Below are 57,671 nucleotides of genomic sequence, written 5' to 3' on the forward strand. Positions count from 1 at the left end.
ACGGCAGCGTCACATGCCAGAAAAACCGCATGTACCCGCAGCCATCGACGAAGGCGGCGTCGAAGAGTTCCGAGGGCAGGTTCCGAAAATAGTTGCGGAACAGCATGATGCTCATGCCTGTGCCGAACGCCACCTGCGGCAGCACCACGCCCCAATAGGTATCGACCAGGCCGAGATCGCGGATGCGGATATAAAGCGGCAGGATGGCGGTTGCGGCCGGAAACATCAGGCCGATCAGAAAGTAGTTGAGCAGGTAATCCGAGCCGAAAAAGCGGATATGCGCAAAACAGAAGGCCGCCATGGCGCCAAAAGCCAGCGTCAGGAAAACCGTCAGCAATGCGATCACCAGCGAATTACCCATCTGCAGCCAGTAACGCTGGCTGACGATGATATCGCCATAGTTCGACCACTGCCATTCCGTCGGCAGGCCGAAAGGATTGCCGCGCAGATCGCTGAGCGATTTGAAACCGCCGAGCGCGGTGCTGATCAGCGGCACCACCACAATGGCGGCGACGATGACGAGCGCGGCATACATGTAGATCTGTGTTGCGGTGCGCAGGCGCTGGCCGGAACCGGGCGCCGTTGCCGCATCGATGGGTGGGGATGTGGCGATATCAGTCATGGCGCATGAATATCCGCTTGTAGCTGAAGGCGAGCGTGACGCAGATGACGAACAGCACGACGCCAACGGCGCTGCCGAAACCAACCTGCATGCGGGTCACCCCGAAATTGTAGAGGAAGGTCACCATGGTCTGCGTCGAGTTGGACGGGCCACCACCGGTGAGCGGCATGATCATGTCGAACAGTTGCAGCGAGCCGACGACCGCGAAGAAGACGGAGAGGCGTACGGTGGAGCCGAGCAGCGGCAAGGTGACCAGACGAAACTTCTGGAGACCGGTGGCGCCATCGATATCGGCGGCTTCCAGTACGCTCTTGTCGATCGCCTGCAGACCGGCGATGAACAGCATCATGTGAAAACCGAAATATTTCCAGATGACGACGCCGAGGATGGCGTACATGGCGGTATCGCGATCGGCCAGCCAATAGGGCGGCTCAGCGCCGAACAGATGCGCGATGCCGCCGACCAGACCGAAATCACCATCATAGACGAAACGCCAGATCATGCCGGCCGCGACATCGGCGAGCACGTAGGGCAGGAAAAAGATCAGACGGAAAAACAGGGCGCCATGGATGCGGCTGGAAATCATCGTCGCCAGCCACAAAGCCAGCGGGATCTGGATCAGGATCGATGCAACAACGATCATGCCATTGTTGATCAGTGCCTGGCTGAAGGCGCCGTTGCGGAAGATCAGCTGGTAATTGCGCCAGCCGACCCATTGCGACGGCAGGCCATAACCGTTCCAGTTATAGAACGAGTACCACGCTGCTTCGCCCATCGGCAGAATGACGAGGACCGTGAACAGCATCAGCGCTGGCGGCAGGAATAACAACAGAACCGGCCATTTGCTGTGTTTCAGAGAACGCTTGCGGCGTTGCAAAGTCGCACGCGGCCCTGTCTTCCCATTTGCCGGGGCAAAACTCCTGCCGGGCATGGTTGTTTCGCTCATGCTCATTCGCATTCCTCATCTCGCACGGACGGGGCGGTATGTCGGTAAAAGCATCACCTGCGCTCCCGCTCCGGAGGTCAAAACCCCATGGAGCGGGAGCGCAGGTGCAATGCCTATTGGCGCTCGAGGGAATAGGCATCCTCGATCTGCTGGGCGGCATCGGCAGGCTCCAGTCCGCCGGAGACGATCTCGACGCTGACATCGTTGACGACAGCACCGACATTCGGCCCGAGATCCTGATCGAGAAAGTTCTGGTGCCAGGTTTCCTTGGCAAGCGTTTCAGCGACCTCTTTGAGGAGCGGCTTGGCAATCGCCTCGCTTGCGCCCTTGGCCACCGGCATGATCTGCGTGTCCTTTGCCAGACGTTTCTGGACATCGACGCTTGCCATGTAACGCAGGAACTCTTCGGTTTCGGGTGGTGCGTTTTTCGTCACCGCCCAGCCATTGAGGCCACCGAAACTGTCGGTGACGACACCGGGAGCGCCTTCAATGGTCGGGAACGGGAAGCGCCCGATATTGTCATCCGCCAATCCCTTGCGGCTGGTCGAGTTGGAGGCCTGCGTGGCCGGCGTATTTTCGAAGCTGAGGATGATCGCGGCACGGCCATCACCGAAGGCGGCAAGCGCATCATTCCACGTCGCACCGAGATAACCGTTCTGGAACGGCTGGAGCTTGCCGAGTTCAGCCAGATGCTGGCCGGCCTTGACGAAAGGTTCGGCGATGAAGCCGTCGTTTTCGCCCGCCTTGGCATCGGCAAAACCCTTCTGACCGGCCTCGCGCATGGAAAGATAACTCCAGTAGAAATGCAGGGGCCATTTATCCAGGCCACCGCCTGCGATCGGCGTGACACCCGCATCCTTGAGGGTCTTCACCGCCGCCAGAAAATCATCCCAGGTGGCGATTTTTGACGCATCGACGCCTGCCTTCTTGAACATTTCCTTGTTGTAGTAGAACGACACGAGGCCGCTCTTTGTCGGCGAAGCCCAGACCTTGCCATCAAAACTCAGGCCACTGACGGCGTTCGGATTGATGGAGGCGCGCCATTGACCGCCGTCGGCATCCAGCGCCGCATCGATCGGGCGCAATGCACCGGTTTCCGACTGCGCCTTCAGCACGCCGCCGCCCCAGGTGTAAAAGAAGCTTGGCGCATCGTTCGACTGCAACAAGGTCGGCATCTTTGCCTTGAAGGCCTGGTTTTCCAGGAATTGCAGCTCGATCTTGACGCCCGGATGCTTTGCTTCAAACTCCTTGGCGATCTGGTTCCAAAGCTCGATATTGCCCGGCACCTGCTCGACATGCATCCAGCGGATGACGCTATCGGCAGCCGCAGGACTTGCGGCAAAGCTGAAGGCCGCGGCAAGGGCCGCAGCAGTCGTAAACATGCGTGAACGGAAAAATGTAATGGACATCAAAGGCGCTCCTCCCAAAGCTCTTTTAATCCTCTATCCGAATTAAATAATTGAGGAGCCAACCCTCCCTGTCAATAGGCATCGCTAAAATTCCGCGCAAATGCCGATTTTTGACGCAATTCACACTCACACCTCTTGCGTAACCGCCAAAATCAGCCCTACAAAGATGCGATTTAATTCGCTTGGCGTAATAATTCGGGCATAATGCAAGGGCTGCGCGACAAGATGAAAACTGCCGACCCCGAACTGATGCGAGCCATGAACCGCCTGAGCGTTCTGGATGCGATCCGCAGACACGGACCGATTTCTCGCGTGGAAATTTCCGAGCGGACAGAGCTTTCCACCACCACCGTATCCGCCATTACCGGATCCCTGCTGGATGACGGCCTGATCCTGACCCGGCATGAAGGCGATATCCGCAATGCCGCGGCGCGCGGGCGGCCAAGGGTCATGCTGGAACTCAACCCGGCTGCGGCGCGTGTGGTGGGCGCCAAGATTACCGCAAGCCGCATGGTGTTCGTCGTCACCGATTTTCGCGGCGACGTTCTATCCGCCCTGACATTACCGATCCGGATCGACCGTCAGCCGATCTCGGTGATTGCCGACCTCGTGGAGGATGGCGTGCGACGCTGTGTCGTTGACGCCGAACTCTCGCTCAAGGATGTGCATAGCGTCTGCCTCGGCTTGCCGGGCGTGATCGAGCATCGCACCGGCCATATCCGTTCAAGCCCGATCCTGAAGGATGCGGACGTCGATTTCGCCGCGGAAATGTCCGCACGCCTGGGCACACCGACCATCATTGAAAGCGACGCCACCGCCATTACGCTGGCGCACCATTGGTTCGGCAAGGCGCGCGACCTTGAAGACATGGTGCTGATTTCGCTTGAACAGACGCTGGGCCTCGGCGTTTTGCATGAAGGCCGCTTGTTTCGCGGCGCCGGCGGCCTCAGCCATAATCTCGGCGACCTCGTGCTCGGCATGGGGCGGGACGGCGTTGTCCGGTTATCGTCGCAGGCCGGGGAAAACGCCATTCTGGCCGATCAGCAAGGTGACGGCGCCTTTGCGGAGGCAGTCAAGCTCGGGCGCGGCATGGCGCATGCACAGGCGCTCATCAGGTCGGACGACACCCTTCTGATTGCTGCGGCAATCAGAGCCGGCGAAGCGATCGGGTTCAGCATCGCCAACATCGTGACCCTGTTTGCGCCGCCGCGGGTCATCATTGTCGGCACGTCTCTGGCACTCGGCGAACCCTTTCTGAAAAGCCTGGGCGATGCCTATGCGCTCGCCATTCCGCCATCGCTGAAGGGAGTGAGCGAACTGGTTTTCGACGATTCGAACGACGAGTTCTGGGCACGCGGAGCAGCAGCCGTCGCGCTTTACGAGCTCTATGAATCACCATGGAGCACCACCGGACCAGCGCGCTGAACGTGCGCACAACCACACGCCATCGGGAGGAGAATGATGGAAAAAGTTGGTATCGGCATCATCGGATGCGGCAATATTTCGAGCGCTTACCTGAAAGCGATGACCGGCGATTTTCCGATCCTCGACATTCGCGGGCTGGCCGACCTCAATCGGGAGATCGCCAAGGCAAAGGCGGCTGAGTTCAATCTTCCGGTCAAGACCATAGATGAACTTCTTGCCGACCCGAAAGTGGAGATCATCGTCAACCTCACGGTGCCCAAGGCGCATGTGACCGTTGCGCTGCAGGCGCTGGATGCCGGCAAACACACCTATTCGGAAAAGCCGCTGGGCATCAACTTTGCCGAAGGCAAAAAGCTGGCCGAGGCAGCAAGAGCCAAGAGGTTGCGCATCGGCGCTGCACCCGACACCTTTCTCGGCGGCGGCCACCAGACGGCGCGCGGCCTCATCGATCAGGGCGTCATCGGCATTCCGGTCGGCGGCACGGCCACATTCATGTGCCCCGGCCATGAACGCTGGCACCCCAATCCCGGCTTCTATTACGAAGTCGGCGGCGGGCCGATGCTCGATATGGGGCCCTATTACATCACCGACCTCGTCAACCTGCTCGGCCCGGTCTCGAAAGTCGCGGGTTTTGCCACGACGCCACGATCGGAGCGCATCATCACCAGCGAACCGCGCAATGGCGAGCGCATTCCGGTGCAGGTGCCGACCCATGTGGCGGGCGTCATGGCTTTTGCCAATGGCGCCGTCGTGCAGATCGGCATGAGTTTCGATATCGCCGGCCACAAGCATGTGCCGCTGGAAGTGTATGGCACAGAGGGCACGCTGATCGTTCCCGACCCCAATCACTTTGGCGGCTCTGTGTCGTACCTCAAGAAGGGCGGACAGTTCGATGAACAGCCTCTGTCGCAACCCTATGCGGACGGCAATTTCCGCTCGATCGGCGTCGCCGACCTGGCATACGCGATCCGCAACAACCGGCCGCACCGGGCCAATGGTGATCTGGCACTGCATGTGCTGGAGGTGATGGAGGCGTTCCACACGGCATCGGAAGAGGGCCGCACGATCGAGATCAACATCGCGACGGAGCGGCCTGCCCCACTGTCGGCATCGCTGATCGACGGCAAACTGGCGAAATAATTTCAGGAGGAGATGAAATCATGCGGGAAGCACTTATCGTCTGGGGCGGCTGGAGCGGCCATGAGCCGGAAGAATGCGCAGCCGTCATCAAGGACATGCTGGAGGAAGACGGCTTCAAGGTCTATCTCGAACATTCGACCGAAGCCTTTGCCGACCCCTCGATCCACGACCTCAGCCTGATCGTGCCTATCGTGACCATGTCGAAGATCGAAAAGGAAGAAGTAAAAAATCTTGCCGCCGCCATTCAGGGCGGCGTCGGCATTGCCGGTTACCATGGCGGTGCGGGCGATGCGTTTCGAGAGTCGGTCGACTACCAGTTCATCATCGGCGGCCAATGGGTGGCGCATCCCGGCAATATCATCGATTACACCGTCAACATCACCCGCCCTGATGATCCGCTGATGGAGGGGATTGCGGATTTCCCCTACACATCAGAACAATATTACATGCATGTCGACCCCTCCAACGAGGTGCTGGCAACGACCACATTCACCGGCGATCATGCCTACTGGATCGACGGCGTTGTGATGCCGGTCGTGTGGAAACGAAAATACGGCGAGGGTCGCGTTTTCTATTCCTCGCTCGGGCATGTGGCCAAGGAATTCGACGTGCCGCAGATGAAGACGATCTTTCGTCGCGGCGCCAATTGGGCGGCGCGTTAAGCGCTCAGAGCCAGGCAGGGTGGGCTGCGCAACACGCAGCTCACCGGGTGATCGAGAACCAAGGTTTTGGTTGGATCATCCCGCCATAGCAGCAGCGCCGGCCCAAAGCGGCCTGCAAGTCCAGCATAAGATTTCTGCCGATTTGCGAAATATCAAGGCGCGATTTCAGTCTTTCAATACCTGTCATCAGGCAGCCCGGACACGACGAGGAGGAGCGTGTTTTCCGGGCGCGAAATGAGAGCAGGAATAAATGAAATTTGCCGCGACGCCTCGGGCACTTTTTGCCCGTCCGAAACACATCCAAGTCACGCGGTGACGGCAGATGATGCTTCTCGCCCTGTTCGAACGCGCATCGCTGATGCTGATGGTGCTGTTTTTCCTCGGCCGTACACGGCTGTTCAAGAATGCATTGTGGAAAGGAAAACTGAACGGTCTTGAACTGTTCGGGCTTTCGGCGCTGTTTTGCGGCTTTGCCGTTGGTGGAACCTATATGGGCATTCCTGTCGAGGGGGCGCTGGTCAATGTGCGCATCGTCGCCATCATGGCCGGCGGCATTCTGTTCGGCCCATGGGTCGGCATACCGGCCGGCATCATTTCCGGGGCCCACCGTTATCTCATCGATCTGAATGGCTATACGGCCATCCCCTGCCTGATCAGCAGTGTCTGCGCCGGCATTTTCGCCGTCGTCATTCATTATCGCGGCAGTCGCAAGTGGCTGTGGCTGTCCGGCAGCCTTGCCGGCATGGTGTGTGAAGCGCTCACCATGCTGCTGATCCTGCTGCTGACGCCGAACGGGATCGGCACGGGCATCGTCTCGCAGATCGCCTGGCCGATGATTGCCGGATCGATGTGCACAGGCATGATCATCAAGCGTATTCAGGATATCGAGGACGAGAAGGAGCTGACGGCGGCGCGCGAGGCACGGCTGGCGCTGATCATCGCCAACAGAACGCTGCCATTCTTCCAGAACCTGCAGGACGATACGTTGACCGAGGTTTGCGCGGTCATCCATGAATGCCTGGAAGCGGACGCCGTCGCGATCACCGATCGCCAGAGCGTTTTGGCCTATATCGGCACTGGCCATGAATATTATGACCAGCAATACCATAAACAGGTCAGCGCGCTGACCGCGGATGCGATCCAGAATGACCGCATCACCGTCGATAACAACCTGCGTCGTTATCCTGCCGCCAATTTCCGTTCGGTGGCCATCATCCCGTTGCGCGAAAACGGTCAGGTCACCGGCACGCTCAAGATCTTCTTCTGCCAGCCCGACAGGATTTCCGATTCCATGCGCGAACTGGCCGTCGGCCTGTCGCAGCTGATTTCGACGCAGATGGAACTGTCGCGCGTGAAAGTGCTGCGGGAGATGGCAGCCAAGGCGGAGTTTCGTGCCCTGCAGAGCAAGATCAACCCGCATTTTCTGTTCAATGCGCTCAACGCCATATCGTCACTGATCCGCCTGCGGCCCACGGAAGCGCGGCAGGTCATCGCCAAGCTAGCCGACTATCTGCGGCAGAACCTGTCGCTCAGTGACGGCATGATCGATATCCAGGATGAATTGCGACAGGTTGAGGATTATGTCGCCATCGAGCAGGCCCGCTTCGGCCCCAAGCTGACCGTCACTTTCGATGTCGATGACGTCAATGTCGATATCCCGAGCCTTTCACTTCAGCCTCTGGTCGAAAACGCCATTCTGCACGGCATCCAGTCGCAGCCGAAGCCGGGTACGGTTCACATCGCGGTCAAGCGGCTGGCTGACCGGATCAACGTCTGCATCAGCGATACGGGGCGTGGCATCGATCCCGATGTCATCGAACTGGTCGCCACCGGTCAGGCCATTCGTGACCGTATAGGCCTGATCAACGTCCACGAACGGCTGAAGCTACTGCACGGCAAAGGACTGACGATCCGCCGGCTGGAGCCGGGCACATCCGTCAGTTTTGACCTGCCGATCGCGCATGAGGAAGCAGCATGAAAGCCCTGATTGTCGAAGACGAATATCTGGCCCGCGACGAACTCGCATGGCTGATCGAAAACCATAGCTCCATCAAGGTGGAAGGCAGTGAGGAAGATGGTCTGGCGGCGCTACGCTATCTTCAGGGGCATGATCTCGATGTGGTCTTTCTGGATATAAACATTCCTTCGATCGACGGCATGACGCTTGCCAGAACCCTCAAGAAACAGGCCAACCCGCCGCTGGTGGTGATGGTGACAGCTTCCAAGGAACATGCCGCCGAAGCTTTCGAGCTGGAAGTGTTCGATTACATCCTCAAGCCGTTCAACGAGCAGCGTGTGGCCAACACGCTGCGCAAGCTGGAGGCCAGCCGCACCACTCCGGTTGCTGTCCCGGCTCCCGCTATCTCGCAAGCCAAGCGCACCGTCAATATTCAGCGCAAGGACAGCATCATCGTCCTGCCAAGCGATCTTATCTATTATACGCGTGCGGATGAGAAGCTGACCTATGTCCACACGGCCCGCGGCCACTACGTCATTCCGACCAGTATCGGCGATTTCGTGGAGAAGCTTCCCGGCGATACCTTTTTCCGCTGCCACCGTTCATGGTGCATCAATATCAGCAAGATCCGGGAGATTTCGCCCTGGTTCAATGGCACCTACGTGATCAAGCTGCACAACTTCGACGATGTCGAAATTCCCGTCAGCCGGTCGCATCTGAAGGAGTTCAAGCAGCTTATGCTGCTATGACTGCAGCTCATTCCAAGGATCTGCCACTTCACGCTTTTTTTCCACCAGCCGCATCGCGAAGGCGCCTAGATTTCCTCCGTATCCATTACGGAGTTAAGTTGATGAAAGCTCTTTCGAATTCGGTGCGGTACCGCACTCTCGTCGGCACAATCATGTGCCAGTTCGGTCTTGGCTCGGTCTATACCTGGAGCCTGTTCAACGAGGGACTGTCGTCGAAGCTGTCGGAGCCGCTGACCCAGGTGGCACTCACCTTCGGCCTTCTCAGCATGGCGCTGGCGGTGGCCTCGTCGCTTTCGAGCCGGCTTCAGGAGAAATTCGGTCTCAGGACCGTGGCCATCGGTGCCGGTCTCGGATTGGGCCTTGGATTGTACCTGACCTCGACGGCGGGAAGCCTGCCGGCCCTCTTTATCTATGGCGGCATTCTGGTCGGCGCAGCCGATGGCACCGGTTACCTGCTGACCTTGTCGAACTGCGTCAAATGGTTCCCGGAACGTAAGGGCCTGGCATCGGCCTGTGCCATCGGCGCCTATGGTCTCGGCAGCCTCGGCTTCAAATATCTCAACCTGACGCTGCTCACCCATTTCGGCATGGAGAGTGCCTTTCACATCTGGGCGCTGCTGGCCGTCCTGCTGGTGGTGGGCGGTGCGCTGCTGATGAAGGAAGCACCGCAGGTTCCCGTCAACGCTACCAGCGCCGGCACTCAGGACTATGCGTTGAATGAAGCGATCCGTCAGCCGAGATACTGGATGCTGGCATTGATCTTCCTGACGGTGTGCATGAGCGGCCTTTACCTGATCGGCGTGGCCAAGGATGTCGGCGAACGCTATGTCGACCTGCCGGCCTCGGTCGCCGCTGACACCGTCGCCATCATCGCCGCCGCCAATCTGCTTGGACGCCTCGTGCTAGGCATCCTGTCGGACAAGCTCGCCCGCATCCACATCATCAGCTTTGCCATCGCCTGCGCGCTGGCCGGCATGTCGCTTCTGCTCTTCGTTCCGCTCAATGCCTATTCGTTCTTCGTGGCGGTCGCCTGCGTCGCCTTTGCCTTCGGCGGAACGATCACCGTCTATCCGGGTCTGGTCAGCGATTTCTTCGGCATGGCCAATCTGGCCCGCAACTACGGCCTGATCTACCTCGGCTTTGGTATCGGCAGCGTCATCGGTTCGATCGTGTCGTTCACATTCGGAGGCTTTCTGCCGACCTTCTACATGATCCTGGCGCTTCTGGTCACTTCGCTGCTGTGCTCGATCAGCCTGTGGCCCAATCTTGGCGGCGCGCATGAGCCGATCCGTGCGCACTGACGGATCATCGGTAACAAGAGGGATTGGCTGGCATTAAAAGTGGTTGATCTGGTTGGCTGCATCGGTTTCACCCGATGCCGCCAATTGCCATTTGGCAGATCGTTCACCGCTCATCGCCAACGCGGCGCGTAAGCGGAACCATCGATGAATTCGAACCCACCTGCACTGTTGAGCGTATGTATTCGCTGACCGGACCACTGCTTTCCCGAGGTCAGGCTGGCCAGAAGTGATTGTTCGAAACCATCATGATCAAGCCGTTTCACCTGCGCGATGCCAAGGGCGACGCCATATCCCTTGCGGCAATCCTGCACCGGCCGCAGGAGAGCACCGTCACGCCAGACCATACGGCCGGCCGGGCGCGCCGATGCGATATCGATCAGGACGGGGTTGCCGCGATGCGGCGTCCATGGGCCGCGAAAATCATTCGCCGTCCATATGTGAAGTGCGTCCGAATAGGATCCACCGCCGTCGCGGACGGTCGCAAACATCCACCACTGTCCGAGATTCTCTATCAGCGTCACGTCGCTGGCCGAGATACCGGACAATAGCGTCGCTTCCTTGACCCAGCCGCCGGGAAACGACGTCGCCCTGTAAAGCTCGACTGTTTCGGCCGCACAGGTCTCAGGGATCATCCAGATCTGTCCATCCCGCTCAAAGACAAAAGGATAGGAGAGATGACAGGCATGTTCGAGAACCGGTTCGGGCCGACCGACCGGACCGTCGGCATCGAATGTCACTGCCGAGATGATGCCCTTGGCGGTCGAATACTCGTAGTCCTCGACAAAAAGCGTCGTTTTTCCCTGATGCACGATCGGAAAGGGGTCGGCGTAAAATCTTCTCCCGTCGTCAGCCAGAACCTTCCAGCCGGTGTCCGGATGGGCCTTCAGGTCAAAGAGATCCGGGCCATCCAGGCGCCGCCAGCCCACCCGCCATGAAGGCGCATTGTAGCAAAGGTGGTAGAGGTGCTGAACCACCCGCTGGGCCAGCTTTTTCGATGCCAGAACGCCTATGTTCCGCGCCGACAATCGATCCAGGCGGGGACGGGTCTGCGGACCAAGGTCCGGCAATGCAGCGGCGGGGGCTCCAGACAGTGCGGCGATCAGCATCGTGGTCGTGCGATCGAGCATGTCGCTGAAACTGGCTAACACCACACCGCCGTGTTCTGTGCCAAGGCGGGCGGCACGTATGATGTGAGCGTTTTCCGATATCTCTGCCGTGGGTGTTTCCCGGTCAACGAGCAGGGATAGAAGTGCTGCCTCTCCGGAGGCTCCGTTGAAGGAGATTGTCCATACCCGGCCTTCGTCCGGCATCATGTCGCCGCAGAGATCGATGACGAGATCGATCGGCTCTTCATGGGCAGTCTCGAAACTGGCGATCTGCGACCTGTCGATCGTTCTGGCAGACAGTCGGGACGACAGGCCGAACAGAAGCGTCTCCAGCTTGAAAAGCATTTCCAGCGAGCCGGGCAGTGCCGGCGACGAAGGACGGGCGTCGATCGACACGCGGACAGCCGGCAGCGCTTGCAGGCGTTCGGCAAGCGCCACATGCCATTGCCGAAGATGATTGCCATCGAAACGCAGGCTAATATGCATGCCGCTTACCCTGTTCTTGCTCACCGGACGTGTCTTGCCTGCCGGACCTGTCTGCCAGATCAAGCTTGCGTTTCATCGCCAGCCAGCACGCCAGACAGACGATGCTTTCGGAGACTGCCGCACCGGCAAGTGCGATCGACGGAGACGCCACGACAAGGATCGCCAGAATGGCGGCGAGCCCTACGAGCGCGGCACTGAAATTGATCATGGCCAGTGTCCAGAAGTCGTTGAGAACCTCCAGAACAAGGCGCGGAATGCTGTAGACCATGATCATCGCGAATATGATCAACGCAGGCACACCGGTCGAACCAATCTCAAGCCCTGCCAGAGATTGCGCCTTGAGATGGGGCGCAAGGGCGAAGACGGCCACCCCATACACGATCGCCCCTGCCCCCATGACCAGCGACCAAAATCGCGCCTGACCCCACACACGACCGATCTCCCTCTGCGCCACCAGCGCGGACAGTTCCGGCTGCATCATGTTGTCGAAAGCGGTGGCGATGATGCGCAAAGGTGCAAACAGCGACAATACGGCAGCGATCGGCGCAAAAGCCGCCGGCCCCGCAACAGCCGTGACCATCAGTGCCGTGCATTGCCCTTGGGCCAGTATAGTCGTCACGCTGAAGGCGGACCATTTCAGTTGAGGCCACAGGCCGACATACCGTCTTCTGACCGCAGGTCTCAACGTGATACGGACCGGGCGCCGTGCCAATGCCAGAAGAACGACGATCGCAAGCCCATTTGCAAAAGCCAATGCGTCGAAGACATTGCCGAGGATATCGCCGCCCTGCCAGGCCGCAATGGCAGTGGCGGCAATGCCCACAGCCGTAAAACAGGTATCGCTCCAGCTGACGATGACGGAACGTCGCTGGGCGAAGTAGGACGTGCGCAGGTAGTTTCGCAACGACCAGAGGCCGACGAACAGTCCACCGGCAATCATGCTGTCGATCTGCCAAGCGTATAGAAGTCCGGCAACCGGCACTGCCATGCCCATGGCCAGAAAGAAGGCAACAGACCCGAATGTCACATCATAGGCATGCGCCTTTCTGGGCGACATGGTCCTACCGATCCAGATGCTGGCAGGCATGCCGCAGAGAGACCGAATGAATGCGATGCCGGCTCCGCCCATCACCATGCTGATGGCAAACACGCCGTAGTCATACGGTGCCAGCACATGGAGCATGTAGATATTGAGGGCGAAATGGAAGCCGCTCTGGATCGCCTCGCCGCCGACCATCAGAACAAGTCTTCGGCCGCGGGAAAACAATGAGTTAGAAACGATCATCATGTTTCACAAGTGCCGGGCTTGTCTAACGCCCCGGTCAAAACAACCGCCTTCTGGTGCCGGGCTGAAACGAGAGCGGCGATCGCCTTCGTGGACGCGGAATGACTGAACATGCTCTCGTAACGCAGGCGTCCGTTCTCGACGAAACCACGCCACAGGTCGGGCTCCGACGCGATGGCTTGCAGCTGAGCCGCCAAAGCCGCCGGGTCTGCCGGCGGCACCAGCCAGCCTGTTCGTTGATGCTCGACGACTTCCATCAAACCACCGATCGCCGAGACAACCGGTGGCCGCCCATATGCCATGGCCTCGATGGCGACCCGCCCGAGAGATTCCGGACGCCGCGACGGCACCACAACGATATCGGCCCAGCGATAATGCTCGGACGGGTCATCCGTAAACGGCAGCATGGAAACCTGCTGGCCCAGCTTCATCTGCGCGATCTGCGCTTTCAAGGCCTGCTCGGGCTCGTCGTTTTCGAAGGCGCTGCCCACCATGCGAATGTCGATGCGCGCCTGCCACGCGGCATCCATCATCGAAATGGCTTCGAGGAGAACCTCCTGGCCCTTGATCCGGTTCACCCGGCCGAGCATGAGAACACGCAAGCGCCGCTGGCCATCATAGGTCATGGGCTGCGCCTCGGCGGGGCCGGCAACACCGTTATAGATGACGCTGCTGCGCATTGTCGCCGGCAGGTCGAACGCCAGACGGGTCGCATTGGAGTTGAAGATGATCTCGGCGCGGCTCCATCGCATCAGGGCGCGTAAAACCTTGAGCGCCAGTCCCTCCGGTATTTCGTGGATGTGAAGCACGGCCTTGTTGCCAACGAACCGCGCGGCAATTGCGTAATCAATGATGATCGACGTGTTGACATAGACCAGATCGAAGCCTCTCAGGCGCCGGATGGCGCGCATGACCGCGACCGGCAGCCTTGCCAGATCAACCGTCAGCAGACGAGGCAGTGCCTTGCGCCGCAAAATCCACAAAGGCTCGAATACGATCCGCGTGGCGACATCGCGCAAAAGCTCGGTGATTGGACCGTCACGCGGAAGGACGACCTCGATTTCAGCGGAGGGATATAGCAATCGTAAGCTCTCGACGCTTTCTACAAAACTCCGATCGGAGCCATACAGCTCGTAGCCCTGATGAATACAGGCAATTCGCATGATGGGTCTCCCTCCACGTATTAATAGAATATTGGCAATGTCTTTAAGAGGCATAGCAAGAATTGTGCCTGGCACGCTCCTTGCAATCATTGAGTAATAACAAAGGCGATATGTCATTGTTAGACATAATGAAAGGTGGGGGCCTGACTATATGTATCATTACAAGCCATCTATACTCATTTTGGGAACTCGGGGCATTCCGGCAGCGCATGGCGGCTTCGAGACTTTCGCAGAAAAATTTGCACTTTTCCTTGTCGAATCCGGTTGGAATGTCGGTGTCTATTGCCAGCACGAGGTTACAACCGTAACCGAGCGCGTGCGTAGCGAAATGTGGCACGGCATCGAACTCATCCATATCGAAGTCGCGTCCAAAGGGGCGCGGGCGACGCTGGAGTTCGACATGCATTGCGCATTGCACGCTGCACGTCGAGACAGCGTCAACCTCGTTCTAGGATACAATGGCGCGATTTTCCTGCCCTATCTTCGTCTGATGGGACGCAAGATCATTACCAATATGGATGGCATCGAATGGCGTCGTCCCAAATGGAGCTATCCTGTCAAGGCGTGGTTCTGGCTGAACGAATGGATCGCCGCATGGTCATCAAACCGGCTCGTCGCCGACCATCCGGAAATCGCCAGCCATCTGGCGACACGCCGGCCGTCCAAGAATATCGTGACGATCCCTTATGGCGGCGTGCCCGTTACCAAAGCCTCGGATCAGCCGGTGCGAGAGCTTGGGCTTGAACCCGGCAGTTACCTCATCTCGATCGCCAGGATAGAACCGGACAACAATATTCTCACTCTGGTCACGGCATTTTCGAAACGGCGGCGAAACGCCAGACTTGTCATTCTCGGCAACTTCGTCGCGGGCAATGCCTATCATGATGCCGTCAAGCGCGCTGCCAGTGATGAGGTGGTGTTTCCGGGCGCAATCTACGATCCGCAGGTGGTCGAAGCGTTGCGGTTTCACGCGAGAGCCTATGTTCACGGCCATACCGTTGGAGGAACAAACCCTTCGCTGGTGGAATCACTGGCGGCCGGAAACATGGTGGTGGCCCATGACAACCGCTACAATCGATGGACCGCTGGGTCGGCAGCCGTCTATTTTTCCGACGTCGACAGTTGCGACTTATCGTTGTCGCAAGCTCTCGCGGACGACCTTCTCGTCAAACGCTGCGCTGCTGCGGCGCGCGAGCGCGCGGCAGCCGTATTCCGGTGGGAGGACATATTGGGCACCTACAAACGGGAATGCCTGAGCTTGTCGGGCAAAAAGGACGTTCTGCCGGTGCGCAAAAGAACTGCGGACGTTACGTGATCAACCGGCACCGCCGCAGTTTTCTCGGCCAGGCGTCGTCTGCGGCCGCCCTTTCCTTGATGGGCGGGGCGAACGTCGCTGCGACAACGACTGAGGGAAGACACGCGGGGTTTCGCCGGGGGATCAATGTCTTTCCGTGGTTTTCGCTGACACGCGAATTCCCGGCGCCCAGCAGAGATTACGACTGGCCTCCGTTCCAAACGGAGCGTCCGGTGCCGACGCGCGCCGATCTCGTGCGTTTGAAAACATGCGGTCTGGACTTCATTCGCCTGCCCGTTGATCCCGGCCCGTTTCTCGCGATGAAACCGCAACAGGTTGCCCGGCTTTCGGACATGCTGGTGGACGCTGTCGACATGGCGATGGATACGGGATTACGGGTCATCGTCAATTTCAGCCCGAACACTGCAACGCACTACTGGTACCCGCAGAACCTGATATCGGGGCCGGATGCGCCGGGCTTCGAGGCCTATCTGAAACTGATCGGCACATGGTCGAAGCTTTTGGGCCAGCGCGCCCCCGGACGTGTTGCGTTGGAATGTGTCAATGAGCCGCCGCAATCATGCACATCGGCGGTCTGGGACAAGACACAGACAGCTTTCCTGACCGCCGCACGTTCCGCCTCACCTGATCTGATGCTGATCGCGACGGGTGCTTGCGGCAGCATGATCTCCGGCCTTTCTACCCTCGACCCGCGTCCTATGGAGGCATTTCAGCCCCTCATCTACACCTTTCATTTTTACGAGCCCTATGTCTTCAGCCATCAGGGCGCGCCGTGGATTGGCGAGCCGCTCTATCGTTATCTCAATTCCGTTCCCTGGCCGGGCTCGGCTGGTTCCCTTGAAGAAACCCTTGCGGCGGTGAGAGTGCGCATCGCTCAGGACACGACATCTCCCGAGCGGGACAAGAAAGACGCCTATCGCGAGGCAGAACGTGTGCTGAAAGACTATTTCGATGGATTGCCCGACCGGAATTTTGTCGACGGATACATGTCCGAGGTCGCAAACTGGGGACGACGGCACGGCATTGCTGCCGATCGCATTCTGATGGGCGAATTCGGTGCGCTGAAAAGCGATCACCGTTACGTCGCCGCGCATGCGGCAGACAGGGCGCGTTATATCAGGGACGTCAGACTGAGTGCCGAAAAGGCAGGCTTGCCATGGGCATTCTGGAACCTGTTTGATGGCATGGGATTGATGGACGACACCACGCGCGCGCTCGATCCCGCGATACTGGATGCTCTTGGCCTCGCCTCACCCACGCCGTAACTGGTTCTGGCGGCACTACGACGCTGCGGCTCAGGCCTGCGGCGCCAGATTGACCAGCGTATAGGATTTTGTCAGACCAAGCAGTCGTTCGGGCACGAGCGTGGCTTCCGGGGCGTAGCCTTTCAGCTCTTTCGCCGACAGAAGATGAACCTCGTCGAAATAGGCGTCCAGCTTCTGCGGCGTGGCTTTCGACAGGATCGCATAGAGACTTATGCGAACGAGTTTTCGGCCGATGGCTCTTGGGAGCCAATGAACGAAGGGCATGACGAAATGCGGTTCGACCGGAAAATAATATGACGGTGTCTGAACAAAATAGGTTCGTCCGGTGCGCCTGATCTCGTTGACGAGGTTTTGGCGAAGCGCCGGCGGCACATGCTCGATCACGGAGTTACAGAAGACCACGTCGAAGTGATCGTCCGGATAAGGTATCTTGATGCCGTCGTAGATCTCGATTTTCAGATTGGGCAGCAGGTTGGAATAGCTGACGGCCTGACCATCATCTTCGACATTCAGCACCGTCAGGCTTTTCGGCTCCATCAGTCCGATCATCTTTTCCCAGTAATGCCGAGAGCCGCCAAGATCGAGAACGGAGGCATTGCTGAAATCCGGGTAGAGCTGCAGGATCTGTCTGGCGCGTTTTCTGCGCATGTAACGGCTGATGGGATGAACAAAGCTTGCCCACAGGTTCGTCATTCTTTGCTCCCCCTTTTTAGTGATGATCGAAAACCGGATATACCCCGGCAGTACTGTCGTTGATTGAGCCGCAAATTCAAGTTTGCCGGGGGCCGAACCCGGAGTTTCTGGCCATCTGGTTAACGGGCCGCGGCTGCCGCTCCGAGCCCGGATAGTAGAGACACAGGATGATGAAGCAGAATTTGCTCAACAGGGTCGTCTTGGACGAGATCGTCTCGGCGGACATCATCACCAGCAGCCATACGGCCATCGGCAACCATGTGCCGGGCAGGCATCGCCGTGTCAGTTCATACATGAAAATGGCAAAACCCAGCGCCATCAGCAGGGTGATGAAGGCGCCCTGATAGAGGGTCATGCGGATGATCGGGTTTTCGATACCCCATTCGAGGCCGTGCATTCTGCGCACGGTATCGAGCAGATCGAGGTCCGGGCCGACGATCAGCTCGTGAAGAGTGAAATACTGAAACAGCTCCAGCATCTCGATGCGAGAATTGGCACTGCCGCCATCGGACAGGAACCGTTCAAGCAACGCATCAAAAAAACCGTAGGCTGCCAGACCGCCCAGAACGACCGGAGACAGCGCGACCAGCATGATGGTGACCGCTGCCGCCGGCAGACTGACCCGGCGATGGCGCAGGGTGCGATAGGCACGGCTTATACAGTAGGCGCTACCGAAAACGATGATGGCCACCATCGCCGTTCTTCCACCAAAGGCGACAAGTGCCGCACCTTGGAGAGCGATCAGCGCGAACCGCAGACCATTGGGGAGGCTTCGCGCGCCACTCAGCAATGCCGCGACGTAACACGCCGTGACAGCGGCATTGGTCAACGGATGGCCATGAAATGCCGATGAACGCAGGTCCGTTTCGAAGGCCTGCCCGTCGAGCCGAAACGGGAAAAGCAGGTGCTTGGTCGCGAACTCGAACAGCGCCAGCAGCGCGTTGAGCGTCATCATCACATGCAGAAGCTTTTCGAGCCTTGCCATCAGCGCCCTGTCCGCATCGGCAAGCAGGAGAACCAGGAAGGTCGCGCCGAGATAGGTATCGACAAGACCCGCCATATTGGGGCGTTGCCTCAGGATCACAAAAAGCAGAACCATTGCGGCGATGCCGGCCATGAAGGCTGCACCGGGCCGCTGGTTTGCCAAATGAACACAGAAGCCTATCGGATTTCCATAAACACAGCTGCGCCAGGCGAGAATGAGAAAGACCAGATATGTGGCGGGATGGATCTTGCTGATGGCGCCGCCGGTGAGGCCCTCATAATTGTAACCCAGCACCCAGAGCATGCCACCCGAAACCATGAACAGCATGACCACTGCGGCGGTCAGTCCATATCGGCTGATCATATCGATACGAGCAACGACGGGTTCCGCGACCAACCGTTTACGTTCAACGAGACGGTTTGAAGGAGGGGCCATGTCAGCCCCTCAGGCCTGCATCGATCAGCAGGGAGCCGGTCAGCGGCGCGCCCATGATCACCATCGATTGGGCCATTGAGACTGCGTTGCTCAACGGGGTTACGTTCAGCTCGGCGATCAGCAAAACCTCGCTCGCAAGTTCCGCAAGCGGAATGGCCCTGAGGTTCTCGGACAGGTTTCCGCCATCGATAACGACAGCATCGAACATGCGTGATGCCCGGCGCAGCATCGTTCGACTGGCGATACCTATGGTTTTTTCGTTGAGCAGATCGTGAACCTGGCCACGCCCCATATAGGCAATGTTCTTGCCGAAACGGAAATGGATCACGTCGTCAAAATCGGCGTTTCCGGCCAGAACATCCGTCAGGCCCGGATCACGCGCGCCGACGCTCATATTGGCGTCGACGATGAGGATCCGCTCGCCGCGCGCAGCAAACGCCGCACCGAAAAGGCCGGCGATACGCATTCTGTGATCTTCATCCTCAGATCGCGACGTCAGCACGATTGCAGGTGCCATGCCGCCATGCGATTGCCAGCGCTCGGAATCGACAATGCTGCGCAGCGCAAGCCCGATCACACCATCGGTCTTCGGACTACCGGTCATCATCTGTTCGGCGCCGTCTTTGGCCTTCGCGCGACGGACGCGGCGCCTGCCGGCACCACCACCGCCCGGCACAATGCCAAGCAGCGGAATATTCAACGCGGATCGGAGTTGACCGCCCGAAAGGATCGTTGGCGAATTGTATTCCGCAAGCAGCGCCAAACCCGCGCCAAGTCCCAGCCCGCCACACATTGCCCCCGCCAGCAGGAATGACAGTGGCGGCCAGCTTTTGCGCTGCGCCGGCATGGCCTGCGTAATGATCCGCGCATTCGTGGTGTCGACATGGACCTGCTCTCGGGTCTCCTGCACACGCGTCAGATAATTGGCATAGATCGAGCGCACGGCTTCCAGATCCCGCTCAAGTTCGCGCAGCCGCACCGATGCCTGCGAGGTCGAGAACGACTGGCCCTTGAGCCCGCCAACCTTGGCGGCAAGGGTTTTCTCATTCGAGACGGCACGCTCATAATCCGCAATCGCAGACGCTTCGATGCGCGAAAGCTCCTGCGTGATGAGAGTTTGCAAGTTCCGCATTTGCGACTGGGCTGTCAGCATTGCGGGATGGCGGGGACCGAGTTGCGCTTCCAGGCTGGTCGCCCGGTTTTCAAGCGTCGCCTGATGGGCACGCAATTGCGTGAGCACATCGGATTGCATCGCTTCCGCCGCGACGTTTGCGGACGTCCCCTGCTCGCGATACATTCGGATCTGGTCAACGCGTGCCTTGAGGGCAACGGTGTTGCTTTGCGCCAGCGCCAATTGCGTGTTGATCTCGGTCAGATCCTGATCGCTCAGCAAGCGCCCGGATGTCATGACCATGTTATTGTCGAGCTTGTATCGCTCGACCGCATTTTCCGCGGTCTCGACCTGGCGGCGCTGTTCCTCGAGCCTTGCCGACAGGGCGGACGAGGCTTCGCTGGCGGATTGGGATCGTGCCTCCGCCTGATCTGCGAGGTACGCGCTTGCAATCGCATTGGCGAGCATCGCCGATTTGGCCGGACTTTTCGTCGTAACCATAATGTCGATCACGAGAACCTTGTCATTGCGCTTCACCGACATTTTTCGGCGTAAAGTATCCAGCGTTTTGACCGTGGCGACATCGCTTCCCACAACCTGCCGGTCTTCATCACTCAAGGCTTCGACATTGCCCCCGGATGCACCGAGCAATCCGGCAGAGTTGAACTCCGGATCACGCGTCAAATCCGTGGCCTTGATGGCCCGCAACAGCACATTGGTCGACTGTGCGACCGTGACCTGACTTTCGACCTGCGCAATGCCGCCATCCGGCGAAATGCTGCTGGGGTTTATGTCGTTGGTGATGACCTGCCGGTCGCGAGGGTCGATGATGATTTGCGCCGTGGAGCTGAACAGTGCCGGCGTGAGCAGGCCATAAAGCATCACTGCCAGCGTCAGCAAAGCGGCAGTGCCAAGGATCAGGCCACGACGATGCAGCAATATGGATTTGAGATCGCCCAGCTCGACAGTCGATCCACCATCGAAACTTTGGTCCGGCTGATATGGCTTGGAAGCGACATGCAAAACATTGGACATAAAAATTCCTAACGCATGTCAGGCTCGATCATACAATCCTGAGTTATTGCTCAGATGTCTAAATTTTCTGTCTACTGTATGAGGCCAAATGCTGCCGATGTGTCATTTGAAGCCATCGCTTCTTTACACTTCAGGTTTGCTTCGCGAGCGGCGCATTCGGCGAACAAACTGCACGCATGACCGTAGTCGATTGAACAGGGCAGGATTATTTTTCAGCGTCCGCTTCGTGGCCGACAAGGCATGCAAGATCACGATGGCCGAGCGCCCCTTGACGGTGAGCCCTTGCCACAAGGCGTAGCGCTCCTGTCGTTGTCCGCCAAAGCCGGTCTTGTAAGACAGCTCTCCAACAGAAAAATCGATGACCTTCAAATCCTGCTGCCGCGACCACTGGATTACGCGTGCGATGATTGCCATGCCGGGCGAACATGCTTGCCAAGGGCCACCTGCCATCGTCATGATGGTCAGGCAAAAACTGCGGCCGTCGACAAGGCCGTATGTGGTGGCAATGCATTCGTCGCCGACAAAAAGTCCGAAAACGCGGGCTGGCCCCTTCCCTTCCAGACCGGCAACCGCGGCACTCCTGTAGAAGGCCTGAACGTCCGGCCGCGTCAGAAGATCGACCCGACCCATCTCCTGAAAGCGCTGCAGACGTTGTGAAATCATTGCCGGGATCAGGACGTCCAGCTCGGCCTTCGTGGTCGCCGCGACAAACCGCGCCTCACCGATCTCGGCTATTCGTCGACTGGAGGTTTTCAGGATGCGGCGCGTCTGATTGTTGACGATACGATCAACCACCGTCTCGAATGCGCCATCGATCGGTGCCTCGAAACTCGGTGATATGCTGACATGGACATCAGGGAGCGACAGGAGCGGATTGGCGGCCTCGCCGACTTTACTAATGATCTGGTCCAAGCGAATGAAATCAGCTTTCGGGAGAACAGAAAGGATTGCCTCCCATAAGGCTGGGCCGACATCGGCTGGAAAAACATAGTCGGGGGCAAGCAGCGGCGCAGTGATATCGCAGACCCCGAGCCCGAAATATTCAACGACGCTGTAGCCGCTTTTCTTTCGCAACACGAAAGGCAGCAACATCACCGGCGCTTCGACACGCGGATCGGTGATCTCGACAACAAAGGGAAGGGTGTCCGACCCTGTCGCCAGATTTGCCCGGACCTGCTCAGCCCAGTCATATTGCTGGAATAGGCTGACCCAGCCTCGATCCTCCATATGCCGCCAGAGCTGCTCAACCTCGGCGAAATCATCGTATCGGCGCGCCGTAAATCCTTCGGCGCTCGATGCCTTTGGCGAAACATGTCGATGAGGCTGTATAGCGATCATATCCTGCTCCACGAAGAATTCATCGCGTATGAATTACGGCGCCTTTGATGACAAATGATGAAGAGCGAGACGAAATACTTGCGGTCATAGCAGTTCGGCCAACAGAGAAAATCTCGTACACAGTGAGGTTGGCTCAGGCATTTCAAAGGGAATTGCAACCAATGGCGAATGGGGGAGTTTGGTCCGTACGGCACCATTCACATGCCTGAACACATGACCCGAAAAGGATCCACGCACATGGACGACTTGAAGGAATTCGCCAGAAGCTCGAACGGCGACAGTTGGTTGCTTGAGCAGCAACACGGCTCTCGTGACGCCATCGTCGTCCATCGCGGCAACCCGCCTTCCGGTGGACACGAAACCCGTATGCCCGCGCAGGTGTTTCTCGACCGCAGGCCCGCAACACCGGAGCAGGATGCATTGCGCCGCATTCTCAGTGAAACCGCTCACACACCTCAGTCACAGCACGACGACGAAACGCGCGAAGATGGCAAGACGCCATCTCTTCTGCTGGCAGAGGAATATATCCGGTTGGGCGGCAAACGGCGCGCGAAAGTCGATGACAACATCGTCAGCACACGTGACTGGGAAGGCGACACACAGGAAGCTGCCGCTTTCTGGAATGAAAAAATCCAGCCGCTGGAAGACAAGAGCCGACGGGAAGTGGAGTTACATCTTCCATCAATCAGCGACGTCTAGCGGGCGAGACTCGACAGGTGTTTCGGTTGAGACAGAGGTGTGACAACTCCGGCTTCTAAAGCTGCTCCAAACGGAGAAGTGCTGAAACCCGCAGCTATTCAGAAATGGCGGCCAGAAAATCGTCGCCGTAACGCTTGAACTTTGTTTCTCCCACGCCCGCGATACCGAGCATTTCGCGCTCGTTCGTCGGGCGCTCTCGTGCAAAGGCCACCAGCGTCGTGTCCGGGAAAACCATGTAGGGCGCGATGCCGGCGTCTTTCGCGATCTCCAGACGAAGCTGCCGCAGGCGTTCGAACAAAACGGCCTCAACCTCCGAAAGACCGGCTCTGCTATTTGCACCCGCGCTCGATCCTCTTGCGGCCTTGCGATCGGCGCGCGTCTTGTCCCTGCGGAAGATCACCTGACACCGCTTCTTGAAAACGTCGGCAGCGCTTTCGCGCAATATCACCGCGCCAAAATTGCCGTGGTCGATACCGATGTGATCGAATGCCAGCAATTGCCGGAAAACCGATTGCCATGTCTGCACCGAATGGTCACGACCGACCCCAAAAACCGGGAATTCGGTATGGCCGAATTTCTGCGTCTTTTCGGTAACCTTTCCGATCAGAACATCGATGAGATGTCCGGTGCCGAACCGTTCGCCGGTCCTGTAGACGGCGGCGAGCGCCTTGATCGCCGCATCCGTGCCGTCCCACTGTTCGACCGGTTGCCGACACGTATCGCAATTGCCGCAGGCCTGCCCATAACGTTCACCGAAGTGGGACAGGATGGCTGTGCGCCGGCATCCCGCGGTTTCGCATATGGCCAGCAATGCATTCAGTTTGGACCGTTCGATGCGCTTGGTCTCATCGGAGGATTCGGCATTCTCCTCGATCATCCGGTGCCGCTGGACGATATCCTGCATGCTGTAGGTCATGAAGGTCGAGGACGGCAGGCCATCACGACCCGCGCGGCCTGTTTCCTGGTAATAACCTTCGACGGAAGACGGCAGATCGAGATGCGCGACATAACGGACATTGGGCTTGTTGATACCCATGCCGAACGCCACCGTGGCCACGAGGCAAAGCCCTTCCTCCATGCGGAATGCTTCCTGCACCTCTGTCTTGAGGGCGGGATCCATGCGAGCGTGATAATAGCGGGCCCGGAACCCTTGGTCATTCAGCCAGTTGCAGGTCTCCTCCACCTTGTTGCGTGAAAGGCAGTAGACGATACCGCTCTCGCCCTTGAATTTGTTCAGAAACTCCAGCAACTGCGCGCGCCCGTTCGAGCGCTCCACGATTTCGTAATAGATATTGGGGCGATCAAAACTATCGACAAACACCTGCGCATCGCCGAGATCGAGCAGCCTGATGATATCCTCGCGCGTATGCGGATCGGCGGTCGCCGTCAGGGCAATCCTCGGCACACCGGGGAAAAGTGCTTTCAGGCTGCCAAGCCCGAGATAGTCCTTGCGGAAATTATTGCCCCAGGTGCTGACGCAGTGACATTCGTCGACGCATATCAGCGAAACCTTCACCCGGCCAAGCATGGTCTGGAATGACGGCAGGACGATACGCTCGGGCGTTACATAAAGCAGCTTCAAGCTGCCGGCATGCAGCTGTTGCCGCACCTCGCTGTTCTGTTCGTCCGTCTGCCCCGAAGAGAGGCAACCGGCCGCAACACCGAGCGCTTTCAGATCCTCCACCTGATCATGCATCAGCGCCACAAGAGGCGACACGACGATGGTCAATCCATCGAGGCAAAGCGCCGGGATCTGGAAGCACAGGGATTTTCCCTTGCCCGTCGGAAACAGGACAAGCGCATCGCCGCCGCGCAGGACAGTGTCGATAACCGCCTCCTGCTGTCCGCGAAAGGTCTTGTAGCCCCATACTTTTTCGAGTGCGTCTTTGGGGTGGGCATAAAGGCTTTGCATCAGGCTCTCATTTCGGCGGACGTCAACGGCGCTGTTCAGCGCGTGCAGTCATCAGAAATTCAGGTCGGCGGGCGAAGATTCGCCGCCATGAGGATCATGTTACTGATCTACAGCGCCCATACATCTGTTGCAAATCCAGAACGGCCGGTTTGACACCCGACGGCTGCGAAAAACCGGAAAACGGGAAGGCGTTACGACTAATTCTCCTTCCACCTTGCATTATCGGGAATTGACCAGCTTGGCACCACTACCTGTATGATTGAAGGGCTATCGAGATTGGCCAGCGCTCCGATGACCGCATCCTTGAGGTCGCCGTAGGTGCGCGCCTCCCATCCCTTGCAACCGAAGACATCGGCAAGCTTGCTGTAATTCCAGCGATGGAGGATGCAGGATTTGTGGAACGGCTTCTTCGTCGCGAAGACCGATGCATCGGCGAGCCACTGCTCGACGCCATAAACCCCGTTGTCGATGACGAAGATGATCGGGTTGAGGCCGAAACGGGTTTGTGTCGACAGGCATTGCGCAGTCATCTGGAAACCGCCATCGCCGGAAAACACGACCACGCGCTGGGACGCGTCTTTCGCAAGACTGGCGCCGGTAGCAGCCGCCGCCATGTAACCGATCGTCGAATAGGAGGACTGGACGATGAAGCCGCCGGGCGTGCCGATCTTGAGCAGCATGCTTCCGAAATAATTCAGGCTGGCATCGCTTCCGATGGTCATGTTCGAATCGATGTAATACCGGATAAAATCGTAGAAACCCTGATACGAGATTTCGTCCGTCAGGCTGCCGGGCACCGGCTCGGGAAACACATATTCCGGCAACGGGTCGCTTCTGCATTGTATCGGCGCCTGAAGCAGACCGTCGATCAGATCCGCCAGTGAAACCTGCGCATTAAAAACGGCACCAAATTTGAACGTGTCGAAGGATGCAAAAGCGGTCTTGGCGAAATCGATCGGCCAGCCGAGGTCGTTTATGTCGGTCAGCCAGACACCGAGGCCCAGCGCGAAATCGGATTTTTTCATCAACTCCTGCACGGCAGGCGATGAAGATCGCCCGTCGAACACGCCGGCAAACTGGGCATCGTTTTCCGACAGGACAGCCTTGCTCATAAACTCGGTGACATAGGGGATATGCAACTTCTGCATCAGTTTCTCGACTTCTGCCTGAAGCCCGAAGCGATCGATCTCTATCCCGATCCACAGCAGCGGATTGGACGCCTGCCGCAGGCTTTCGCCGATCTGCGCGATGGTCTGGGACAGGCTGTCCGGGTCGGAAATAACGGGGGCCGCCGTCAAAGTGCCGAGAGGCTGCGGGCAGGCCAGGTCCACCATATCCTCGAGCAGTTCGATATAGACGGGACGCCGCTGGGTTATGCATTGGGTCAGCGCGTAATCGATCTGCATGGGGGCGATCTGCGGACTATCGATCCTCACCGCAGCGGCGGTGATATACTCGAAAACCTGCAGATCTGTCAGGTGGTTGGTGATGAAGTGATGGGCGCTGTAGCCGGTTTGCTCGAAGGTAAGGGCCTTCTTGATGCTCGGCGCGCCGGCAATCAGAACGACAGGTACTTTCTCGACAAAGGCGCCCGCGATTGCATTGGTCGCAGACAACGAACCCGCGGAATAGGTGACGCACAAGGCACCAATGCCCTTGAGGCGGGCATAACCATCGGCGGCATAACCGCCGTTAAGCTCGTTGACCTCCTGGATGACCTGGATGCCGCCTTGCTCGACATAGTTATCCACCCATTCGATCGAATAGTCGCCGGCGATGGAAAACAGATGCTGCAGACCGAGCTGATGAAGTCTGTCGACCAGATAATTTCCCACTGTATATGTATCGGTCATGCCCGCCTGCTCCTCTTCTTGAAAAGATGAAAGACATCAGCGGGCAGCGCTCCCTCATGGACACCCGCCACGCCCGTAATCTTCTGTATGTTGCATGTCATCACCGCAAAACCGCTGGCCGCGGCATGCGTCAGAACTGGCGCGCGTTGCCGAAAAGGCGCGGCATGTAAATGTTGAAAATCGCCGGGCATTTTCGCTCGGGATAATGTGCGATCATGAAGTGCTTGAAATCGTCGTTCACGAGTCCCGTGCCGACCGCATCCATGGCGACGGTCAGATACTCTATATTCCGCGCCACTTCGTTTCTGTCGGCCGGCACTCCGTGCCCTGCAAGGAACAGATCGAAATCGCCCAGCAGGATTTTCTGCAGAACCTTGATCCAGTGTTCCATGGTCTGGGTGAGATAGAGATGGGTGCCGCTGTAAATCAGATCCTGCAGGATGATCACACCGAGATCGGGAAGCGCGATGGTGAGCAGAAAATCGATCTCCGTATCCACCACCTGGTCGAAGACATATCTGACCCCGTCGATCGTCTCCTCTCCGGCAGATACGACCTCTTGCGGCATCGGCACGCTGTCAGGTGCGAGATTGCCCATTTTCCAGTGGTCCGCAAGCGACGTTGCCCCATCCTGCTTGAGAAATTCGATCGTTTCGGCGAGCGCATACATCGGAATGTCGCAGAATGCTGCAGCCAGACCAAACCAGTGATCCGGATGACGGTGGGACAGGTAGATCCGGTCGATAGGCTTGCCGAGACTGTCGGCATAAGCCCTGAATTTCAATGCGTACGGAACGAGAAACTGCCCGTCGATGAGAACCAGCTTGTTCTCGCTTTCGATGATGTGCGTCGCATTGGCGATGTTGTCTTGCGTATATGCGGAAATGAAGGTGTGAAGCCGCACCCCGCCCACGCGTCGGGCGATGATGATCGGATCAGGCAATTGCGTTACCATGAACGTATCTCCCTCTTTCGAAAATCCGAGCTTTGGCGCAAGCCGTTCACCTATCACGGCTTGACCGAGGAACCGTGCGCGGTGAGCTTGTCCTGCAATGTCTTCAGGCCGATGAGCGCAACGTCATAGGCGCTGTCGCGGCCTTTCTCCGGCGCATCTTCGCCCGGCCGCCAGAACCGCCTGCGTGTCATCCTCATCGAACTTTCGAAAGGCGGGATCGCGTTGAAGACTTCGACCAGATAAGGTCCGGCATAGGCCGGCTCGATCTCGCCGAGCATGATGTCCCAGGGGATCCAGCAATCCTGTATAGCGCCACGGTCCGGGGCCGAAATATGGATGTAATTGAGCTGGTTCCTGGCGATCGCCCGCGCCACATTGCTCCTGAAGACCGCAGGCCCCTGGCTTTCCATCACCACCTGAGCGGTATCGATCGTCACGCCGCAGGCCGGTATATTGTGGGCATCCAGAAAATCCAGAGCATCCGAAACCATGGTCGTGCCGGGCGTTTCCCAGTTCTTCACCGGCTCGATCGCGAGCGTCACCTTTTTCCGATGCGCATAATCGGCCAGTTCGCGAAAGATCGGAGCCGCCGCCGCATAACGTGGCTTCAGCCAGTCCTGAAGTGCGTCGCTCCAGATGCCGTCTCCGGAATCGGTCGTCGGAAAGACACCGTATGGATAGAGGAACGGGCCGGACATGATTGATCCGTCTCCACCCAATGCCCAGGTGATATCGACACGCGATTTCAGATAATCCAGCGCTTGCCGACGTTGCTGTTCATAGGGTGAGGTCGGATCGAAGGTGCGGGTCGTTCCGACATTGGTCGTGAACTTCTTGTCCTTGAAACCGGCCTTGTCGAAAGCAGCCTTCAGGCGGCGATAGCTGGCAAGTTCGACGGCATGGTCCAGCCCGGCCGGCCCGCTGGCGATATGCAGATCGAAGCCGGTATAGCCCATGTCGCTCAGGGCCCGCAGATGCCCGATCAGGATCTGGGTATAGGCCGTATCGTCCGGCTTCAGGTCTGCCGTGAACATGAAGAAGCTGAAATAGATCTCTCGGGTGTATGGCGCCGTCATCGTCATCGCTCCAGCTGTGGGAATGCTTTGAAACATGACCGATCCGGGGAACCATTGTGGATCGGCCTCAATGTCCTGGATGCGCTACCAACCGAGCAATTTGTGCAGATAGGCCCGGCCCATCTTTGCGTATTGCAACGGATTGGCCTTGGCTGGATCCTGCTCCGCTTCGACGCAGATCCAACCGGCGAAATCTGCGGCGGCCAGGGCATCGAGGATTTGCGGAAAGGTCTGGATGGAACCGTCTCCGGGCACCGTGAAAATGCCGGCTTCGATGCCCTGCTGGAATGACAGCCCCTTGGCATGGATGGCCGCGACCACGTCAGCGCGGATGTCCTTCAGGTGAACATGTTTGATACGTTTGCCATAACGTTTTGCCAGCGCCAGCGGATCGGCTCCGGCCGCAGCCTGATGCGCGGTATCCAGAAGCATGTTGACCAGCGCCGGATCCGTCTCATCCATCAGCCGGTGGATCGCTTCCGTCTTCATCACGCCGGTGCCCAGATGCGGGTGATAGCAGAGCCGCCGCTTCCGCGCCTTGGCCTTCGCGCCCGCCTCATGCAGACCTTCGATCAGACGTTTCCATTGATCATCTGAAAAGTCCGGGCAATTTGGAAACAGCGCGATGGGCTGGGGATTGGCGGCACCGCCAAATTCCGCGACCACCAGATCGGCCCGCCGCGGATCGTTGCTTCCGCCTTCCATCGCCTCCAGAAAATCCAGCTGGGCATCGACATTGTCGAGCGTATGCTGCTTCATCGCCTTGATGGTGAAATAGGTGCTGACCCAGGGCTCGGAAATCCGCAAGCCCCGCAATTCCAGCGCCGGCCGCAAAATCTTCGGGTCGGTCGGATATTTGTGACCCACCCCGCAGCCGACATAACCGGCAAGCGCCATTTCGCTCAGGGCCTGCTCATAGGGGATGCCGATATCGATATTGATGAAATCGTCATTCCACCAGAGTGTGGGGATGACACCGAGCCAGACCTTGTCGGGCGTCAGGCGATGCAGGTTCTTTTCCATGACAATTCTCCAGTTTTTTGGCGGCAAACGGGAAGGGCATCAGACTTCGAACGCGGAACCGAGAAATGACGGAATGACGGGCGGCGCGGCCCAGGAGCCATAACCGGGCGCTTTGGCACCGGCCGGATGGGCACCGATCGCCTTCCACAACAGTCCCTCGACATAGGAGTCGGGAGAAATGACAAAATCCCGGTTGGCGGGCCTTGGTCCAAATCGCTGGGTCCAGCTGGATGGCAGTTCGAACCAGCGGCCTGAATACCAAAGCTTGATCAGTGCGCGGGCAACGTCCCCAAGAAGTTCATTTCCCAGCACTGTCAGGCGCAGTGCCTTGGCGCGGCCACCGTCATTCGATGACGGCAGTCCGCGGAAAGCCGCCAGCAAGGCATCGGTCGTTTCCTTGCCGACAACCGTGTCGAGCGTGTCGAGATAACGTTCCGCCAGTCCCGTTCCCAAAAGATCGAAATGAGAGAAGGCCGTCAGTTCGGTAGAGAGGTCGAGAAAGGTTTCAAGACGGCTGCTCATGCGCCGACCTCCACCTTCTGGCCGACCGGCGAGGGAGCACTGTCGCCGCCGATCTCATAGGTCGGACTGCCGTTGACACCGGGTCGCCCCGGCAAAGGATTGCGGATGAGCTCGACGATCATGTTGCGGAACTCGAACATCATCGGCACGGCTTCCAGCAACAGGTTCGGCTTGCCGTTATAGGCGCGCGTCAGAAGGCCGAGGAATTCGCCATAACGGCGATTGAACGCGATCGCTGCATCGCGCAACTGCGACCCCGCCTCGATCTGCGCAACCTTGAGATTTGTCGCGATCGGATAGGCGCCATCCCAGTCGACCGTCAGCTCGGGCCCGGTCGGATGCCCCGGCTTGTCGCCTTTCTGGTAATAGCGGCCCTTGAACAATTCCTGAAACCGGAAGAAATGCGCCAGTTCGTGGTCGTCATCGTCATAGATCGTGTCGCCCTCGCCCTCCCCCTGTTCGGTAACCAGTTCGATGGCGTCGAGGGCGGTCTCGAGGTCGTAAACCGGAAACAGTTCACCGCCACCGGAATAATAATATTCCGAGGTGATCTGCCTTGATCGGTCACCGGTGAAGATCGTCTTTCCAGACTGCCTCGCCTGTTCTTCCAGATCCTTGATGCCCTCGGCGATATAGGAATAGAACTCGCCGATGCTGTAAAAATGCAGGTTCTCATTGCTCGGGTGGGCCCCCAGCATCGTTCCATTCGGCACAGCCTTGCGGCGGATCAGTGCATTGCCCGCCTGCAGATTATCAGGCCGCTCGGCGGGCCGTTCGATTTTCAGAAACGTCTCCAGCGCCTGCCGGCCGAAAGCCTGGATGCCGACTTCGAAGTCGGTTTCCCCGTCCGGCAGATAGGCCGGATAATTGGCCACGAAGCCGGCTCGGGTGAGATCCGGCTTGCCGCCGATGGCATTGAGGATATTGGCTGCAATGGTGAGATGCAGCATCTCTTCCACGACGATCACACGCAGGATCTGTGCCGCGTCCTGATTGATGCCGGGCCGGATCGAATAGAGCGCCGTCAGATAGGGAGGAATGGTGGCATGTTCGAGCTGCATTGCCCGGTAGAGAAACTCCTTCAGTTCGGGAAGCGTTTTGATCCTGTTGTTATCCATGCTCAAGCTCCGTGAAATGGTTCTCGTGGCGGTCAGGTGGCTTTCATTCAGGCGCATGCCGCCGTGCGGCAGCAGCCGCCCGTGCTTCAGTGCAGGCGTTTGAGGATGTCTCGGCCGGTGCGAAAGCACATTGCCGCCAGCGTCAACGTGACATTGGCCGTGCCGATCGTCGGCATGCTTCCGCCGCCCACGAGATAGAGGTTTTCATGGTCCCAGCTACGCTGGTTCTTGTTGACCACCGAGTTGTTTTTGTTCGTCCCCATAATGTGGGTGCCGGCCAGATGATTGCCGCCACGTATGGCATAGCCCTCTCCCTCATAGGCCACATAACCGTAATCGCTGAGGTCGTATTCCGTGTGATCCTCGGCACCGAGGCGCGCAAACACCGTGCGGGAAAAATGGCGGGCATAGGCAGCACCCCGCATGGTGTATTCCGGAACGGTGAAGGAGAGGATCGGCCGCATGTTGCCCAGTTGATCCGTATATTGCGGATCCACCGTGATGCGGTTGCTTTCGACCGGCATGACCTCCAGCATGACTGCCAGCAACAGCTGCCGCGACACGCGATCGATCACGCCGCGCCGAAGATCCGCGCCATAAAGGTTGCGGTCGTCCACCAGTTCCATCAGGTCGGAGGTCGGGGCACCCGTTGCCCAGCCCCATCCATCGTTGTGAATATCGATGGCAAAAGCGGCCTGTTTTTCCCGGAACGGGCCATCGCGCAGATCGACGATGCCACCTGTCGAACTGGTGCCGCGCATCGTGCCGCAGATCTGCGGCATCAGCGCCCAGTTCAGGAGATAGGCATGATCCATGAGATTGCGCCCGACCAGACCGCTGGTGCTGGGCAGGCCGGAAGCCAGCATCAGACGCGCCGTCTCGATGGCACCGCCAGACAGAACGAACACTTTGCTCCTGACGGTGATCGTCTCGTGTGCCCCGGAAGAAGGATCCTTGTAAACCTTCACCTCCAGCGCTTCGACCTTGCCGCTGTCCGGATCGATCACAACCCGGGAGGCGACGGCCTGCGACAGCAATGTGACCCGTGACGGCCCACTTTTGCCGGTATTGGTCGAGAATGCCTTGGCCAGCGTCTTGCCGGAATGATACCGCGCCTGCACGGGACAGAGCGGCACGCAATTGGTATTGCCCTGACAGCGCCCGCCCTCCTCGACCTGATGCGTATCGACGGCACCGACCGGACGGTAGCCCCTGCCACCATCATAGGCCGGATTGGGTATGCCGTTGCGCCCTTGCGGATAGGGCCTGACCTTCAACGGATAGTTTTTCCCGTAAAGCTCGACGCTGGAACCCTCGATACCCTCATTGACCTGCTGGTCCAGGTAAGACAGCGGCAATCCGCGCATGGGAAAGACATATCCGTCGGGAAACGTCTGGCCCAGATAAGTCTGGTCCTCTACATCCGCCGACACACCAATTTCCCGCTCGGCGAAGCGATAATCCTTTTCCACCTCCTCGAAGCTCAGCGGCCAGTCGAGCCCCTGGCCGAACAGGCTGCGCGACCGGAAGTCTGATGCCAGCATGCGTGGCGTCTTTGCTTCCCAATGCATGGTGGTGCCGCCAAAGATACGGGTATAGGTCGTGTCGCTGACATAGGGGCCGGATTGCACCATATACGATGAACTGTCGGTGTCACCCGCGTGCAGCTTGCGTAATTGCGGACTGCGGGGCATGGCCGCATTTGCATTCACCGGAAATGGCGATTGATTGTCTTTCGTTGCAGCGGAATAAAAATTCGTCAGCAGATCGTCGTATCCCGCCAGCGTGCGGTTTGCACCGGTTCCGGCTTCCAGAAGAAGGACGCGCTTGCCGGCTTCTGCGGCCTGCCTGCAAATGATCGCTCCGGATATGCCGGTTCCGACGATGACGATATCATAATCGTCGGAACCATCGACGGTCGTCGGATCGGCCCTCACGGCCGATTCAGGTGGGAACAGCACTCCAAAATCCTCCATCATTCCCGGATGACTGCAGCGGCAGGCCATACGGAGCCACGTTGAAACACGACCATGCCCGGCCGGCTTCCTTGCTTTGGAAACGCCACTGTTACTCAATCCGGGAGCCGGCCGTTGGTTTGTTGGTCACGAAGGAAACATAGACGCGGCAGCCAGGCCCGACCGCCTATGTGGCGGCAGATGCCAGACTGCGAGAGGACTTTGCTTTGGCTTTGCCCGGATCAGCCGGCTTGGCGGCCTGGGCAATACCGGAGCGGGCACGCACGGCCGACAGGAATGCCGCATAACTCCAGGTCAGATTGCGCACGCTCTTCTCGTAACCGGACGTGCCGTCGAACTGCTCGCTCAACTCGTAGTGGTCACTGTGATAGACGATGGCACGCAGCATCGCGTCGGAGGAACTGCGGAGTGCGGAAGCAGCATCGGCAGGCGAAGTGGAGCCATCGATCGACAGCCCTGCGAAAAACGGCTTTGAAAGATCATCCAGCGGGATGGCACCCCGCGCCTCGATGGCATTGGCAAGACGGTACTGAAACTCGGCAAAATTGGCCGTGCATAGCGCCCATGGATGGCCGCCGGTCACGGGAAAAGCCACGTCACCGTCATAATGGTCACCGGGGTAACGTCCGAACAGCGGGCCAAGTCCCTTGCCGGCATCGGCACCGTTGATCGGATAGAAGGTCGAAATCGACGGATCGGCCCACTGGCTTTTGAGAATGGCGGCGGTCGCCAGTATTTTCGTATCGGTCGGATCGATACCGCCATAACAGACCGAGCATATGATATCGATATTGGCGTCATATCCAGGCTGCGCCGCGGCGTCGAGAATGCTCACATAGAGCTGGCCGTTCCAATGCGTGGCAAGCTGAGCTTCCAGCCAGGAAATGGCATCTGCAACGCCTGCGGGAACAGAAACACCGATCGAATTGCTGGAAATTTCGCGAAAAAAGCGCAGTTGTACGGCTCTGGCGAAGAAGGAATATCCAACATATTCCTCCCACAGGTTGGCGGTCATGTTCTGGTAGACCTGCAAAAGGTAGGAAAGATTGGTTTCGATCAGTCGCTTTGCCAGCGGCTGGGTGGCGCTGTCTAGTTGATCGTAGGCGATCAGCAAGGCGATCGATTGTATGGCGGGGCCATCATTCTGTTCAGACCACGGGCGGACCTCGCCGGACACAGTGAAACAGGCATGACCGAGCGTGACACTCGCCGAGCTTTTGGCGTTGTTCTGACAGATAGAAGCGAAACTGACATAGTCCAGGAGAGTAGGTACCCCACCTCCGCTGACGGGAGGGAGATTTGCGAAGGCGATCTCGATAGCCGTGATAGCTCCGTCGCGCACCCAGTTGAACACGTAGTCCTGATCAACCCCCGGCGTATTGGCCGGATAGGAAGGCGCGGCAATGACACAGCCCGCTTTTGAAAACACATCAGGGCTGACAGGGTCCTCGATCACATAACCGTCACTGGTGACGTTCCGCAACATCCGCAACAGAAAATAGCGTGACAATGCAACCAGATCTGTCTGGGCAAATGCGGGTTTCGGCGTAATCGGAGGCGCAGTCGATCCCATCGCCTGACCAATGCCCTTGGCGTGCGTCTCTGTCATTGCAGACTCCAAATTCTGTTGCTTCTTGCTGATCGAGAGAGGAGAAAACGCGGTTTTCCTTTGGGCCGCACGCAACGTCGGCCCCTATAGGCGGATACTGTTCACGGTGGCTTCCATGCCGACGTCGACGAACGTGACCCAGCAGCAGCAAGACTGTTGCAAACGGCTCAAAATTCGACTCAGGCACCAACTATTGGTTGTTCTGTGCGGAGAATTTTACTCGTGCGAACGACCGACAAACTGAACTCAACGATGGAATCGGCCGAGACGGCCGTGCCCCGTCTCTTCTGGAAAAGCCCCCCACGGGTGTCTTGATCTACTTTGCTACATCTCGCCGTCAGGAACTTATACAGGTCTCCCAACCTGCTACATTACCGCCTTCAACATATACTCTAAATTGATTTAATGTAAGATAATGCAACCAAATGGAGAAAGTCAACATGTGACTGTGTATTATTTTTTCATAAGAAACGAGCTGGTTGCCCGTCCTCCACACGGCATGATGCGCTGATCCACGAAATCAGCCGAGGAAGCCTATAAAAATCCAGGATGGGGGCCAATTGGCTGCGACGTCGTCTAAATAGCTCGCGGCGGCTTACCTTGCTTGCTTCACCGACATCGAACGCATGCCGCTTTAACCGGATTTTGGCCGAACTGACAGCCAAACGCGGCAAGCCCGAGCAGTCGATGATCGATGGCGCCCATTTGAAAGCCCATCGTACCGCAGCCACTCTGCCAGATCGGTTCATTGCTAGATGGAAACGGTTTTGGCGGCGCTGGTTTTCATCGGGCCAGTGGCGATTGGCGAAGTGCATACCCGAAGATAGGCTCGAGCCGATCGCCGCGGATCCCGAGAGAAGTGCATCACGGCTGTTCGCCAATGATTTCACACCACCAAAGGCGATATATTGTCATTTTCAATTCACACCATCGGCAAGAATAATTTCGCCTTTTCCCTTGTGGCTGAGCTGAACGTGTATGAAGCGCTGCGTGCCGTTATCGGGTGTCAGCCGTTCAACTGCACCGATCCTTAAACCGGGCGACATCAAAATCTGTCGGTCAAGCCGATCGACGTATTGATGTTCAGATCATCGATGCAGTTCGTTTAGCGCCTGACAGCACTCCTGAGCCTCAAAGATCGAAATGGTGTGCCAGATGCGTGTCTGCCATATCGGTAATATCGCTTGGTAACGTTTCATGTCCTGCCCACAGGATATCCGGCACCTCCTGATCCACCGGATTTGACTGGGTGATATGGAGATAGTCCTCCACGTTGTCGTCGAACGTTGAGGGCGCATAATCACGCGCGAAAAAGGCGCGGTTCGCCGCATCGACATAGGTGATCGCCAATTCCGGTCCGCTGCGGTTTCCACCTGCAGCCTCGATGTAACGCGTGCCGCCGGTGCCCTCGACCTTGACCGTGATGACGTCGCCCGCCACCAGCCCGTCGGTAACAATGAGATCGTTCAGCTGGTCGGCAAGATCGATCCCCACGGTAATCTTCTGCCCGTCGGTCCAGCTTCCACCCGCCTGCCAGATATCGCGCTCCGGCAGATAGCTCCGGTTGGTCACGCCGGTGGTGATGGGCGCACCGTTCAACTGGCTTTCTACCGAGAAGGTCAACGCCGTGTTTGTCGTCGTATGAGACCTGTCGGAGATCCAGCTGATGATGGCGCTTTCGATGAATGCGCCCGATGACAGATCGATGCCGGCAGGAACGGTGAACTGGATACCGATGATACGGTTGGTTTCCAGATCGACGCTCGACGCAAACGACCCCTGCTCCAGATCGCCGCTGGCGCCGTTGACGGATGCGATGAAGGTCGAGCCTGTCGGATCGTCGGACGGATCGTTGGTCACCACCAGACCAAAGGTCCTGACCATCGACAAGCCACCGCTATCCGTCGCCGTCACAGCCACGTTTGTGGCTGCGGCCAGCTCATGATCGAGTGCGATATTGGATCTGAGCTTCAGCTGATTACCGATAATCTCGAAGCGGGAATCGTCGGTGGTGAAGATGTGGTTGTCCGCGATATTGGCATCCACGGCAGTAAGCGTGCCGATCACCGCGCCGGCGCTATTTTCCGTGACGCTCAGCAGACCGGAAAGATTGATATCCGTCGGCGCAACGTTGGCGGCAACCACCGGGCTGCCGTTATTGACGAGATAGATGGGATCCGTGACTGCGCCGATCGGCAGACTGCCATTGTCCGGATCGATGACGGCAGCAACGAACCCAAGCTGCAACTGGTCATAATCAGGTATGCCGGCATTGCCGTTCGGCGCGCTGCCATAATTGAAAAGGCTGGAAATATCGATCGACCCGCCAGCCGGGATGACGATGTCGACCGTCTGGAAATCGGCAGCATTGCTGGCTGCGAAATCATGTGCCGCCAGTCGCTGCGCCACCAAAGCATCCACGGTGATCGACCCGTTCGCCAAAAGCTTGGACGAATTCACGGGATCGAAGCCACGTGTCATGATCACCCTGACCGTTTCTCCGACAGGACCGGAAACGATGACCTGAGGCAGCGTTCCCCCGTAGGTTCCGTTTTCACCGTCCTCGTAACCGTTGACGCTCAGGTGAGCGATCGGCAACGGTCCCTGTTGCTGGGTGATCAGCGCCTGAGCGCCCGCCTGGCTGCCGTCCCCCATCAACTGGCCGGTTGCCATCGTTCCGTCGGAGAACATGATCGTGACGCGCGCGCCGATCAGTTCGGCACCGGAGACCCCACCGACATCCCAGCCCGGGACGGAGGTTCCATCAACGGTGCTCTTCAGCAGGCCGGCAATGGAATTCGGATCCATATCGCCGCTGAAACCCACGCTTTCGCCGATCTGGAAGCCGTTCTGGTTGCCGGAGAACTTGAGAAGAAGCCCCCGGAAGCCGCCGCCCGCTCCCTTGGCCGAATCCGAATAGACATTGTTGTAAAGAGGATCCGGCAGTCCAGGATCACGCGCCGCATAGAAGAAATGCTGGTAGGTGCTGGGAAGAATGGCTCCGGTTGCCTGGTTGGTCTGAAAGGCGAAATCCTTGGTGATCTGGTCGCCGCCTGAACCATCGGCGTCGAACACGCTGTCGCTGTAGAGTGCCGAGCGCACGTCGAGGAACACTCCGGCGATTTTTTTGTCGCCAACATTCTGCAGCATGAACGAATTGCCGCCGTAGTTGGACGTCTGCACATTGGTGCCGCCCGCAAGGATCTTCAAAACAGCAGCACCACTAGCCGTGCCTGAATAGACATCGGTTTTGACGATATCCGTTTGCGTCGACAGGATGCTGGCCGCATCTGGCTGCGGCGGGGCCTGATATCCGCCTTCGATGATCTTGAAGTCGTCCGCCGACCACGTGAACGCATCTCCGCCGAAATGCGTCGAAGTGACCCCGACACCCACGGCCGTGCCGCCATCGCGTAACGCTGCCGACAGCGCCGGATCGAGTGTCAAGGTACCGACCGTTGTCGGGCCACCTCCGGGGATCACGTTGCCGGCCGTATCGAGAAGCGTAATCGTCGCTGTGGCGGTTGATGTCGTGCCCTGCGTGGTGACGGCGAGTTGCAATTTGGCGGACGCGAAATCCGCCAGAACATGACCGTTTGCGAAGGCCGGTTTCAGTGCGAGACCGGAATTTTGCGAAAATTCGATATTCGCACCCGGCGAACCGAAAACGAATTTTACGAAGGCATCGCTATGCAGGCTGACTTGCAAACCGAGCTGTTCGTAATTGTTGGGTACTTCACCGGTGTTGAAATACGGATTGTCGAACTGTGCCTCGACGGTGAAGGACGCGTTGCGGATGCCGACCTGATAGCCGTTCTGCGGCGTATTGGCCGAGCCCGTATCACCATTGGTGGTGGTGACATGTAATTTGCCGCCGGACACTACGCCGGAGCCTGTATCCTCCGCCTTGAAAGCGGGGTTACTGCTTGCCATCACTCCCGTGAAACCGCTCTGGTAAGGCGTGCCGGCGACGTTGAAATCAAGCAACAGGCTGGCACCCGCGGCAAGCGTGACGCCGTGGCCATCGTCATCACTGTCATAGGCCAGCATGTCATCGCCATTCAGCACACCATCGCCATCGATGTCGCCATCGCTCTGGTTGATAATGCCGTCACCATCGAAATCTTCGGAAGGTCCCGTCCCGATACCGGGACCTTCAGGGAAGTCGAGGGCAAAACTCTGGGGCGCAACCGCGGCGCTGGCATTTGCCGGCGTGGCATTGTCCGATACCGCCCCGGATGCGAGCTGCACGCTGTAGATACCATCACTCCATCCGCCGGCAGGCGGCTGGAACGTGTAGAGTGCAGTGGATGTTTCTGTATCATAGCTGACGGCGGGGCTGCCTGCACTCGAAGGCCCGGTCACCACGATATCGGATGCATCGACGCTTGCGGCATTGATACCGCTTGCGTCCTGATAGACCACGGCAACAACAAGAGCGGCGTCCTCGGATGCCGGCGCCGTGTAGCTGAGGCTGGCGACAGGGCCCTGATCATCGATTGCAGGCATGTTGTGGAGCGCGATTGCGGCGATCTGAGCATTGTCGACACTCGCCGGCATCGTCAGCTTGATGACGCCATTGGCATCCGAAGTGACGATAACGTCCCTGTCGAAGGCGGAATGCAGACCGGCCTGAGCGGTCAGGTCGAGATTGTCGAGGATGATCTGGCCATTGGCGAGGACGTCGAATACGCGCTTGCCCGCAGTCGAGTTCAGATACCAGATCTCCACGAATTTAAGGGTGAGCACATACTGCGTATTGGCCTCGAGGTTGCTGATCGCATACGAAAACTCGGTGCTTTTTCCGCCATACCGCGCTGTCGTGTACAGCGAGGCATCAAGCGGTCCGGCAGCGTTGGTGATCGGTGCGACCGTGTCTCCGAAAAGACCGTCCGAAATCTTGTGCGAGCCAATCCACGCGGTGCCGTCCGTACCGATATCCTCGTCGGCCTGATAGGTGATGCCGTCCTCTGTCGTCACAGCACCGCCGTTGAAATTGACGGCCAGTACCAGCGTTCCCTTGTCGAGGTCACCCGGTGGCGGAATATTGGGGAAGTCGAGTGTGAAGGCCTGCGTGAGACCAGCGGTATTGGTATTGGCCGGCGTAGAGGTGTCGGACACCGACCCTGCCGCGAGCTGGACGCTGTATCCCCCCTCTCCCCAGCCACCGGCCGGCGGCTGAAACGTATACACGGCCACGGCGGTCGCCGCATTGTAGCTGACGGTGACACTGCTGGCCGTTGCACCGGTCAGAAGGATATCGCTTGCATCGATGCTCGACGAATTGACGCCGCTATCATCGTGGTAGGTAACGGTCACAACCAACGGCGCATCGGCATTCTGGGGCAAATTGTGGGAAAGAACGGCCGTCGGCCCCTGATTGTCGATGCCGGGAAGATTGTGGATGGCGATGGCAGCGATCTGGGCATTGTCGACGCTTGCCGGCATCGTCAGCTTGATCACACCATTGGCGTCGGAGGTGACGATCACGTCCTTGTCGAAGGCGACGTGCAGACCTGCTTCGGTGACGAGGTCGAGGTCGTCAAGGACCACGACATTGTTGACGATTACATCGAAAACGCGTTTGCCGGGTGTCGAATTCAGATGCCAGATCTCGGCGAATTTCATCGTCAGCACGTATTGGGTGTTGGCGGCAAGATTGCTGATCACATACGAGAATTCGGTGTTTTTTCCGCCGTAGCGCGCCGTATTGTAAAGTGACGCATCAAGTGGCCCCTCGGCGTTCGTGGTCGGCGCCAGCGTGTCGCCGAACTGACCGTCGGAGATCTTGTGCGAGCCGATCCAGGCTGTTCCATCCGTACTGTTGTCCTCGTCGGCCTGATAGGTAATGCCATCTTCGGTGGTGACCGCTCCGCCGTTGAAATTGACGGCCATGACCAGCGACCCCTTGTCCAGTTCCGGCTGCGGACTGTTTGGAAAGTCGAGGTTGAAATTGACGGGAGTTCCGGCAAGGCTTTCATTGCCGGCGGCCGACCCGTCAGCCACGGCTCCGGCCGCCAGTTGCACGCTGTAAGCGCCATCTGTCCAGCCACCAGCCGGCGGCATGAACGTGTAGATGGCCGTTGATGTCAGCGGATCGAAACTGACTGTAACGGAACTCGCGGTCGCTCCCGTCAGCACAATATCGGACACGTCGACAGTCGTCGCGTCGATGCCGTTTGCGTCCCGATAGACGACAGTGACCACAAGTGCCTCATCGGCACTGTCGGGCACATCATGCGTCATCACAGCCGTTGGGCCCTGGTCCGCGGGTTCGGGGGCCTTGTGAAGCGCAATTGCTGCTATCTGCGCATTATCGGCCGTCACCGGCATGGTGATCTTGATGACGCCATTGGCGTCGGACGTGACCAGCACATCCTTGTCGAAAGCGATGTGCATGCCGGCGCGCGCCATCAGGTCAAGATTGTCTATCACCAGCGCATTGTTGACCAGCACGTCGAAAACGCGTTTGCCGGGCGTCGAGTGCAGATACCAGATTTCTGCGAATTTGAGTGTCAGCACATACTGGGTGTTCGCCTCCAGCTGGCTGATCGTATAGGAAAAATCGGTCGCCTTGCCGCCATAGCGCGCCGTCTTGTAGATCTCGGCCTCCATCGGCCCCTCGACATTGGTAATCGGGCTGACCGTATCGCCGAACTGGCCATCGACATATTTGTAGGAGCCGAGCCATGCTGTTCCGTCGTTGTTGTTGTCGTCGTCGGCCTGATAGGTGATACCGTCTTCGGCAGTGATCGCCCCGCCATTGAAGTTGACGGCAAGAACAAAAGCGCCGCGATCCAGGACCTCGTCCGGCGTGCCGAATGGAGCGCTGGCGACCGTCAGGATGACCGGATTGCCGGCGGCATCGGATGCAGCCCCTGCAGCGACGGTGAAGGAATAATTGCCTTGTACCCATCCGCCGGATGTCGAACCAAATGAGTAGACGGCAGTTACCGTCTTGCCGTCCGCAGAAATGCTCTTCTGGAAGTCGAGCAACTCGTTGGAGCTTGGCCCGGACATGATGAGATCGTTTTCGCCGATGCTGTCGAGGTTCATCGCTATCGTGTCGGTGAACACGACCGTCGCCACGAACTGCGCATCTCCAGCCGGCGCCGATTGCACATCGATCGTCACCACCGGTGGTGTCGTGTCGCCGCTCAGATCCTTCTGCTCGCCGGTGATGATGATGTTTTCCCAGTCGGCGGCAAATGTCTCGGACGCCTCGATCTCGCGGATGATGAAACCGGAAACCTTTGCCTGACCGGTTACCGACTCGAATTCGATATCCAGCGTCGAGTTTCCATCATTGGCCCGCTCCTGAACCTCGTAGCTCAGGAGCAGTTCCTTGGCAGCACCGCCGCTCAGCTCGTATATGTCCAGAAGGCCGTCAGGAGATCCGGGAATGGTGACATACTGGCCTTCGATCTTGATCCGGAAGAGACGCGCATCAGGCCCGCCCGCACCGCCACCCGGTGCCCCGTAGAAAATCTCCGCCATGTAGAGATCGATATCGAACAGGCCGCCCTCGCTGACGGGAACCGCATACCCCCAGGTCCCGGTCTGCGATCGTTCGGACTGGTGCAGCACATCAAGCTCGGTGCCGTCTATGTTGAAGGGTGCAGGCTCGAAGCTGCGGTAACCTGTTCCGGTGATCCAGCCGTTGGCGGCACCCCCCGGCTTATCCGAAAGGAAGGTCACGCTCTCACCGCCAACTATGGCAGTGTAGTCGTTTCCACCGGCATTGACGGCAGCGACGACGTTATTCTGGAGAGCCTCGGCGGACGAATTGGAGGCAAGAATACCGACGGCAAGCGCCGATGGAACGGTCCCGCCGGATTTCAGGTCGAGTTCGTTCGTACCTGTCAGGGCGGCGAGTGCAGTGCCTTCCAGCTGCACGGTTTCGATCGTGCCGCCGAACGCTGCTTCGGTAAAGGTCTGGCCACCGCTGGTATAGGTCCAGTGCGGTGTCACGATGCCTGTTGCCGTATCGAATTCCAGGGAAACCTTGATGGAATCGGTGGATGTCGCCGATGCGAGCGCATCGATGCGGTAAAACGCCGTGCCTTGCCCATTAGGCTGAAACGGCCGTTCGAATTCCCAGGCAACTTCGATGCCGGTCGTGCCGTCCGGCAGCTTCACCGCCGCGATATAGACGAAATTGTCCATATCGCCCGAACCGGCAAACATGCCCTGCACCAGTTTGGCGCCAGCCGGCACGCCGGCAATCTCGTCGAAGAAGCTGTCCATCAGCGTCGACACGGTGAAGATGCCGGTATCGGCACCGGGCGTTACGCCGAACTGGTAGGCACCGCGCTGCGTATCGTCGAACGGATTTCCGGCTTCGACGCGCTTGATCTGAAAGGCGCCGGGCGCTCCGCCTGCAATCAGGTTCTCGTTGTCATAAAAAGATTCCGGCAGGCCGGTGCCATCCGTCATGATGCCGGTAAAACCGATATCAAAGCCATTATAGAGGCCGGATGCACCATCGAAAAAGTCGGGGCGATCGTTGGGAAGCGGCGCACCCGAGATAAACTCCCAGACCAGCGTCTCGTTGCCGTTGATGACATTGGCCATGCCATTGGTCGGATCGGCGGCGAACGGGTCGAACGTATCCTCGACATCATCGAGGTCGCGATCGGTCGGATCCGGCGTGATGCCGGTTCCGGCTTCCGGATCGAGAATGAAAATCTTGTCCGATCCGTGGGTCGCAATCCAGATCGTTCCCGCGAAGATCTCGTTGTTTCCCTGGGTCGTCACATCCAACGGATTGCCACCTATACCGCGCGTTTCGGTGGAGATGACGCGGCCTTCGGCATCGAGATTGAGGGCTGTCAGATTGCCGTTGAAGGAAACCGTCAGCAGTGCGTGTTGCAGCTCGTCGCCGCTCCATGTGTATTCGGTCAATCCGTTGGTCGAGCTGGCGATCGAATGGAGCGAGCCGTCGAATGGCAGATTGCCGTCATTGGGCTTCGGCGACAGGTAGATGGCCTGTCGCGGATCGATGAACTCGTTGCCCTCGGCATCGGAGCCGACGATGTCTCCCCAGTTGGCGATCATCGGCCCGAGATCCACCGGCCCGGTCGCAGACACGACCAGTGCGCCGTTGACGATCGTCAACGGTTGTCCGGCCTCGTTATAGAGATAGAGCCCGGCCTGCGTGCCATAAGCGCGCGTGACGTTCGGATGGCCGCCGTAATAACCCAGCCCCTGAGCGAAATAGAGCTGCGTGTTGTAAGGTGTGCCATCGATATAGCTATTGGTCAGCCCATCGGCGATGTTCGTATCGATGAGATGCAGCTGGTCGGGCTTGCTGACGCCTATATTGCCGGGATTGGCCGCATCATGAAGCGTCACCGCAGGGCCGTTGTCCGGGATGCCGTCCTTGTTGAGATCGACGATCAGTTCGCCATTGGCATTGACCGGCATGCCGCCCCAGCTGGCATTGGGGCCATTATCATAGGTGTATAGCTTGCCGTCTTGGGTGATGACGATGTCATAGGCATTACGATAACCGGGCGAGAAGATCTTCACCGTGCCGGACGTGTCGTAGATCGCCTGATTGAGCCCGTCATTGCCGCCGAAAGGGTCGCCTCCTGCAATGCCATTACCGGAAATATCCTTGCCGTTGACGTCGTTCGGCCGTGTCGGATCATCGAGCGTGGGGAGATCGAAGACGTAGGACTGCGGCGCATAACCGGGAGGCGCATAGGTCTTCAACCCTTGCGCTTCGAGATCGGCAATCTTTTCCAGGTCGATCGAGACGATTGCGCCGGAATAATAATATTCGTTTGTGTGCGAGAAATTGTTGCCCTGCGCACCACTATTGGTGATCCCGCCCACCGCAACCAGCAGTGTCGGCACGCCGTTGATCTCCGTCAGCTGCATGCCATTTGCCGCATGGTTCTCCTCCGAGCGCGGCAGCCCGCGCACGATATCGACCTTGACCCATCCCGTGTCTGTCAACGTCAGGCGAGAGATGATGCTGGAATTGGTATCGAGATCGGAATCGTCACCGCTGCTGCCGCCGGCAATGCGACTGTCGGACGAGGACACGTAGAGAACCATCTGCCCCAAGGCATTGGTGGTGGTGACGACGCCCGTGACTTCACGCTCGTTTATGTCGGCAGCGATCGTGCCATCGTCATTGTGGTTCGGCATCGTCTTGACGAGCGTGATGATCTCCTCGTCCACAACCGCATACCCGCCATCGACTTTCTTCGCGATTTCAAGGGCCTTGATCAAGCCATCCTGCTGCGTGACATAGAGGCGGCCGTCAGCACCGAATTCGACAGACGTCGGATTGTTGATCGATACGCCTTCGAGGGCATACTGGGTGAAATCACTGAGTGCCATGGTCGTTGCTCCCGTTGGGAATGCCGGCGAAACGTCCGACGTCGTCATGCACGTGTGAATGCTGTCTAAAGCTGCGGGATCGCGCCGATCAGGTTTCCCTGAAACTGCGATGTATGGAATTCAGCAACGGGCGCAGGAGATAGTCCATTGCCGTCCGCTCGCCGGTCAGGATGAAGATTTCCGCCGGCATGCCTGGCAGGAGCTGAAGATTTGCGCTGATCGCCAGAATGTCGGATGGATCGACATCGACCTTGGCCAGGAAATAATGCTGACCTGTTCGCTCGTCCAAAAGGCTGTCTGCGGAAACGGAGCGCAAGGTACCGTGAATCTGCGGCATGTTGCGTTGTGCGTAGGCAGACAGCACCACCTTGGCCTTCATGCCGGCATGAACGAGGTCGATGTCCATGGGATTGATCCGTGCATCAAGGACGACCCGGCCATCCATCGGCACGATTTCGAGGATGACTTCACCCGGCTTGATAACGCCCGCCTCCGTTGTCACACGCACATTCATCACCACACCCGAGATCGGAGCAACGATGGAGGTTCGGCCCACCACGTCCAGCACGGCCGGTATCTTGCGGCGCAGCACAGCGAGCTCGGCCTGAACCGTGGCAAATTCCTCCTCGGTTTTTTCCTTCTCCTGATTGCGGGTGGCTTCAAGCTCCATCGCGGCAATCCGCATGGATTGGGTGGCGGAAGCGATCTGGCCGCCATTGGAGGCCATCTCGCCACGCAGTTCCGCCTGCATCCGCTGCAGTTCAAGAAGCCGTGGCAGACGTTCAAGACCGCGCGAGACCAGAGACTGGGCATTGCCAATCTCCCGCCCGATCAGTTCCAGCTGCACCTGTTGCGCCTGATCCAGAGACTGAAACCCAGAGATACGGGCCTGCAATTCCTCGATCTGACCGGCAAGCAGACGTTGGCGCGACAGGTGCCGTTCGGTTTGGCTGAGCAACAGGCTCTGCTGTGCCGCAACGGATCGGGCAAGCTGAGCCGGATCGAGCAGGTCTTGCGAGACGGGTGAACTGACGGCAACGGCGTTCACGCGTTCGGCCTGTATTCTCGCCTCGACGGCAAGGTAATAGGCCATCCGCTCCCTCAGTTCCGCCAGTTCCGCCTTCGCCTTCGTATCCTCAAGTGTCACCAGAGGCTCACCCCTGGTGACGATTTGTCCCTCCCGGACATGGATACGCTGGATAATGCCGCCTTCGAAATGCTGTACGGCCTTGCGGCTGCCCTCCGGGCTGACGACGCCGGGCGCCATGGCGGCTCCGGCCATCGGTATTGCAACAGCGAGCAACCCACCGATGCCGAAGAACAGGCCGATCGTTATCCAGCCCAGCCGACGCGAGCTTTTGATGGCGTCATCCAGCGACATTTCCGTGCCTTCAGGAGAACGTGGCAGTGCGCTCGTCCATAAAATAACGGCAGCGATAAACATCACCACCAGCAGGCAGATCACCATCGTCGCCGGATCATGACGAATGCCGGCGAAAAACGCGCCCAGAGAGCTTTGCCAGCCATCGAAATGCAATAGCGCTTTATCCATGAGGGTCTTGATAGAAGTCGTCTCGTTTTGAGGACCGTGTGTCTGTTCCATGACCTAATCCGCCTTTGCATCGCTTAGGGTTGCGAAGGGATGCGTGGCGCTGCCGGCGTCGTATGAGGATGCCGGCAGGCCTACGGCGAGATCCCGCAAAACCTCGCTGCGGGGCCCCTGCGCTTGAACAATACCATCGCGCAAGACGATCAGCGTGTCGGCCGTTCGCAAGGCACTCGGCTGGTGAGCGACGATCAGGATAGTCTTTCCAAGCCGCTTGAGTTCCAGAAGTGCCTTGCGGAGAGCCTCTTCGCCCTGCCCGTCGAGATTGGAATTCGGCTCGTCCAGCACGATCAGAGCCGGATTACCATAAAGGGCACGGGCAAGTGCTATCCGCTGCCTTTGACCTCCGGACAGTCTGTGCCCGTGCAGGCCGACATCGGTTTCGTATCCGTCCGGCAGCCGCAGGATCATCTCATGCACGTCAGCCATCTGCGCGGCGCGCATCACCGCTTGTGGATCCCCCTGCCCCATGCGCGCGATATTGTCCGCGATCGTGCCTGCGAACAGTTTCGGTTCCTGCGGCAGATAGCCGATGTGCTGGCCAAGTTCGTCGGGGTCCCAGGATGCAACGTCGGCGCCGTCCAGGCGAACGTGCCCACTCGTCGCCGTCCAGGCGCCAACGATCAGTCTGCACAGTGTCGATTTTCCGGAGCCGGAAGTTCCGATCAGACCACAGGTTGTCCCGACCTCCACCACAAAATCCACACGACGGAGAACCGGCTCGATTGCCCCGTGCGTAACATGGCGCACGGCCTCCACAGTGAGGCGCCCCTTCGGCACAGGCAGCTGCGTCCTCTTTCTCTCCTCCGGCACCGCTTCGAACAGCGCGGTAAGGTTGCGCCGTGCCTTGCAGGCAGAAACCCAATGCCGCCATGCGCCGAGCGCCCGTTCCACCGGAGAAAGCGCACGCCCGAGAAGAATGGAAGCGGCGATCATTCCGCCGGATGTCAGTTCGCCCGCCAGAACCAGATAGGCGCCGACGCACATGATCAGGATTTGCAATGCCATCCGCAGGGTTTTGGTCACGGCGGAAATTCGCTCGGTGATTTCCTGGGCGCCATGCGAACTGGCGTGAACCTGCTGCTGCATCCTCCGCCAGCGCTGAAGCATGTTCGAGATCATACCCAACGGCCTGACGATCTCGGCCTGTTCGACGATTTCCAGCGCCTGCTGCTGCAGGAAACGTTGCTCGCCTGCCGCACGCACGGATTTCTGGCGTGTCAGTATTTCGTTGAGGATGGCAAGCCCGAGCAGCAATGCCGCCCCCGCCAGCGTCAACGCCCCCAGCATCGGGTGCATGAGCCAAAGGATGGCGATGAAAAATGGCATCCAAGGCGCATCGAGAAAGGCCAGCATTGCTTCGCCGCCGATAAACGCACGCAGGTCCGCCAAGTCGGCAGTACTGGCCTCGCTCTTGAAACCCGCCAGCTTCGCATGGACACAACGGCCGATCACGGTCGTCGCAAGGCGCTCCTCCATCCATGCTCCGGCCAAGGCCAGCATCCTGCGGCGGGCATGGTCGATCAGTCCCATCGCGAGCAGGCCGGCGATGGCGGCGACGGTCAGCCACAGCAGCGTGTCATGCGAGCCCGTCGACAGGATGCGATCGAAAACCTGCATCATGTAGATGCTGCTGATCAGCGCCAGGAGGTTGGAGGCGGTGCTGAATACCATCAGCGATAGCGTTTGCGCCTTTAGCCCCTGCATGCATTTGGAATAAGCAGTGACAGTCATGTGCCGGTCGCTTTCCCGGTGAACGGCGGCGGCGTCATGCGTCTGCGCGCAGCATCCAACGTTGCTCGCCTGGAGGAAGCGGTCGGGCCAGCTTTGCCAGCCTGCTCCTGTCCGCTGATCAGCAGGATCAGTGTCATCAGGATAGAAAGCTTGCCGCCGTAAATGACGCTCATCAGGCTGCAAGATACCCCATAGATCGCCATGAACAGCGTGTATGAGATCCGCCTGGTGCGGAAAGAGATGGAAAGGCCGCGAGACAGCAGCGCGATGACAAAACCCAGCATCAGCAGTGAGCCGATATAGCCGGTCTCGAAATAGGTTTGCAGCAGTGAATTGTGCGCGCTGGTGGGTCGATAATGCCCCCAGAGCCAGTCAAAGGTGGATGACGAAAACGACGCGAAGCCGTAACCCGTCCAGCCCTGCAGGTCGGCCGCAGACCACGTCTCCTGCCAGATCTTCAATCGGCCCGAAAATGTCAGGTCACTTTCGGTCGCAAACACCGCCCTCGATATTTCCTGCCCATACAGATAAATGAGGAAGACACTTGCGCCGATGCCGAAAATTGCGGTGTAGCGCAGCCATCGTTGAGGCGCAGCAAACGCGCAACAGGCAGCCAATGTGAGCATGAGCGCCGCCGTCGGCGACCGGGCCTGCGACAGATACAATGTTGCAACGATGACAGCGACGCAGCCGCCGAACACCGGCCGTGTGAGCCTGCCTCGCAGCTTCGGAAGATCGCCATTGATGAAGGCAACGACGAGCAGGCCGACAGCAACTGCCGCAAGCATTCCCAGCCGCAACTGATGTTCAAATACTCCCCGCAGCTCTGCTGCTCCGGTCGATGAAAATGGCTGTATGGCGAAGTCGGCATCAAAAAGGTAAGCGGCGACGGAGAAGGTTGATATGATCGCGGCAACCACAAAAACGATATGCAGCGTATTCGTCAGCGGCGGCTGCCTGAGGACAAGCAGCGAGGCCCATACAATCGTGGCCAAGCCAACCTGGAAGATGGTTTCCACTGGGGCTGGCGAATAAAGGACGGAAAAGGCGGCCCACAGCAGATAAAGGATCATCCAGTAATCCGCCGCAGTAAGCACAAAGCGGGCTTCGAGACGCCACAGGCCTGTCCTGAACACCAAAAGGCATATGACGGCAAACACGATGTTGCCAAGTTTTATGCCGACGTCGAATTGGTGGATTTCAAGCAGAAGCGAGGCAATCACGATCGTTGCCGTGCCGCTCATCCATATGCTTGCGCCCGTCTCGTCTCGGGCAGCTATGGTCGCCGTATCTGCTCTTGCTGCAAGGGGCTGCAATGTCTCGTCCAATCTTTAGGCACGCCGATCACCGCGCAGCCTGGAAGCAGCGGGAGAACGGACGGATTTAAGTTGGTGACCGCTTAGAGATTGACGCCGTTGTTCAAGACGGTGCCAGATACCTTTTGTGCCACGTCGTCGATTTCTCGAAGTTTCTCGCGGATGTTTTCGGCCTCTTCGCCATGACCGACGACCAGCAGAAACACGTCAATCAACGGCGCGCTGGCGCGAACATCCGCATAGGGCGATATAGACGGCAGGTCGAAAATGATTGCATCGTATTCGCAGGTTGCCAGTGCCTCGCCAATCAACCGGCTCATTCGAGGCGTCCACATCAGGCCGGATTGGCTGCTGTATGATGTCGAGATGATTGGAAGTATGCCGAGCCCGTTGCTTTCGAAAATGCAATCACGCAGTGGCGCATCGCCCTTCAGGGCCTGAAGCAAGCCACCTGTGGCATGTGGCGCAAGCAATCTCGAAACGCTCGGATTATAAGGATTGGCATCGATCAAGAGAACCTTCTCTCCTGATTGAACCATAAGCATCGCCAACTGCACAGCGACAAGACTTTTACCACTCCCCTGTGCGCAGGACGTTACGCCGATCGTGCGAACCGTCTCACTCGGGTGTGACGACATGACGGCAAGTCTGCAATGATGGATAACGTGCGACAGCGCCGTGTTTCGGTTTTTGACGATGAACTCGAGGAAATCCCGACCGGATTTTGGGCGGCGCAAGGCGGCAACGCGGGGCAGGACGCCGTAACAGCTGAGCGGAACCGCGTTAACCAGATCGTCGCGGTTACGGATTCGGTTATTGGTGGCTTCGACCACTAATGCCAATCCCATGCCTGAACAGGCGCCGAACAGGAGAAAGGCACCGAAAATCACCTTGTCGCTCAAGCCCGACGCATAAGACGGTGGCTCGGCGCGTGCCAGCACTGACGTTGATGGACCGGCTTCCTGCACGCGCGGCCTCAACCAGGCGCTGGCAGATCTGGCATAATTCGCGCGCGCTTCTTGCTGCCCCCGCAGATAGACGTCGGCAATCGTATTGGCGATGAGGGACGCTTTTTGGGGATCGGCTGAACGAAAGCGGACCTCGATAATATGACTGAGGCCGATCCGATGAACGGATAGGGCTTTCTGGAAATTGTGAAGCGCCGTACGGCTGGCACTGGACGCCTCGTCGCCGCGAAGAAAGGCGAGACCCGAAAACATTGCAAGCCTGTTTCGCCAGGACGTTCCTGCCGGAACGAATTCCGGATCATCTGTCAACTTCAGCTGCGTGATGACGGCAAGAGCAGTCGGTTCGGACTTGAGAACCTCAACCTCGCTTTCCACGACACCATCCGTGACGGCGGATTCCGAATAGACGGCGTCTTGTTGCCGCAGCTGCATGGTTCGATAGTCGACATTGAACTGTACCAGTGCCGCGTAGCGCGGTGGCATCAGGATTGCCACCGCAATGCCAGCCGCTGCTGACAGCATGATGCAAATCAGGACGAGTTTCCAATGCTGCCTAATGATCTGCAGTTCCCGCGCAAATATTGGGGCAACTGGCGTCTGACCCAACAGCATTTCGTTCTGATATACCGGTCTGGCGGCGTAGTCTCTCTTGAGCATAGCACATCCAACTCTGCCTCTGGGGCCTGGTGATGGAAGGGGGCTGACAGCAGCTTCGCTATGCAATCCATTGCAGATTTTAAATCTTTGTTAAGTACACAAATAGGACTAGAACCTATTGGTTTATTGCCAAAAGCAAATATAGGGCCGATAGAAATATATGGAAAATCATAGGCACGTGGCATGGTGCTATCGTGCTATATCCATAATCCATATGGTGTCGATATGCACGAACAGATCGAGCCTATAAGCGGAAAATGCTCCGTTATACTTATGCCGATAGGCCCCAACAGCTCAATCAACAACATAAAAGACACGATCAATAGTATCGCGGCATTTTCAACACAGGGCTCGGTTCTCGTTCTGGTCGACGAGACCCGCAGCGGCCTGAAAAAAACGCAACTGTCCGACAGCATGGCAATCAGCATCTGTCGGGCCGAGCCGGCCACAGGATACTCGGTCAGAGGACGCCTCTACACGAACCTGTCAAAAGCCATCACAACCATCATCGAGAACTACGATTTTGATGTTCTTCTACGCATGGATGACGATGCGCTGATGATCGGCGAAGGCGCACAAAGCGACGCGGCAAGGGCTTTCTCTCTTGATCCGTCGATCGGCGCGCTGGGAAGCTTTCGACACACATGCCTCGGACATCGCCGGGATTTCAGGCCAGCAGCGCGGCGCCTGGCGTTTGAGAGTTCATGGCTGGGCATGATGAAATCCCCGCGTTTGGCCAGGCGCCTGCGTCAGATACGCAAGATTGCGCAGGCGAACGGTTACGAGCCGGGCGAGCACAGCCTCGGAGCGGCCTGTTTCTACAGCCACGCGGCACTTGTTGCCATGCTGGAGGGCGGGCTGCTGGGCTGCAAAGATCTGAGCACGACATCGCTATGTGATGACCAATTGTTTGGCTTGCTGGTCGTGGCTGCGGGATTTCGTTCGTCAGATTTTGCCGGAGACGGCTACCCTCTGGGTCTGACATGGCAGGGCCTGCCAGCCAGCCCGTCAAGACTGGTCCAGATGAACAAGAAGATTGTCCATTCCGTCAAAAGCCACAATGGTCGCGACGAGGCGAACTTAAGGGCGGACTTCGCCCGTATGCGCCAGACCAGCATGCTCGTTGCTAACGCACACGTGAGTCCCGCTCACCAGAGCAACCGATGAAAGATGAGCTTTCAAAACCAACCGCCATCCGCCCCTTGCAACCAGAAGGTGTCGATCGCCGCCTCTTCATTCTGACAGGGGTCTCGATCCTTTTTTCCGCACCTTTGGCCGAGGCGACGGATCCCCGGAACAACCCGCGCCCTGTATCCGCGGGTTACAACTTCGATGCAAACTGTATTCGGCTAAGCTGGCCACCACCACTGCATACCAGTCTTTAGTCAAAACACCGCGGAAAAGAGCCAAGGCTTTTGAAGTCAGGCCCGACCGATCACTTTACGGCGCCGGGACCAGATGAGCCTTCGGGCCAGAAGCAGCGGCTCCAGCAGGTAACGCCTGGAATAACGCCGCGGATCATTGGCCAGCCTGTAGAACCATTCGAGCCCCAGCCTGCCCCAAAATCTGGGCGGACGCTTTTGTCCACCTGTGAAATATTCGAAAAATGCACCCGAACAGATGGCGACACCATAGTTCAATTGGCCGGAGTAAAGTTGAAGAAACTCTTCCTGGCGCGGCATTCCCATCCCCACGATCAAAAGGTCCGGCTTGAAGGCATTGACGGCGCTGAGCGTCTCGGAGAGTTTTGACCCTGTCGTCGTGTCCGACATGTCGAAAAACCCATCCCATCCCCTGATCTGAAGCCCCGGAAACTCGCTACGAAAATACACGAGCCCCTTTTGGCAGATTTCGGGGGTGGATCCGATATATCCGACCGTCCAGCCTTCGCTTTCACAAAGCGCCAATGCGTCCAATGCCCAGTCCAGATATGTCAGACGATGGTAAGACTTGGCGCCAATTCCTCGTGCCTTCAACAGCCATACGATCGGCATTCCGTCGATATGCACGAAAGTGTTTTTTGCGTTGATCAGCGAGGCCATACCGGCCGAGTTTTCGAGGCAATGCAGTGCATGCAGATTAAGGTTGGCGATAATCGTTTTGGATCGTGTCGACAGACGATATTTCAGGAATTCCAGCAAGCTTACTTTGCTGAAGAGATCGACGGGCCATGAAAACAAATGGTGCCGCAAAGGCAAAGCCGGTTGATATTCGATTTCCATCACGCCCCCCTGGGAAAGGTATCGAACCGAGCAAGCCTTTTACGACAACAGAATCTCTGACGTGCAACGCCAGGCGGCACCGAAGAAAAGCATGAGCGATATAAATCCGGATCGGATTCCTGCGTTTGTGGCTTCTGTTCTATTCCTCACACCCAATTTCCGCAGAATGTGATGAATATGAATTCGGACTGTGTTCTCCGAAATTGCCATCTTATTTGCGATGACCTTGTTCTGCATCCCGGTCATCAGGAGGCGTAAAACTTGTTTTTCCCGCTCGGTCAGCGCGAACTCTCTCAAGCTGCCATTGGTGTAGCCTTCCGGACGAGGGCCGGCCGGTGGAACGTGCGCCACGCGCCCGAAGCCGCTACCATGCACGCCGTTGAGGACCAGAGACGGAAAGTTTTGATCAAGCTGTGTCCACGGCATGATCTCGCCGCCGGCATTTACCACACACAGAATAGCGGCACAGGTATCCGGGTTTGCGGTCACAGGAATAAAGCCATGAGGCTTGCCATAACGCGCCTTAAGAAGCACAGCGCTACTGTAAGCTTCACGCTCTTCGCTATCAAACACCGCTACAAAACGTGCGTCCGGAAATTCTATCTGAAGGTGATTTATCACGGAATCGGCATTATCTATCGACGTCAGGTCAAGTATTATTAGAAGATGCCGCGAATTTACTTCGCTTTTTCTTGGAAGATAATTCGAGTCTACCTTAGTCAGGGATCCGCATCCCTGGAACAAATCCATCAATGTTTTTGTCTTTTTGGCATCGCCGCGCAGGCCACTGCCAACCAGCAGTGACCATTTGGAGCTTTCAGCTGTTGAATCACACAACATATTCCCTCCATATCTCATCAATCTTCGTTAAAGGCCGATCTATGATGTAATGGGATATATTTAGCTTAAAAAAGCTAGATATCTACATATGATCAATTCGGACGACCATCAGTTTAAAATACAATACAGCTTTTCATTGTACATGATACACTTAATATAAAAATCATTAATACATTAAATTCTATCTAGTAAATTTGGACTATTTAATTAGTAATTGCGAATATAAGGGCAGCAATCGGGACGCACTCGAAAGAAAACCGAGTACAAGTCACGATTATTGGGAGATAGATGCAGCGACTATCTTCAAGACGTCCCCGGCCTTAACGGGATCGTTCTCGTTCGCAGAAATTTCGACAATGCCCTCGCCAGCAGCACGGACGATCCTGTAGGACGGCTGCTGCTGCATATCAGACGCCCATTCTCTATATGTCGCAGGAGCAGACACCAACGCTTCATTGACGAGCGCCTTTGCGGTTTTAAGCTTTGCCTGGGCCTGAGCTAGCTCGACCTCGGCATCATGCAATTCCTGCGCATCATCGCGCTCGCGACTGTCGACAAGATTACGTAACGATTGCTCACTCTGAGTTACACCTTGCTCCGCCCGTAAGACCAAGCTCAAAAGCTCCTCTTCCTCCCCCCGAATGTCGGCCAACAGGCGCTCCCGCTCCAGCGCGACAGACGAGGCGGTGGCTCCGGATGTGGCGAGCTTGTAATCGACATTGAGGCGAGCCTGCGTGGCGGCAACTTCGACCCCCTTCAATTTCACCCGCTCCCGCAACGACGCAACCTCCGCCCTGTACGTCTTCGCAAGCTTGCTCAGCGCATCGACCTGCCCAGAAAGCAGCTTTCGCTTGGCATTGAAGATCATTTGTTCCTGCTGAATGAAGCTATTCAACAGCGCGTTTTTGTCAGATTCGACGCGCACGACTTCCGGCTTGAACTCGGGAAAATCATTGCGCTCCGCATGAAGCCTCTGAATACGAAGGCGCAATTGTGCGGAACTGATCTGCAGCGTCTGGACAAGGCCCTCTGCATTGGTGGCATCACGCTCCAGCCGCAGAACATCGCCACCCGAGGGGCGATACAGCCCGCCTGCCGCCCCCAACGCCTTAAGCACGGTCATCCCGGGCTCGTAGGTGTAGCGTCCCGGCCGATCGACGTGTCCGACAACGTAATAGGGACGATACTCGACGATCTGGACCGTCACGCGGGGCGTTTCCCGCAGTTTTTCAGCTTGTGCCAAAGCCGCCGCGATCAGCGCGCCGGCCTCACCCGTCGAATGCCCTTCCACTTTGACATCTCCGATCAGTGGCGCACCGATCTCACCGGAGGGACCGACGGCAAAGGTTCCGCTCAGCCCCGGATACTCGTAGACGCTGATGCTGATTTTATCCTGCGCGCCAAGTCGGTAATCCTCTGCGGATGCCGGGCCGCAGATCGCGGCCCCGAGCGCCGTGGCTAGAAGCAACTTGCTGACAATGGGCATGATCGTCTCCTATGGTTGGGGATCAAAGTTCATGTGGGTTGTTGGAGAAGTTTGGTATCCGGGACTGCGGTAGCCCAGACCGACGGAGGTCGCGGGCGCGAAATCGCCATTTGGCGGCTTGCCTATGCGTATCCGGGCGGGCTGACCTTTGAGATCCATTACTCTCTGACTCAGGTCTGGCCACCAGACGTAAGTGCCTTGGGCATCCGCAGCGATTTCCATGCCTTGGCGGGGGGAGAAAAAGGTTCTCGGGTCCAGTCCATGCGGGACGTCACAATAAACCTCGCTGAAATAGAGAAGGTGGCGGGTGTCCGAAACCTCGGACATATTCTTGAAAAGGTAGATGAGACGTGCGCTCGGCTGCAATCCGTTCGCGGTATTGAGAGTGAAATTGCAGCGGCGGATATCGATCTTGCCACTGATGGCCACCGTCGGCCTGAGGTATAGCCCCTGGTAGTCGGTATCAGCGGTCAGGCAGTCGATCTTCAGATCGTGCAGCGAATAGTCCAGCTGGAAAACGTCGGCATGGATCTCGTCAAAACTTCCGCGGACATTCTCGACGCGGCAATTCTGGATATAGACATCCGGAAAAAGACTGTAAGGAGCAGCTTGACGATATGTGCCGCCGGCGGAAAAGGCATCCCCCGATCGCATCATGACAATGTGGCGCCCCTCGATGAAGATCGAATGCGAGACGTCTTTGTAACGCTCGGCAGCTCCCCCATCCCAATCCCATATCTGTTTGCCTCCAACATGATGAACATGTCGGCCGCCGACACATTGAAACGTTCCGTTTCGCACCTGCTCACTGGGCAGAAAGACGGCATCCGCGAGCGGATCGAGTTCCTGCCGGAAAAAACCAACTGGCAGTTGATAACGCGTTGGAGTCATTGTTTGAGACCACCATCCTCCAATGCAGGTGGGCGAAACCTTGCCTTAAGGCCCAACAATCCGTTGACGAGTGCCCGATAACCGGGGCCGGCAAGCAGGATCTGCCCGAGGATCCGTGGTGCGAGAGCCGGGCGATAGCAGCCAACGACGACAGCGATGCCGAAATAACCAAGGGCTTTCAGCTTCTCTCCGCGCAAGGCAAGCGCCCGCCCGACGTGCCAACCGCGATATCCGGCTATTGCTTGTCTGGTGGCGAGCGGTTCGATGAATTCCAGCCATTTCAGCAGATGTTCGGGACGCGGTATTGCGGATATTCTGGTTCCCGACGAGGCATCATTCCATAGTGCGCCTGGCTCCTCGATCATGACCAGCGGCACACCGCTTGCTGCCACGCGGACGGCAAAATCGGTATCCTGCGCGCACTGCA

39 protein-coding genes (2 of these 39 cut by a window edge) are annotated in these 57,671 nt (G+C 58.0%); 10 read left to right on the forward strand and 29 right to left on the reverse strand.

The genetic code is table 11. The features are described from left to right. From AAIH70_RS26645 to AAIH70_RS26655, 3 genes are all read right to left on the reverse strand, one after another. Window positions 1-535, reverse strand: the 5' portion of a protein-coding gene (locus tag AAIH70_RS26645) for a carbohydrate ABC transporter permease (protein WP_132280142.1). The gene continues 263 nt to the left of window position 1, outside the view; the window shows 535 of its 798 coding nt (coding positions 1-535); it begins with the start codon at window positions 533-535; the stop codon falls past the left edge of the window. A 79-nt stretch (window positions 536-614) separates the two neighbouring features. After that, the gene (locus AAIH70_RS26650) at window positions 615-1,574 is read right to left on the reverse strand and encodes a carbohydrate ABC transporter permease (protein ID WP_430036718.1); all 960 of its coding nucleotides are present in this window, start codon (window positions 1,572-1,574) and stop codon (window positions 615-617) included. A gap of 107 nt (window positions 1,575-1,681) precedes the next feature. Next, complete coding sequence (locus tag AAIH70_RS26655; RefSeq protein ID WP_132279966.1) at window positions 1,682-2,977, reverse strand: extracellular solute-binding protein; 1,296 nt, start codon at window positions 2,975-2,977, stop codon at window positions 1,682-1,684. 225 nt (window positions 2,978-3,202) lie between these two features. Here AAIH70_RS26655 and AAIH70_RS26660 point away from each other — a divergent pair, with 225 nt between their 5' ends. The 6 genes from AAIH70_RS26660 to AAIH70_RS26685 all read left to right on the forward strand — a co-directional run bounded on the left by AAIH70_RS26660 (window position 3,203) and on the right by AAIH70_RS26685 (window position 10,211). Beyond that, on the forward strand, window positions 3,203-4,402 hold the full coding sequence (locus AAIH70_RS26660; protein WP_132279969.1) for an ROK family transcriptional regulator: 1,200 nt from the start codon (window positions 3,203-3,205) through the stop codon (window positions 4,400-4,402). A 36-nt stretch (window positions 4,403-4,438) separates the two neighbouring features. Further along, window positions 4,439-5,542 carry a Gfo/Idh/MocA family protein gene (locus AAIH70_RS26665; RefSeq protein WP_132279972.1) on the forward strand — a complete coding sequence of 368 codons (1,104 nt, stop codon included), beginning with the start codon at window positions 4,439-4,441 and terminating at the stop codon, window positions 5,540-5,542. 20 nt (window positions 5,543-5,562) lie between these two features. Beyond that, complete coding sequence (locus AAIH70_RS26670) at window positions 5,563-6,204, forward strand: ThuA domain-containing protein (RefSeq protein WP_132279975.1); 642 nt, start codon at window positions 5,563-5,565, stop codon at window positions 6,202-6,204. A 322-nt stretch (window positions 6,205-6,526) separates the two neighbouring features. Next, window positions 6,527-8,182, forward strand: a complete 1,656-nt coding sequence (locus tag AAIH70_RS26675) for a LytS/YhcK type 5TM receptor domain-containing protein (protein WP_207908332.1) — start codon at window positions 6,527-6,529, stop codon at window positions 8,180-8,182. Next, window positions 8,179-8,910: a LytR/AlgR family response regulator transcription factor gene (locus tag AAIH70_RS26680; RefSeq protein WP_132279978.1), complete on the forward strand. Its 732-nt coding sequence runs from the start codon at window positions 8,179-8,181 to the stop codon at window positions 8,908-8,910. Before AAIH70_RS26675 ends, AAIH70_RS26680 begins: the two co-directional genes overlap by 4 nt. 101 nt (window positions 8,911-9,011) lie before the next feature. Continuing rightward, window positions 9,012-10,211: an OFA family MFS transporter gene (locus AAIH70_RS26685; RefSeq protein ID WP_132279981.1), complete on the forward strand. Its 1,200-nt coding sequence runs from the start codon at window positions 9,012-9,014 to the stop codon at window positions 10,209-10,211. A gap of 110 nt (window positions 10,212-10,321) precedes the next feature. On the opposite strand, the gene AAIH70_RS26690 is transcribed toward AAIH70_RS26685, so the two are convergent. From AAIH70_RS26690 to AAIH70_RS26700, 3 genes are read right to left on the reverse strand one after another with little or no spacing between them, the layout of a single operon-like run. Further along, the gene (locus AAIH70_RS26690) at window positions 10,322-11,803 is read right to left on the reverse strand and encodes a glucosamine inositolphosphorylceramide transferase family protein (protein WP_132279984.1); all 1,482 of its coding nucleotides are present in this window, start codon (window positions 11,801-11,803) and stop codon (window positions 10,322-10,324) included. After that, window positions 11,793-13,091, reverse strand: coding sequence for a lipopolysaccharide biosynthesis protein (locus AAIH70_RS26695; protein WP_132279988.1), 1,299 nt, complete (start codon window positions 13,089-13,091; stop codon window positions 11,793-11,795). The genes AAIH70_RS26690 and AAIH70_RS26695 overlap by 11 nt, the downstream gene beginning before the upstream one ends. After that, a complete protein-coding gene (locus AAIH70_RS26700; protein WP_348639739.1) occupies window positions 13,088-14,368 on the reverse strand; it encodes a glycosyltransferase family 4 protein in 1,281 nt (426 codons plus the stop codon). Before AAIH70_RS26700 ends, AAIH70_RS26695 begins: the two co-directional genes overlap by 4 nt. A 34-nt stretch (window positions 14,369-14,402) precedes the next feature. Between AAIH70_RS26700 and AAIH70_RS26705 the strand changes: the two genes are divergently transcribed. Both AAIH70_RS26705 and AAIH70_RS26710 read left to right on the forward strand, forming a co-directional pair. Then, the gene (locus tag AAIH70_RS26705) at window positions 14,403-15,566 is read left to right on the forward strand and encodes a DUF1972 domain-containing protein (protein WP_132279992.1); all 1,164 of its coding nucleotides are present in this window, start codon (window positions 14,403-14,405) and stop codon (window positions 15,564-15,566) included. 212 nt (window positions 15,567-15,778) lie between these two features. Continuing rightward, window positions 15,779-16,831 carry a glycoside hydrolase family 5 protein gene (locus AAIH70_RS26710; RefSeq protein ID WP_348639740.1) on the forward strand — a complete coding sequence of 351 codons (1,053 nt, stop codon included), beginning with the start codon at window positions 15,779-15,781 and terminating at the stop codon, window positions 16,829-16,831. 30 nt (window positions 16,832-16,861) lie between these two features. Here AAIH70_RS26710 and AAIH70_RS26715 read toward each other — a convergent pair whose 3' ends face one another. From AAIH70_RS26715 to AAIH70_RS26730, 4 genes are all read right to left on the reverse strand, one after another. Next, the gene (locus tag AAIH70_RS26715) at window positions 16,862-17,524 is read right to left on the reverse strand and encodes a class I SAM-dependent methyltransferase (protein WP_132279995.1); all 663 of its coding nucleotides are present in this window, start codon (window positions 17,522-17,524) and stop codon (window positions 16,862-16,864) included. 76 nt (window positions 17,525-17,600) lie between these two features. Beyond that, window positions 17,601-18,944, reverse strand: coding sequence for a VpsF family polysaccharide biosynthesis protein (locus AAIH70_RS26720; RefSeq protein ID WP_132279998.1), 1,344 nt, complete (start codon window positions 18,942-18,944; stop codon window positions 17,601-17,603). A gap of 1 nt (window position 18,945) precedes the next feature. Beyond that, the gene (locus AAIH70_RS26725) at window positions 18,946-21,090 is read right to left on the reverse strand and encodes a GNVR domain-containing protein (RefSeq protein WP_132280001.1); all 2,145 of its coding nucleotides are present in this window, start codon (window positions 21,088-21,090) and stop codon (window positions 18,946-18,948) included. A 123-nt stretch (window positions 21,091-21,213) separates the two neighbouring features. Continuing rightward, on the reverse strand, window positions 21,214-22,428 hold the full coding sequence (locus AAIH70_RS26730) for a GNAT family N-acetyltransferase (RefSeq protein ID WP_132280004.1): 1,215 nt from the start codon (window positions 22,426-22,428) through the stop codon (window positions 21,214-21,216). Window positions 22,429-22,665: 237 nt separating this feature from the next. Between AAIH70_RS26730 and AAIH70_RS26735 the strand changes: the two genes are divergently transcribed. Continuing rightward, window positions 22,666-23,127 (forward strand): hypothetical protein, encoded by a 462-nt coding sequence (locus AAIH70_RS26735; RefSeq protein WP_430036731.1) that lies wholly within the window; start codon window positions 22,666-22,668, stop codon window positions 23,125-23,127. Window positions 23,128-23,221: 94 nt separating this feature from the next. Here the strand turns inward: AAIH70_RS26735 and recQ are convergent, their stop codons facing one another. The 14 genes from recQ to AAIH70_RS26805 all read right to left on the reverse strand — a co-directional run bounded on the left by recQ (window position 23,222) and on the right by AAIH70_RS26805 (window position 51,871). Next, on the reverse strand, window positions 23,222-25,039 hold the full coding sequence (gene recQ / locus AAIH70_RS26740; protein ID WP_132280007.1) for a DNA helicase RecQ: 1,818 nt from the start codon (window positions 25,037-25,039) through the stop codon (window positions 23,222-23,224). Window positions 25,040-25,236: 197 nt separating this feature from the next. Next, entirely contained in the window at window positions 25,237-26,892 is a 1,656-nt protein-coding gene (locus AAIH70_RS26745; RefSeq protein WP_430036734.1) for an alpha-keto acid decarboxylase family protein, read from the reverse strand. A 130-nt stretch (window positions 26,893-27,022) separates the two neighbouring features. Then, complete coding sequence (locus tag AAIH70_RS26750) at window positions 27,023-27,847, reverse strand: MBL fold metallo-hydrolase (protein ID WP_132280013.1); 825 nt, start codon at window positions 27,845-27,847, stop codon at window positions 27,023-27,025. 53 nt (window positions 27,848-27,900) lie between these two features. Next, a complete protein-coding gene (locus tag AAIH70_RS26755; RefSeq protein WP_132280016.1) occupies window positions 27,901-28,923 on the reverse strand; it encodes a sugar phosphate isomerase/epimerase family protein in 1,023 nt (340 codons plus the stop codon). An 84-nt stretch (window positions 28,924-29,007) separates the two neighbouring features. Next, entirely contained in the window at window positions 29,008-29,946 is a 939-nt protein-coding gene (gene iolE, locus AAIH70_RS26760) for a myo-inosose-2 dehydratase (protein ID WP_132280019.1), read from the reverse strand. A gap of 39 nt (window positions 29,947-29,985) precedes the next feature. Further along, the gene (locus AAIH70_RS26765; protein WP_132280022.1) at window positions 29,986-30,468 is read right to left on the reverse strand and encodes a hypothetical protein; all 483 of its coding nucleotides are present in this window, start codon (window positions 30,466-30,468) and stop codon (window positions 29,986-29,988) included. Continuing rightward, the gene (locus AAIH70_RS26770) at window positions 30,465-31,586 is read right to left on the reverse strand and encodes a ferritin-like domain-containing protein (RefSeq protein WP_132280025.1); all 1,122 of its coding nucleotides are present in this window, start codon (window positions 31,584-31,586) and stop codon (window positions 30,465-30,467) included. The genes AAIH70_RS26765 and AAIH70_RS26770 overlap by 4 nt, the downstream gene beginning before the upstream one ends. Before the next feature lie 86 nt (window positions 31,587-31,672). After that, the gene (locus AAIH70_RS26775; protein WP_132280028.1) at window positions 31,673-33,547 is read right to left on the reverse strand and encodes a GMC oxidoreductase; all 1,875 of its coding nucleotides are present in this window, start codon (window positions 33,545-33,547) and stop codon (window positions 31,673-31,675) included. 181 nt (window positions 33,548-33,728) lie between these two features. Beyond that, window positions 33,729-35,171, reverse strand: coding sequence for a glycoside hydrolase family 15 protein (locus AAIH70_RS26780; protein WP_132280031.1), 1,443 nt, complete (start codon window positions 35,169-35,171; stop codon window positions 33,729-33,731). Between the two features lie 1,131 nt (window positions 35,172-36,302). Beyond that, a complete protein-coding gene (locus AAIH70_RS26785; protein WP_430036741.1) occupies window positions 36,303-45,524 on the reverse strand; it encodes a malectin domain-containing carbohydrate-binding protein in 9,222 nt (3,073 codons plus the stop codon). An 88-nt stretch (window positions 45,525-45,612) separates the two neighbouring features. Beyond that, window positions 45,613-47,127: an HlyD family type I secretion periplasmic adaptor subunit gene (locus AAIH70_RS26790; RefSeq protein ID WP_132280037.1), complete on the reverse strand. Its 1,515-nt coding sequence runs from the start codon at window positions 47,125-47,127 to the stop codon at window positions 45,613-45,615. A 3-nt stretch (window positions 47,128-47,130) separates the two neighbouring features. Continuing rightward, window positions 47,131-48,864: a type I secretion system permease/ATPase gene (locus AAIH70_RS26795; protein WP_132280040.1), complete on the reverse strand. Its 1,734-nt coding sequence runs from the start codon at window positions 48,862-48,864 to the stop codon at window positions 47,131-47,133. Then, the gene (locus tag AAIH70_RS26800; RefSeq protein ID WP_132280043.1) at window positions 48,861-50,108 is read right to left on the reverse strand and encodes an O-antigen ligase family protein; all 1,248 of its coding nucleotides are present in this window, start codon (window positions 50,106-50,108) and stop codon (window positions 48,861-48,863) included. The genes AAIH70_RS26795 and AAIH70_RS26800 overlap by 4 nt, the downstream gene beginning before the upstream one ends. A 155-nt stretch (window positions 50,109-50,263) precedes the next feature. Beyond that, a complete protein-coding gene (locus AAIH70_RS26805; RefSeq protein WP_132280046.1) occupies window positions 50,264-51,871 on the reverse strand; it encodes a tyrosine-protein kinase domain-containing protein in 1,608 nt (535 codons plus the stop codon). A 159-nt stretch (window positions 51,872-52,030) separates the two neighbouring features. Between AAIH70_RS26805 and AAIH70_RS26810 the strand changes: the two genes are divergently transcribed. Next, complete coding sequence (locus AAIH70_RS26810; RefSeq protein WP_132280050.1) at window positions 52,031-52,972, forward strand: hypothetical protein; 942 nt, start codon at window positions 52,031-52,033, stop codon at window positions 52,970-52,972. A 254-nt stretch (window positions 52,973-53,226) separates the two neighbouring features. Here AAIH70_RS26810 and AAIH70_RS26815 read toward each other — a convergent pair whose 3' ends face one another. From AAIH70_RS26815 to AAIH70_RS26835, 5 genes are all read right to left on the reverse strand, one after another. After that, window positions 53,227-54,027 (reverse strand): WecB/TagA/CpsF family glycosyltransferase, encoded by an 801-nt coding sequence (locus AAIH70_RS26815; RefSeq protein WP_132280053.1) that lies wholly within the window; start codon window positions 54,025-54,027, stop codon window positions 53,227-53,229. Window positions 54,028-54,066: 39 nt separating this feature from the next. Continuing rightward, window positions 54,067-54,867 carry a helix-turn-helix domain-containing protein gene (locus AAIH70_RS26820; RefSeq protein WP_165932142.1) on the reverse strand — a complete coding sequence of 267 codons (801 nt, stop codon included), beginning with the start codon at window positions 54,865-54,867 and terminating at the stop codon, window positions 54,067-54,069. 274 nt (window positions 54,868-55,141) lie between these two features. Continuing rightward, window positions 55,142-56,353, reverse strand: a complete 1,212-nt coding sequence (locus tag AAIH70_RS26825; protein WP_132280059.1) for a polysaccharide biosynthesis/export family protein — start codon at window positions 56,351-56,353, stop codon at window positions 55,142-55,144. 9 nt (window positions 56,354-56,362) lie between these two features. Further along, window positions 56,363-57,244, reverse strand: a complete 882-nt coding sequence (locus AAIH70_RS26830) for a hypothetical protein (RefSeq protein ID WP_132280062.1) — start codon at window positions 57,242-57,244, stop codon at window positions 56,363-56,365. Next, a protein-coding gene (locus AAIH70_RS26835) for a glycosyltransferase family 2 protein (protein ID WP_165932143.1) crosses the window boundary here: on the reverse strand, window positions 57,241-57,671 show its end. It continues 529 nt past the right edge of the window; only the last 431 of its 960 coding nucleotides appear in the window; its start codon lies off the right edge, out of view — the gene reads right to left on this strand; its stop codon occupies window positions 57,241-57,243. The genes AAIH70_RS26830 and AAIH70_RS26835 overlap by 4 nt, the downstream gene beginning before the upstream one ends.

The sequence above is a fragment of the Neorhizobium sp. BT27B genome, from assembly GCF_050455485.1.
In the GTDB taxonomy this organism is placed as follows: domain Bacteria; phylum Pseudomonadota; class Alphaproteobacteria; order Rhizobiales; family Rhizobiaceae; genus Neorhizobium.

Coding starts and splice junctions, on each gene's coding strand:
- AAIH70_RS26650 (WP_430036718.1), bottom strand. CDS start 1,574: ATGAGCATGAGCGAAACAACCATGCCCGGCAGGAGTTTTGCCCCGGCA.
- AAIH70_RS26655 (WP_132279966.1), bottom strand. CDS start 2,977: ATGTCCATTACATTTTTCCGTTCACGCATGTTTACGACTGCTGCGGCC.
- AAIH70_RS26660 (WP_132279969.1), top strand. CDS start 3,203: ATGAAAACTGCCGACCCCGAACTGATGCGAGCCATGAACCGCCTGAGC.
- AAIH70_RS26665 (WP_132279972.1), top strand. CDS start 4,439: ATGGAAAAAGTTGGTATCGGCATCATCGGATGCGGCAATATTTCGAGC.
- AAIH70_RS26670 (WP_132279975.1), top strand. CDS start 5,563: ATGCGGGAAGCACTTATCGTCTGGGGCGGCTGGAGCGGCCATGAGCCG.
- AAIH70_RS26675 (WP_207908332.1), top strand. CDS start 6,527: ATGATGCTTCTCGCCCTGTTCGAACGCGCATCGCTGATGCTGATGGTG.
- AAIH70_RS26680 (WP_132279978.1), top strand. CDS start 8,179: ATGAAAGCCCTGATTGTCGAAGACGAATATCTGGCCCGCGACGAACTC.
- AAIH70_RS26685 (WP_132279981.1), top strand. CDS start 9,012: ATGAAAGCTCTTTCGAATTCGGTGCGGTACCGCACTCTCGTCGGCACA.
- AAIH70_RS26690 (WP_132279984.1), bottom strand. CDS start 11,803: ATGCATATTAGCCTGCGTTTCGATGGCAATCATCTTCGGCAATGGCAT.
- AAIH70_RS26695 (WP_132279988.1), bottom strand. CDS start 13,091: ATGATGATCGTTTCTAACTCATTGTTTTCCCGCGGCCGAAGACTTGTT.
- AAIH70_RS26700 (WP_348639739.1), bottom strand. CDS start 14,368: ATGACATATCGCCTTTGTTATTACTCAATGATTGCAAGGAGCGTGCCA.
- AAIH70_RS26705 (WP_132279992.1), top strand. CDS start 14,403: ATGTATCATTACAAGCCATCTATACTCATTTTGGGAACTCGGGGCATT.
- AAIH70_RS26715 (WP_132279995.1), bottom strand. CDS start 17,524: ATGACGAACCTGTGGGCAAGCTTTGTTCATCCCATCAGCCGTTACATG.
- AAIH70_RS26720 (WP_132279998.1), bottom strand. CDS start 18,944: ATGGCCCCTCCTTCAAACCGTCTCGTTGAACGTAAACGGTTGGTCGCG.
- AAIH70_RS26725 (WP_132280001.1), bottom strand. CDS start 21,090: ATGTCCAATGTTTTGCATGTCGCTTCCAAGCCATATCAGCCGGACCAA.
- AAIH70_RS26730 (WP_132280004.1), bottom strand. CDS start 22,428: ATGATCGCTATACAGCCTCATCGACATGTTTCGCCAAAGGCATCGAGC.
- AAIH70_RS26735 (WP_430036731.1), top strand. CDS start 22,666: ATGGACGACTTGAAGGAATTCGCCAGAAGCTCGAACGGCGACAGTTGG.
- recQ (WP_132280007.1), bottom strand. CDS start 25,039: ATGCAAAGCCTTTATGCCCACCCCAAAGACGCACTCGAAAAAGTATGG.
- AAIH70_RS26745 (WP_430036734.1), bottom strand. CDS start 26,892: ATGACCGATACATATACAGTGGGAAATTATCTGGTCGACAGACTTCAT.
- AAIH70_RS26750 (WP_132280013.1), bottom strand. CDS start 27,847: ATGGTAACGCAATTGCCTGATCCGATCATCATCGCCCGACGCGTGGGC.
- AAIH70_RS26755 (WP_132280016.1), bottom strand. CDS start 28,923: ATGACGGCGCCATACACCCGAGAGATCTATTTCAGCTTCTTCATGTTC.
- iolE (WP_132280019.1), bottom strand. CDS start 29,946: ATGGAAAAGAACCTGCATCGCCTGACGCCCGACAAGGTCTGGCTCGGT.
- AAIH70_RS26765 (WP_132280022.1), bottom strand. CDS start 30,468: ATGAGCAGCCGTCTTGAAACCTTTCTCGACCTCTCTACCGAACTGACG.
- AAIH70_RS26770 (WP_132280025.1), bottom strand. CDS start 31,586: ATGGATAACAACAGGATCAAAACGCTTCCCGAACTGAAGGAGTTTCTC.
- AAIH70_RS26780 (WP_132280031.1), bottom strand. CDS start 35,171: ATGACAGAGACGCACGCCAAGGGCATTGGTCAGGCGATGGGATCGACT.
- AAIH70_RS26785 (WP_430036741.1), bottom strand. CDS start 45,524: ATGGCACTCAGTGATTTCACCCAGTATGCCCTCGAAGGCGTATCGATC.
- AAIH70_RS26790 (WP_132280037.1), bottom strand. CDS start 47,127: ATGGAACAGACACACGGTCCTCAAAACGAGACGACTTCTATCAAGACC.
- AAIH70_RS26795 (WP_132280040.1), bottom strand. CDS start 48,864: ATGACTGTCACTGCTTATTCCAAATGCATGCAGGGGCTAAAGGCGCAA.
- AAIH70_RS26800 (WP_132280043.1), bottom strand. CDS start 50,108: ATGAGCGGCACGGCAACGATCGTGATTGCCTCGCTTCTGCTTGAAATC.
- AAIH70_RS26810 (WP_132280050.1), top strand. CDS start 52,031: ATGCACGAACAGATCGAGCCTATAAGCGGAAAATGCTCCGTTATACTT.
- AAIH70_RS26815 (WP_132280053.1), bottom strand. CDS start 54,027: ATGGAAATCGAATATCAACCGGCTTTGCCTTTGCGGCACCATTTGTTT.
- AAIH70_RS26820 (WP_165932142.1), bottom strand. CDS start 54,867: ATGTTGTGTGATTCAACAGCTGAAAGCTCCAAATGGTCACTGCTGGTT.
- AAIH70_RS26825 (WP_132280059.1), bottom strand. CDS start 56,353: ATGCCCATTGTCAGCAAGTTGCTTCTAGCCACGGCGCTCGGGGCCGCG.
- AAIH70_RS26830 (WP_132280062.1), bottom strand. CDS start 57,244: ATGACTCCAACGCGTTATCAACTGCCAGTTGGTTTTTTCCGGCAGGAA.